This window comes from Mycolicibacter longobardus (assembly GCF_002102265.1).
Taxonomy (GTDB): Bacteria; Actinomycetota; Actinomycetes; order Mycobacteriales; family Mycobacteriaceae; genus Mycobacterium; species Mycobacterium longobardum.
On the sequence record NZ_LQPG01000026.1, the window covers coordinates 1 to 55,340 of the forward strand.

The 55,340-nt window shown below is 67.2% G+C and carries 60 protein-coding genes, 1 tRNA gene and 2 pseudogenes (1 of these 63 running past the window's edge); 38 read left to right on the forward strand and 25 right to left on the reverse strand.

All coding sequences use genetic code 11. The annotated features are described in order from the left end of the window. Positions 1-92: 92 nt before the first annotated feature. Positions 93-449 (reverse strand): hypothetical protein, encoded by a 357-nt coding sequence (locus AWC16_RS13705; RefSeq protein ID WP_085265309.1) that lies wholly within the window; start codon positions 447-449, stop codon positions 93-95. A gap of 270 nt (positions 450-719) precedes the next feature. Here AWC16_RS13705 and AWC16_RS25150 point away from each other — a divergent pair. The 6 genes and pseudogenes from AWC16_RS25150 to recN form a co-directional block, all read left to right on the forward strand. Beyond that, a pseudogene (locus tag AWC16_RS25150) lies at positions 720-1,565 on the forward strand (tetratricopeptide repeat protein); the annotation flags it as partial. 39 nt (positions 1,566-1,604) lie between these two features. Beyond that, positions 1,605-2,591, forward strand: coding sequence for an HAD-IIA family hydrolase (locus tag AWC16_RS25155; RefSeq protein WP_337339633.1), 987 nt, complete (start codon positions 1,605-1,607; stop codon positions 2,589-2,591). A gap of 28 nt (positions 2,592-2,619) precedes the next feature. Next, complete coding sequence (locus tag AWC16_RS13715; protein ID WP_085265310.1) at positions 2,620-2,808, forward strand: hypothetical protein; 189 nt, start codon at positions 2,620-2,622, stop codon at positions 2,806-2,808. An 8-nt stretch (positions 2,809-2,816) separates the two neighbouring features. Next, positions 2,817-3,623 (forward strand): TlyA family RNA methyltransferase, encoded by an 807-nt coding sequence (locus AWC16_RS13720; RefSeq protein WP_085265311.1) that lies wholly within the window; start codon positions 2,817-2,819, stop codon positions 3,621-3,623. Positions 3,624-3,625: 2 nt separating this feature from the next. Then, positions 3,626-4,552, forward strand: a complete 927-nt coding sequence (locus tag AWC16_RS13725) for an NAD kinase (protein WP_085265441.1) — start codon at positions 3,626-3,628, stop codon at positions 4,550-4,552. Positions 4,553-4,567: 15 nt separating this feature from the next. Then, on the forward strand, positions 4,568-6,346 hold the full coding sequence (recN, locus tag AWC16_RS13730; RefSeq protein ID WP_085265312.1) for a DNA repair protein RecN: 1,779 nt from the start codon (positions 4,568-4,570) through the stop codon (positions 6,344-6,346). Here the strand turns inward: recN and AWC16_RS13735 are convergent. Then, on the reverse strand, positions 6,333-6,821 hold the full coding sequence (locus AWC16_RS13735) for a hypothetical protein (RefSeq protein ID WP_133055940.1): 489 nt from the start codon (positions 6,819-6,821) through the stop codon (positions 6,333-6,335). The two genes, recN and AWC16_RS13735, sit on opposite strands and share 14 nt — an antisense overlap. Positions 6,822-6,910: 89 nt before the next feature. On the opposite strand from AWC16_RS13735, the gene steA reads away from it, so the two are divergent. The 5 genes from steA to xerD all read left to right on the forward strand — a co-directional run bounded on the left by steA (position 6,911) and on the right by xerD (position 12,546). Then, positions 6,911-8,092, forward strand: coding sequence for a putative cytokinetic ring protein SteA (gene steA / locus AWC16_RS13740; RefSeq protein WP_085265442.1), 1,182 nt, complete (start codon positions 6,911-6,913; stop codon positions 8,090-8,092). Between the two features lie 23 nt (positions 8,093-8,115). Further along, positions 8,116-9,057 carry a copper transporter gene (locus AWC16_RS13745; protein ID WP_085265314.1) on the forward strand — a complete coding sequence of 314 codons (942 nt, stop codon included), beginning with the start codon at positions 8,116-8,118 and terminating at the stop codon, positions 9,055-9,057. A gap of 117 nt (positions 9,058-9,174) precedes the next feature. Continuing rightward, the gene (locus AWC16_RS13750) at positions 9,175-10,977 is read left to right on the forward strand and encodes a CTP synthase (protein WP_085265443.1); all 1,803 of its coding nucleotides are present in this window, start codon (positions 9,175-9,177) and stop codon (positions 10,975-10,977) included. Continuing rightward, positions 10,970-11,593 carry an NUDIX domain-containing protein gene (locus AWC16_RS13755; protein ID WP_085265315.1) on the forward strand — a complete coding sequence of 208 codons (624 nt, stop codon included), beginning with the start codon at positions 10,970-10,972 and terminating at the stop codon, positions 11,591-11,593. Before AWC16_RS13750 ends, AWC16_RS13755 begins: the two co-directional genes overlap by 8 nt. Next, the gene (gene xerD, locus AWC16_RS13760; RefSeq protein ID WP_085265316.1) at positions 11,590-12,546 is read left to right on the forward strand and encodes a site-specific tyrosine recombinase XerD; all 957 of its coding nucleotides are present in this window, start codon (positions 11,590-11,592) and stop codon (positions 12,544-12,546) included. Before AWC16_RS13755 ends, xerD begins: the two co-directional genes overlap by 4 nt. 158 nt (positions 12,547-12,704) lie before the next feature. On the opposite strand, the gene AWC16_RS13765 is transcribed toward xerD, so the two are convergent. Next, the gene (locus AWC16_RS13765) at positions 12,705-13,460 is read right to left on the reverse strand and encodes an O-methyltransferase (RefSeq protein WP_085265317.1); all 756 of its coding nucleotides are present in this window, start codon (positions 13,458-13,460) and stop codon (positions 12,705-12,707) included. Between the two features lie 123 nt (positions 13,461-13,583). Between AWC16_RS13765 and AWC16_RS13770 the strand changes: the two genes are divergently transcribed. The 6 genes from AWC16_RS13770 (at position 13,584) to der (ending at position 18,984) form a co-directional block, all read left to right on the forward strand. Then, positions 13,584-14,441, forward strand: a complete 858-nt coding sequence (locus AWC16_RS13770; RefSeq protein WP_085265318.1) for a ParA family protein — start codon at positions 13,584-13,586, stop codon at positions 14,439-14,441. 113 nt (positions 14,442-14,554) lie between these two features. Continuing rightward, positions 14,555-15,328, forward strand: a complete 774-nt coding sequence (locus tag AWC16_RS13775; RefSeq protein ID WP_085265444.1) for a segregation/condensation protein A — start codon at positions 14,555-14,557, stop codon at positions 15,326-15,328. Between the two features lie 14 nt (positions 15,329-15,342). Next, entirely contained in the window at positions 15,343-16,122 is a 780-nt protein-coding gene (scpB, locus tag AWC16_RS13780; protein ID WP_085265445.1) for an SMC-Scp complex subunit ScpB, read from the forward strand. Next, positions 16,122-16,883: a pseudouridine synthase gene (locus AWC16_RS13785; RefSeq protein ID WP_085265319.1), complete on the forward strand. Its 762-nt coding sequence runs from the start codon at positions 16,122-16,124 to the stop codon at positions 16,881-16,883. Before scpB ends, AWC16_RS13785 begins: the two co-directional genes overlap by 1 nt. After that, the gene (gene cmk / locus AWC16_RS13790; RefSeq protein WP_085265320.1) at positions 16,880-17,569 is read left to right on the forward strand and encodes a (d)CMP kinase; all 690 of its coding nucleotides are present in this window, start codon (positions 16,880-16,882) and stop codon (positions 17,567-17,569) included. The genes AWC16_RS13785 and cmk overlap by 4 nt, the downstream gene beginning before the upstream one ends. Beyond that, the gene (gene der / locus AWC16_RS13795) at positions 17,566-18,984 is read left to right on the forward strand and encodes a ribosome biogenesis GTPase Der (RefSeq protein WP_085265321.1); all 1,419 of its coding nucleotides are present in this window, start codon (positions 17,566-17,568) and stop codon (positions 18,982-18,984) included. Before cmk ends, der begins: the two co-directional genes overlap by 4 nt. A gap of 1 nt (position 18,985) precedes the next feature. Here the strand turns inward: der and AWC16_RS13800 are convergent, their stop codons facing one another. Further along, positions 18,986-19,420, reverse strand: a complete 435-nt coding sequence (locus AWC16_RS13800; protein WP_133055941.1) for a hypothetical protein — start codon at positions 19,418-19,420, stop codon at positions 18,986-18,988. Positions 19,421-19,489: 69 nt separating this feature from the next. Between AWC16_RS13800 and AWC16_RS13805 the strand changes: the two genes are divergently transcribed. Beyond that, on the forward strand, positions 19,490-20,272 hold the full coding sequence (locus AWC16_RS13805) for a sulfite exporter TauE/SafE family protein (RefSeq protein ID WP_207572321.1): 783 nt from the start codon (positions 19,490-19,492) through the stop codon (positions 20,270-20,272). 4 nt (positions 20,273-20,276) lie between these two features. Here the strand turns inward: AWC16_RS13805 and AWC16_RS13810 are convergent, their stop codons facing one another. Beyond that, complete coding sequence (locus tag AWC16_RS13810; protein ID WP_234812269.1) at positions 20,277-21,965, reverse strand: patatin-like phospholipase family protein; 1,689 nt, start codon at positions 21,963-21,965, stop codon at positions 20,277-20,279. Between the two features lie 146 nt (positions 21,966-22,111). Between AWC16_RS13810 and AWC16_RS13815 the strand changes: the two genes are divergently transcribed. From AWC16_RS13815 to AWC16_RS13850, 9 genes are all read left to right on the forward strand, one after another. Further along, positions 22,112-22,185 (forward strand) — tRNA-Pro (locus tag AWC16_RS13815). A gap of 122 nt (positions 22,186-22,307) precedes the next feature. After that, positions 22,308-22,709 carry a hypothetical protein gene (locus AWC16_RS13820; RefSeq protein WP_085265324.1) on the forward strand — a complete coding sequence of 134 codons (402 nt, stop codon included), beginning with the start codon at positions 22,308-22,310 and terminating at the stop codon, positions 22,707-22,709. 187 nt (positions 22,710-22,896) lie between these two features. Further along, positions 22,897-23,202 (forward strand): DUF732 domain-containing protein, encoded by a 306-nt coding sequence (locus AWC16_RS13825; protein WP_085265325.1) that lies wholly within the window; start codon positions 22,897-22,899, stop codon positions 23,200-23,202. After that, positions 23,199-23,522: a DUF732 domain-containing protein gene (locus AWC16_RS13830; protein ID WP_133055942.1), complete on the forward strand. Its 324-nt coding sequence runs from the start codon at positions 23,199-23,201 to the stop codon at positions 23,520-23,522. Before AWC16_RS13825 ends, AWC16_RS13830 begins: the two co-directional genes overlap by 4 nt. Continuing rightward, on the forward strand, positions 23,519-23,836 hold the full coding sequence (locus AWC16_RS13835; protein ID WP_085265327.1) for a DUF732 domain-containing protein: 318 nt from the start codon (positions 23,519-23,521) through the stop codon (positions 23,834-23,836). The genes AWC16_RS13830 and AWC16_RS13835 overlap by 4 nt, the downstream gene beginning before the upstream one ends. Further along, a complete protein-coding gene (locus AWC16_RS23910; RefSeq protein WP_133055943.1) occupies positions 23,833-24,108 on the forward strand; it encodes a hypothetical protein in 276 nt (91 codons plus the stop codon). Before AWC16_RS13835 ends, AWC16_RS23910 begins: the two co-directional genes overlap by 4 nt. Before the next feature lie 23 nt (positions 24,109-24,131). Next, positions 24,132-24,458, forward strand: a complete 327-nt coding sequence (locus AWC16_RS13840; protein ID WP_085265328.1) for a DUF732 domain-containing protein — start codon at positions 24,132-24,134, stop codon at positions 24,456-24,458. Then, positions 24,455-24,730 (forward strand): hypothetical protein, encoded by a 276-nt coding sequence (locus tag AWC16_RS13845; RefSeq protein WP_085265329.1) that lies wholly within the window; start codon positions 24,455-24,457, stop codon positions 24,728-24,730. The genes AWC16_RS13840 and AWC16_RS13845 overlap by 4 nt, the downstream gene beginning before the upstream one ends. After that, positions 24,727-25,086, forward strand: a complete 360-nt coding sequence (locus tag AWC16_RS13850; RefSeq protein WP_085265330.1) for a DUF732 domain-containing protein — start codon at positions 24,727-24,729, stop codon at positions 25,084-25,086. The genes AWC16_RS13845 and AWC16_RS13850 overlap by 4 nt, the downstream gene beginning before the upstream one ends. 652 nt (positions 25,087-25,738) lie before the next feature. On the opposite strand, the gene AWC16_RS13855 is transcribed toward AWC16_RS13850, so the two are convergent. The 3 genes from AWC16_RS13855 to AWC16_RS13865 form a co-directional block, all read right to left on the reverse strand. Beyond that, a complete protein-coding gene (locus tag AWC16_RS13855) occupies positions 25,739-26,158 on the reverse strand; it encodes a hypothetical protein (RefSeq protein ID WP_133055944.1) in 420 nt (139 codons plus the stop codon). 111 nt (positions 26,159-26,269) lie between these two features. After that, on the reverse strand, positions 26,270-27,490 hold the full coding sequence (locus AWC16_RS13860) for a hypothetical protein (protein WP_085265332.1): 1,221 nt from the start codon (positions 27,488-27,490) through the stop codon (positions 26,270-26,272). An 83-nt stretch (positions 27,491-27,573) separates the two neighbouring features. Beyond that, a complete protein-coding gene (locus AWC16_RS13865) occupies positions 27,574-29,778 on the reverse strand; it encodes a molybdopterin-dependent oxidoreductase (RefSeq protein ID WP_085265333.1) in 2,205 nt (734 codons plus the stop codon). A 233-nt stretch (positions 29,779-30,011) separates the two neighbouring features. On the opposite strand from AWC16_RS13865, the gene AWC16_RS13870 reads away from it, so the two are divergent. After that, positions 30,012-31,007, forward strand: coding sequence for an oxygenase MpaB family protein (locus AWC16_RS13870; RefSeq protein WP_085265447.1), 996 nt, complete (start codon positions 30,012-30,014; stop codon positions 31,005-31,007). A 68-nt stretch (positions 31,008-31,075) separates the two neighbouring features. On the opposite strand, the gene AWC16_RS13875 is transcribed toward AWC16_RS13870, so the two are convergent. The 4 genes from AWC16_RS13875 to AWC16_RS13890 all read right to left on the reverse strand — a co-directional run bounded on the left by AWC16_RS13875 (position 31,076) and on the right by AWC16_RS13890 (position 33,798). Then, complete coding sequence (locus AWC16_RS13875; protein ID WP_085265334.1) at positions 31,076-31,558, reverse strand: hypothetical protein; 483 nt, start codon at positions 31,556-31,558, stop codon at positions 31,076-31,078. A gap of 4 nt (positions 31,559-31,562) precedes the next feature. Then, entirely contained in the window at positions 31,563-32,774 is a 1,212-nt protein-coding gene (locus tag AWC16_RS13880) for an amidase domain-containing protein (protein ID WP_085265335.1), read from the reverse strand. A 5-nt stretch (positions 32,775-32,779) separates the two neighbouring features. After that, on the reverse strand, positions 32,780-33,130 hold the full coding sequence (locus AWC16_RS13885) for a type VII secretion target (protein ID WP_085265336.1): 351 nt from the start codon (positions 33,128-33,130) through the stop codon (positions 32,780-32,782). Between the two features lie 101 nt (positions 33,131-33,231). Further along, positions 33,232-33,798 carry a hypothetical protein gene (locus AWC16_RS13890; protein ID WP_085265337.1) on the reverse strand — a complete coding sequence of 189 codons (567 nt, stop codon included), beginning with the start codon at positions 33,796-33,798 and terminating at the stop codon, positions 33,232-33,234. Positions 33,799-33,865: 67 nt separating this feature from the next. Between AWC16_RS13890 and AWC16_RS13895 the strand changes: the two genes are divergently transcribed. Continuing rightward, a complete protein-coding gene (locus AWC16_RS13895; protein WP_420094301.1) occupies positions 33,866-36,232 on the forward strand; it encodes an AAA family ATPase in 2,367 nt (788 codons plus the stop codon). 22 nt (positions 36,233-36,254) lie between these two features. Here the strand turns inward: AWC16_RS13895 and AWC16_RS13900 are convergent, their stop codons facing one another. Next, positions 36,255-36,746 (reverse strand): TspO/MBR family protein, encoded by a 492-nt coding sequence (locus AWC16_RS13900; protein WP_420094303.1) that lies wholly within the window; start codon positions 36,744-36,746, stop codon positions 36,255-36,257. 71 nt (positions 36,747-36,817) lie between these two features. Between AWC16_RS13900 and AWC16_RS13905 the strand changes: the two genes are divergently transcribed. Then, positions 36,818-37,507 carry a type 1 glutamine amidotransferase domain-containing protein gene (locus AWC16_RS13905; RefSeq protein WP_085265339.1) on the forward strand — a complete coding sequence of 230 codons (690 nt, stop codon included), beginning with the start codon at positions 36,818-36,820 and terminating at the stop codon, positions 37,505-37,507. 15 nt (positions 37,508-37,522) lie between these two features. On the opposite strand, the gene AWC16_RS13910 is transcribed toward AWC16_RS13905, so the two are convergent. Continuing rightward, a complete protein-coding gene (locus AWC16_RS13910; protein WP_085265340.1) occupies positions 37,523-37,963 on the reverse strand; it encodes a nitroreductase family deazaflavin-dependent oxidoreductase in 441 nt (146 codons plus the stop codon). Positions 37,964-37,989: 26 nt separating this feature from the next. Then, positions 37,990-38,403, reverse strand: a complete 414-nt coding sequence (locus AWC16_RS13915; RefSeq protein WP_085265341.1) for a DUF6319 family protein — start codon at positions 38,401-38,403, stop codon at positions 37,990-37,992. 165 nt (positions 38,404-38,568) lie between these two features. Between AWC16_RS13915 and AWC16_RS13920 the strand changes: the two genes are divergently transcribed. After that, positions 38,569-39,696, forward strand: coding sequence for a hypothetical protein (locus tag AWC16_RS13920; protein ID WP_085265342.1), 1,128 nt, complete (start codon positions 38,569-38,571; stop codon positions 39,694-39,696). A gap of 3 nt (positions 39,697-39,699) precedes the next feature. Here the strand turns inward: AWC16_RS13920 and AWC16_RS13925 are convergent, their stop codons facing one another. The 4 genes and pseudogenes from AWC16_RS13925 to AWC16_RS13940 form a co-directional block, all read right to left on the reverse strand. Further along, entirely contained in the window at positions 39,700-41,223 is a 1,524-nt protein-coding gene (locus AWC16_RS13925) for a hypothetical protein (protein ID WP_109561413.1), read from the reverse strand. Positions 41,224-41,235: 12 nt separating this feature from the next. After that, positions 41,236-41,919, reverse strand: a complete 684-nt coding sequence (locus tag AWC16_RS13930) for a VldE C-terminal domain-containing protein (protein WP_409370693.1) — start codon at positions 41,917-41,919, stop codon at positions 41,236-41,238. Positions 41,920-41,974: 55 nt separating this feature from the next. Next, positions 41,975-43,370 (reverse strand): annotated as a pseudogene (gene maeA / locus AWC16_RS13935) (oxaloacetate-decarboxylating malate dehydrogenase). Positions 43,371-43,462: 92 nt separating this feature from the next. Beyond that, complete coding sequence (locus AWC16_RS13940; protein ID WP_085265344.1) at positions 43,463-43,774, reverse strand: DUF732 domain-containing protein; 312 nt, start codon at positions 43,772-43,774, stop codon at positions 43,463-43,465. A 123-nt stretch (positions 43,775-43,897) separates the two neighbouring features. On the opposite strand from AWC16_RS13940, the gene AWC16_RS13945 reads away from it, so the two are divergent. Then, positions 43,898-44,293 (forward strand): hypothetical protein, encoded by a 396-nt coding sequence (locus AWC16_RS13945; RefSeq protein ID WP_085265345.1) that lies wholly within the window; start codon positions 43,898-43,900, stop codon positions 44,291-44,293. 6 nt (positions 44,294-44,299) lie between these two features. Here the strand turns inward: AWC16_RS13945 and AWC16_RS13950 are convergent, their stop codons facing one another. Both AWC16_RS13950 and AWC16_RS13955 read right to left on the reverse strand, forming a co-directional pair. Continuing rightward, positions 44,300-45,967: a recombinase RecB gene (locus AWC16_RS13950; protein ID WP_234812270.1), complete on the reverse strand. Its 1,668-nt coding sequence runs from the start codon at positions 45,965-45,967 to the stop codon at positions 44,300-44,302. Continuing rightward, a complete protein-coding gene (locus AWC16_RS13955; RefSeq protein WP_234812271.1) occupies positions 45,964-46,563 on the reverse strand; it encodes a diacylglycerol-binding protein in 600 nt (199 codons plus the stop codon). Before AWC16_RS13955 ends, AWC16_RS13950 begins: the two co-directional genes overlap by 4 nt. Before the next feature lie 21 nt (positions 46,564-46,584). On the opposite strand from AWC16_RS13955, the gene AWC16_RS13960 reads away from it, so the two are divergent. Next, positions 46,585-47,178: a class I SAM-dependent methyltransferase gene (locus AWC16_RS13960; RefSeq protein ID WP_085265347.1), complete on the forward strand. Its 594-nt coding sequence runs from the start codon at positions 46,585-46,587 to the stop codon at positions 47,176-47,178. Here the strand turns inward: AWC16_RS13960 and AWC16_RS13965 are convergent. Together AWC16_RS13965 and AWC16_RS13970 are read right to left on the reverse strand one after the other, a co-directional pair. Beyond that, positions 47,175-47,828, reverse strand: coding sequence for a glycoside hydrolase (locus AWC16_RS13965; protein WP_085265451.1), 654 nt, complete (start codon positions 47,826-47,828; stop codon positions 47,175-47,177). The two genes, AWC16_RS13960 and AWC16_RS13965, sit on opposite strands and share 4 nt — an antisense overlap. Positions 47,829-48,154: 326 nt before the next feature. Beyond that, on the reverse strand, positions 48,155-49,333 hold the full coding sequence (locus tag AWC16_RS13970; RefSeq protein ID WP_085265348.1) for an acyl-CoA dehydrogenase family protein: 1,179 nt from the start codon (positions 49,331-49,333) through the stop codon (positions 48,155-48,157). Positions 49,334-49,380: 47 nt separating this feature from the next. On the opposite strand from AWC16_RS13970, the gene fabG reads away from it, so the two are divergent. The 5 genes from fabG to AWC16_RS13995 are packed head-to-tail and all read left to right on the forward strand — an operon-like array spanning position 49,381 to position 53,878. Further along, entirely contained in the window at positions 49,381-50,163 is a 783-nt protein-coding gene (fabG, locus tag AWC16_RS13975; protein WP_085265452.1) for a 3-oxoacyl-ACP reductase FabG, read from the forward strand. A 2-nt stretch (positions 50,164-50,165) separates the two neighbouring features. Beyond that, the gene (locus tag AWC16_RS13980) at positions 50,166-51,377 is read left to right on the forward strand and encodes an acetyl-CoA C-acetyltransferase (RefSeq protein WP_085265453.1); all 1,212 of its coding nucleotides are present in this window, start codon (positions 50,166-50,168) and stop codon (positions 51,375-51,377) included. After that, on the forward strand, positions 51,378-52,571 hold the full coding sequence (locus AWC16_RS13985; RefSeq protein ID WP_085265349.1) for an acyl-CoA dehydrogenase family protein: 1,194 nt from the start codon (positions 51,378-51,380) through the stop codon (positions 52,569-52,571). A gap of 5 nt (positions 52,572-52,576) precedes the next feature. Further along, on the forward strand, positions 52,577-53,299 hold the full coding sequence (locus tag AWC16_RS13990; RefSeq protein WP_085265350.1) for a GntR family transcriptional regulator: 723 nt from the start codon (positions 52,577-52,579) through the stop codon (positions 53,297-53,299). Positions 53,300-53,314: 15 nt separating this feature from the next. Next, on the forward strand, positions 53,315-53,878 hold the full coding sequence (locus tag AWC16_RS13995) for a hypothetical protein (protein WP_085265351.1): 564 nt from the start codon (positions 53,315-53,317) through the stop codon (positions 53,876-53,878). A gap of 18 nt (positions 53,879-53,896) precedes the next feature. On the opposite strand, the gene AWC16_RS24675 is transcribed toward AWC16_RS13995, so the two are convergent. Next, positions 53,897-54,295: a hypothetical protein gene (locus tag AWC16_RS24675; protein ID WP_085265352.1), complete on the reverse strand. Its 399-nt coding sequence runs from the start codon at positions 54,293-54,295 to the stop codon at positions 53,897-53,899. Positions 54,296-54,468: 173 nt separating this feature from the next. Further along, positions 54,469-55,340 carry the final stretch of a molybdopterin-dependent oxidoreductase gene (locus AWC16_RS14005; RefSeq protein ID WP_109561414.1) on the reverse strand. It continues 931 nt past the right edge of the window, so only the last 872 of its 1,803 coding nucleotides appear in the window; its start codon lies off the right edge, out of view; it ends in the stop codon at positions 54,469-54,471.

Genomic DNA, 55,340 nt, shown 5'->3' on the forward strand with positions numbered 1-55,340 from the left:
CGGGTGGAAAAGTAGGACACCGCCGAACACAACCCAAAGAAACGCCCCCCGACACAATCGGGGGGCGTTTCCCATTTGTATTACCGGTGTCTTCAGCCGACCTTTACCAACTGAGTCGTCCGCGTCAGCATGGCGCATTGCATGACGACATTAAGCGCGTCATCGATGGTTTCCGAGCAGGAGATTCCACCATCTCCGACCCAGTTGCGAGCCCAAACGTCGCCGCGCCGATGGAGCTCGAAGACGTTCCCCGTTGCCGGGACTTCGTAGCGAACACAATCCGGGCCACACGAGCTGAACACCCATGTCACGTCACCATCCGGTGCGCCGCCGTCCCTGTAGAGCCATCGGTAAGTGCCGTCAAGCGGTGCCGCAGTTGCCGGTACCGCCAATCCGACTGCCGCACTGACGGTGACGGCGGCCAACACGGCCATCCGCATGTACTTCATGCCGTGTCTCCTCTCGGTACGCGAGGGCGACACCCCTCGACCCGTCCTCACGGGGAAACGCTAACCGACACAGGGCGCTCGCCGATACAGGGATTTCCCTTGCAATCGGCCGCAGCAAATGGCCGAAGCCCGGCCGGGACTTGATTTTGGCGATTCAGTGCACTCGCCGGACTGTTCCCGGCGGGCCGTATCCTTACACGAGGCTTCAGGCGAAAGGTTTCAGTGGTCGACAACAGAGCAGGCGGCGGGCGTGGTCAGTCGCGCGGTGGCATCGGAAGTGGCCAACGCGGCCCGCAGCAAAGACGAGGAGCGGGCGATCAGCGGCGGACGCCCACGGGCGATCAGCGGCGGACGCCCCGCGGGTCCGGACCGGACCGTGATCGTCGGTCTCAGCCTCGGCGGGAGCACGACGGGGGATCGCGGCCGCCACGGCCATCCGGTGAGGAATCCACTGCACGGTATGACGATCCGCCGCTCCCGGAGGGCATCGAGCCCAAGCAGCTGGCGCCGGAGGTGCGTCGGGAGCTGAGCACCCTGAGCCGGGCCACCGCGGACGGCGTCGCCTGCCACCTGGTGGCGGCCGGCATGCTGCTCGACGACGACCCGCAGGCCGCCCTGCGGCACGCCAAGGCGGCCCGATCCCGCTCCACGCGGATCACCGCGGTCCGCGAGGCGGTCGGGATCGCCGCCTACCACTGCGGTGACTGGACGCAGGCCCTGGCCGAGCTGCGCGCGGCACGACGGATGGGCAGCAAGTCCGCGCTGCTGCCGCTGATCGCCGACTGCGAACGCGGCTTGGGTCGGCCGCAGCGGGCGATCGAACTGGCGGCCGGCCCGGAGGCCGAACAGCTCGACGGTGACGAGGCCGACGAGTTGCGGATCGTCGTCGCCGGTGCCCGTGCCGACCTGGGGCAGCTGGAGCAGGCCCTGACGGTGCTGTCGACCGCGCCGAACGACCCCGATCGCACCGGGTCGACGGTGGCCCGGCTGCACTACGCACACGCCGAGACGCTGATCGCGCTCGGCCGCGACGGCGAGGCGCTGGAATGGTTCCTGCGGGCCGCCGCCGCCGACACCGAGGGAGTCACCGACGCCGAGGACCGCATCGCTGAACTGGGCGGAGCGGCAACGCTGGCCGAAGAGTACGACTGCCTGCTGCTGGATCTCGACGGCACGGTGTTCCGCGGCGGCGAACCCACCGCGGGCGCGGTCGAGACCCTGGCCGAGGTGGGCAGCCGGGCGCTGTTCATCACGAACAATTCGTCGCGCGGAGCGGCCGAGGTCGCGGCACATCTGAGCGAGCTGGGCTTCACCGCCCGGGCCGAGGATGTCGCCACCAGCGCCCAGATCGCCGCGCACCTGCTGGCCGATCAACTGCCGGCCGGCGCACGAGTGCTGGTGGTGGGAACCGACTCACTCGCCGCGGAAATGACGGCCGCCGGCCTGCAACCGGTGCGGCTGGCCTCCGAAGAACCGGCCGCGGTGGTGCAGGGCCTGTCCACCGCGACGGGCTGGGCGGATCTGGCCGAGGCGGCCCTGGCCATCCGGGCCGGGGCGGCGTGGATGACGACCAACGTCGACAAAACCTTGCCGTCGGAGCGAGGCCTGCTGCCCGGCAACGGGTCGATGGTGGCGGCGCTGCGCGCTGCGACCGACGCCGAACCCCAGATTGCCGGAAAACCCGGCCCGGCGTTGCTCACCGAGGCGCTGACCCGCGGCGAGTTCTACGCCCCCCTGGTGGTCGGTGACCGTCTCGACACCGACATCGCCGCCGCCAACGCCGCCGCACTGCCCAGCCTGATGGTGCTCACCGGCGTCAACTCCGCGCGCGACGCCGTCGGCGCGGTCGCCGAGCAACGACCCACCTACATCGGCCACGATCTGCGGGCCCTGCACCTCGACGCCGGCCTGCTGGCGATCGCCCCGCAGTCGCAGTGGCAGGTGAGCCTCGACGGCACCACATTCACGGTTGCCACCGCGCAGCCCGGCACCGAGGACGATGACGGACTGTCGATCGTGCGCGCGCTGGCCGCAGCGGTCTGGGACGCCGACGCGGCTGGGCCGGCGTTCACCGTCGCCGCGGCCGATGACACCGCTGAGCAGACCCTGCAGCAGTGGTCGCTGCTCGGCACCTGGCCCTGACCGACATCGGCTAGCGTGAGTAGCACCCATGAACAACAGTGAGATTGATGACGTCCGGGCACGCATCGCGGCGCTGCTGGCCGAGCTGCCCGGCGAAGCCGAGTTGGCCGAACTGCCGGCGCACAGCGATCTCGGTGACCTCCAGGCCTTGGCCCAGCGGCTCGAAGAAGCCCACCAGGTGTTGGTACAGGCGCTGGAGTCGGTGGAGAAGGGCTGAGGGCACGCATGTCGCGGCGCGCTCGCGTTGACGCCGAACTGGTCCGGCGCGGACTGGCACGGTCGCGCCAGCAGGCCGCCGAACTGATCGGCGCCGGCAAGGTCACCATCGACGGCATCCCCGCGGTCAAACCCGCCACCGCGGTGGCCGTCACCGCCGCGCTCGCCGTAGCCGACGACGGCGAGCGCACCTGGGTGTCGCGCGGTGCGCACAAGCTGATCGGCGCACTGGACACCTTCGGGATCGCCGTCGCCGAGCGCCGGTGCCTCGACGCGGGGGCCTCGACGGGCGGATTCACCGAGGTGCTGCTCGACCGGGGCGCGGCCCGGGTGGTCGCCGTCGACGTCGGCTACGGGCAGTTGGCCTGGTCGTTGCGCACCGACCCGCGGGTGGTGGTCGTCGAACGCACCAATGTCCGCGGGCTGACCCTCGATCAGGTCGGTGGGCCCGCCGACCTGATCGTCGCCGACTTGTCGTTCATCTCCTTGGCCACCGTGTTGCCCGCGCTGGCTGGCTGTGCGTCACCGGACGCCGATATCGTTCCGATGGTGAAGCCGCAGTTCGAGGTGGGACGACAACAGGTGGGTGCCGGCGGGGTGGTGTCCGACCCGGTCCTGCGTGCCGACGCCGTGCTGTCGGTGGCCCACCGCGCCGAAGAACTCGGGTGGGGCACCGTCGCGGTCACCGCCAGCCCACTGCCGGGACCGTCCGGCAACGTCGAGTACTTTCTGCATCTGCGCGCCGCCGCCGCACCACTGACCGGTGATGCGTTGCACGCAGCCGTCCACGACGCCGTCGCGAAGGGCCCACAGTGAATATCGGCAACCAACAGCGCACCGTCCTGCTGGTGGTCCACACCGGGCGGGAGGAGGCCACTGACACCGCTCGCCGCGTGGAGAAGGTGCTCGGGGACCACGACATCGCGCTGCGGGTGCTCACCGCCGAAGCCGTCGACAAGGGCTCGCTGCACTTGGCGCCGGATGACATGCGCGAACTCGGCGTCGAGATCGACGTGGTGGACCCGGACAACCGGGCCGCAGAGGACTGTGAACTGGTGCTGGTTCTCGGTGGCGACGGGACCTTCCTGCGCGCCGCCGAACTGGCCCGCAGCGCTGACATCCCGGTATTGGGCGTCAACCTGGGCCGGATCGGCTTTCTGGCCGAGGCCGAAGCCGACACCATCGACCGGGTCCTCGACCACATCATCGCCCGCGACTACCGGGTGGAAGACCGGATGACACTCGACGTGGTGGTGCGCGCCGGCGGCGAGATCATCGACAGCGGTTGGGCGCTCAACGAGGCCAGCATGGAGAAGGGCCCACGGCTGGGCGTGCTGGGTGTTGTCGTCGAGGTGGACGGCAGGCCGGTGTCGACGTTCGGCTGCGACGGGGTGCTGGTGTCCACCCCGACCGGATCCACCGCGTACGCGTTCTCCGCGGGCGGCCCGGTGCTCTGGCCCGACCTGGACGCGATCCTGGTGGTGCCCAACAACGCTCACGCCCTGTTCGCCCGGCCCATGGTGACCAGCCCCGAATCGACCATCGCGATCGAAGTCGAAAGCGACGGACACAACGCGCTGGTGTTCTGCGACGGCCGCCGCCAAATGCTGGTGCCGGCCGGCGGACGGCTCGAGGTGCAACGCGGCGTCACTCCGGTGAAGTGGGCGCGGCTGGGCAGCTCGCCGTTCACCGACCGGCTGGTGCGTAAGTTCCGGCTGCCCGTCACCGGCTGGCGCGGGAAATGACGACGGTGCCGGCTGTTGCTTACTGAGATCCGCATCGAGTCCCTGGGCGCCATCAGCGCGGCCACCGCCGAATTCGACCGCGGCCTTACCGTGCTGACCGGGGAGACCGGCACCGGTAAGACCATGGTGGTCACCGGGCTGCATCTGCTCGGCGGTGCTCGCGCCGACGCCAACCGGGTGCGCTCGGGCGCAGCCCGGGCGGTGGTGGAGGGCCGGTTCTGCACCGCTGATCTGGCGGGGGTTTCGGCCGCGCAGATCGACGAGCTGCTGGAGGCCGCCGGCGCCGACCGGGACGAGGACGGCAGCGTGATCGCGGCCCGTTCGGTCAGCCGCGACGGCCCGTCGCGGGCCTACCTGGGCGGTCGCGGGGTGCCTGCCAAGTCGCTGACCGGTTTCACCGGTGGGCTTTTGACCCTGCACGGCCAGAACGATCAGCTGCGTTTGATGCGCCCGGAGGAACAGCGCGCGGCGCTGGACCGCTACGCCGCGGTCGCTGCCCGGCTGGATCGCTACCGCGCCGCGCGGGAGGCCTGGCAGGTGGCACGGCGTGAACTTCTCGACCGCCGCGACCGCACCCGGGAACTGGCCCAGGAGGCCGACCGGCTCGCCTTCGCGCTGCGGGAGATCGATGCCGTCGACCCGCGCCCGGGGGAGGACGACGCGCTGACGAACGAGATCCGGCGACTCTCCGAACTGGATGCGCTGCGCGCCGCGGCCGCCGGGGCGCGTGCGGCGCTGGCCGGAGATGATGACGCGCTCGCCACATCCGACGGCTCGACCTCGGCCACCGACCGGCTGGGGCAGGCGAAGGCGGCGTTGACCGCCACCGACGACACCGCCCTGCAGGCACTGGGTGAACAACTCGGCGAGGCGCTCACGGTGGTGGGCGACGTGGCGCGGGAACTCGGCGGCTACCTCGACGACCTGCCCACCGGCGCGGACGCCCTCGACGCGAAGCTGGCCCGCCAGTCGGAGCTGCGCACCCTGACCCGCAAGTACGCCGCCGACATTGACGGCGTGCTGTCCTGGGCGGCACAATCCCGCGAGCGCCTGGGCCAGCTTGACGTCTCCGAAGAGGCGCTCACCGGGCTGGCCCGCCGGGTCGACGAGCTGAGCGAGCAGGTGGCGAAAGCCGCCGCCGACCTCAGCGCCGCGCGGATGAAGGCCGCCGCCGGGCTGGCCAAGGCGGTCAGCGCCGAGTTGTCCGGCCTGGCGATGGCCGACGCCGAATTCACCGTGGACGTGACCAACAGCCCGGCCGCCGACGACGATCCCGCGGCGCTGCGGTTGCCGTCGGGGCAGACCGTGCACGCCGGCGCCGACGGAATCGACGACGTCGAGTTCGGGCTGGCCGCGCACCGTGGCATGACGGTGCTGCCGCTGGCCAAGAGCGCCTCCGGCGGCGAACTGTCCCGGGTGATGCTGGCGCTGGAGGTGGTCCTGGCCACCTCATCGCGGCAGTCGGCGGGCACCACGATGGTCTTCGACGAGGTCGACGCCGGGGTGGGTGGACGCGCCGCGGTGCAGATCGGGCGGCGGCTGGCCCGGCTGGCCGGCACCCACCAGGTCATCGTGGTGACCCACCTGCCCCAGGTCGCGGCCTACGCCGATGTGCACCTGATGGTGGAGCCCACCGGGCGTGACGGCGCCAGCGCGGTACGGCGGCTGGACGACGACGACCGGGTCGCGGAACTGGCCCGGATGCTGGCCGGGCTGGGCGAGACCGACACCGCCCGCGCGCACGCGCGGGAGCTGCTGGACGCCGCCCGGGACGACAGGCTCAGTTCTTCTTGAGCTGGTACTTGTAGAAGGCGCCGTCGTCAAAGGTGAACGTGCCGGCGAGCGAATCGTTTTCGATGGTCGTCGTAAAGCCATGGGCGGCGCCTGACGGTTGGGACGCCGTCCAGGTGCTGCCGTCCCGGTGGAAATCGTAGGGCGTATCGCCGCCGACCAGTTCCACGTGCCGACAGTCCGGACCGCAACTCCCGACGTTCCACGTTTGAGTCTGGCCGACCTGGAACTTGTTGGATTCGGTGATCGTCGCCGTGTAGCTCCCGTCCTGCAGTTCCGCGTTCGCCGGCCCGGCCAACCCGAGCGACGCGCCCACCACCAGCGTGGTCAGGGTCGCAAACCGTAATGCCTTCATGTCGTTTTCTCCCCTCTCCGGGTCGATGTCCCCGGTTGCGTCGACATTAAGCTCGCGCGCACAACGGGGGATACAGGGAAATCCCTTGCATGTTTTTGCCCCCCATTGCGCCCACAGATCCATGTGACTGATGTGACGTGATGGAACTTCTGGGGCTGGTGTTACGGCGCGCCTCCCCGGTTTTCGGTGAGTTCCCGGACAGAATCGCGCCCATGAAGATGTCTGCGCTGCTGTCTCGTAACACCGCCCGCCCTGGCGTCGTCGGCACGGCTCGGGTCGACCACGACATCGACCGGCTGCTGCGCAGGGTCGGCCCCGGCGACATCGTGGTCCTCGACATTCTCGACCTGGACCGGATCACCGCCGACGCACTGGTGGAGGCAGAGATCGCCGGCGTCGTCAACGCCTCGGCGTCCATCTCCGGGCGCTACCCCAACCTGGGCCCCGAGGTGCTGGTCGCCAACGGCGTCACGCTGATCGACGAAGCCGGGCCCACGGTGTTCAAGAAGATCCGCGACGGCGCCAAGATCCGCCTGCACAACGGCGCCGTCTACTCCGGCGACCGGCGACTGGCACGCGGTGTCGAACGCAGCGACGTCGAGATCGCCGACCTGATGATCGAGGCCAAGAGCGGACTGGTGGCCCACCTGGAGTCCTTCGCCGGCAACACCATCGAGTTCATCCGCAGTGAGAGCCCGCTGCTGATCGATGGGATCGGGATACCCGAGATCGACGTCGACCTGCGGCGCCGGCACGTGGTGCTGGTCGGTGACGAAGCCGACGCCGCCGATGACCTGAAATGCCTCAAGCCGTTCATCAAGGAGTACCAGCCGGTGCTGATCGGCGTCGGTGCCGGAGCGGACATACTGCGCAAGGCCGGGTACCGCCCGCAGCTGATCATCGGCGACCCCGACCAGATGAGCGCCGAGGTGCTGCGGTGCGGATCGCAGGTGGTGCTGCCGGCCGACGCCGACGGCCACGCGCCCGGACTGGAGCGCATCCAGGACCTCGGTGTCGGTGCGATGACCTTCCCGGCCGCCGGATCCGCGATGGACCTGGCGCTGCTGCTGGCCGACCACCACGGTGCGGCGCTGCTGGTGACCGCCGGGCACACGGCCAACATCGAGACATTCTTCGACCGGACGCGTCAGATGACGAATCCCTCGATGTTCCTGACCCGGCTCAAGGTCGGCGAGAAGCTGGTGGCCGCCCGCGCGGTCGCCACGCTGTACCGCAGCCGGATCTCGGCCGGCGCGATCGCGCTGCTGGTGCTGACCATGCTGGTAGCGATCATCGTCGCGCTGTGGGTGTCGCGGACCGACGCCGTGGTGCTGGAGTGGCTCGGCAACTACTGGCACCACCTGTCGCAGTGGCTGCGGCACTGGGTGACTTAAAAGGGATCGGGGTCGGCAGAGCAATGATCACCCCTCGTTACCACGCGATGTCGCTGACCGCGGTGCTGCTGGCGCTGGTGTTCGGCGTCGTGCTGGGCTCCGGGCTGCTGTCGGGCCCCCTGATGGGCGGCCTGCAGTCCGACAAGCAGGAACTGCGCGGGCAGATCGACGAGTTGCATGAACAGCACAACGCGTTGCGCGAGCGCCTCAGCAACGCAGACGATTTCGATGCGGCGATGGCTCCCCGGATGGTGCGCGACGCACTGAACGGGAAATCCACGGTGATCTTCCGCGCCCCCGACGCCGCCGATGACGACGTCGAGGCGGTGTCGCGGATCATCGGACAGGCCGGCGGAACCGTCACCGGAACGGTGGCGCTGACGGCTCAGTTCGTCGAGGGGAACGCCGAGGAGAAGCTGCGGGCGGTGCTGGAGTCCGGAATCGTTCCGGCCGGCGCCCAACTGAGCACCAACCTCATCGACCAGGACGCCCAGGCCGGTGATCTGCTGGGGATCGCGCTGCTGATCAATCGCAACCCGACGATCCCTCCTGTCGATGACGCCCAGCGTGACACCGTGCTGGCCGCCCTGCGCGACACCGGTTTCGTCACCTACAACCAACAGCGCTTCGGTGCGGCCAACGCGGCGGTGGTGGTCGCCGGCGGCGCGCTGCCCGAAGACGCCGGCAGCACCGGGCTGAGCGTCGCGCGGTTCGCTGCCGCGCTGGCCCCGCACGGCTCGGCGACGGTGCTGGCCGGCCGGGACGGGTCTGCGTCGGGCACCGCGGCGGTGGCGATGGCTCGCCGGGATCCCGCGGTGGCCGGAGCGGTCAGCACGGTCGACGACGTGGACATCGAGTCGGGGCGGATCACCACGGTCATGGCGGTGAGCAGCCTGATCGAGGGCGGCCAGCCCGGGCAGTACGGGATCGGCCACGGCGCCGGGTCGGTCACGCTGGCGCAGTAGTCCGCGTGTCTGGGCGTGTCCCGAGCCGGGGTGCGCGGTCGATGTTAGGGTGAGATTCCGTGGGTCGGCAGGCCCTCACATCCTGCGCCGTCGTCACGGAGGTTGGTGTTGCCACCACTGCGTAAGCATCCGCAAACCGAGCCGAAGCATCTCTTCGTCACGGGAGGAGTTGCGTCCTCGCTGGGTAAAGGGCTGACCGCAAGCAGCTTGGGCCAGTTGCTGATCGCTCGCGGGCTGCAGGTCACCATGCAGAAGCTGGACCCGTATCTCAACGTCGATCCCGGGACGATGAATCCGTTCCAGCACGGCGAGGTGTTCGTCACCGAGGACGGCGCCGAGACCGACCTCGACGTCGGCCACTACGAGCGGTTCCTGGACCGTGACCTGTCCGGGTCGGCGAATGTGACTACCGGGCAGGTGTATTCGACGGTCATCGCCAAGGAACGCCGCGGCGAATATCTCGGTGACACCGTGCAGGTGATCCCGCACATCACCGATGAGATCAAGCGTCGCATCCTGGCGATGTCCGAACCGGACGCCGAGGGCCGTCGCCCCGACGTCGTGATCACCGAGATCGGCGGCACCGTCGGCGACATCGAGTCGCAACCCTTCCTGGAGGCCGCCCGGCAGGTCCGCCACGACGTCGGCCGGGACAATGTGTTCTTCCTGCACGTGTCGCTGGTGCCCTACCTGGCCCCGTCTGGTGAGCTCAAGACCAAGCCCACCCAGCACTCGGTGGCGGCTCTGCGCAGCATCGGTATCACCCCCGACGCGCTGATCCTGCGCTGCGACCGGGATGTGCCCGAGGCGCTGAAGAACAAGATCGCGCTGATGTGCGACGTCGATGTCGACGGGGTGATCTCCACCCCGGACGCGCCCTCGATCTATGACATCCCCAAGGTGCTGCACCGCGAGGAACTGGACGCCTACGTGGTGCGCCGCCTCAACCTGCCGTTCAAGGACGTCGACTGGACCGAGTGGGATGAACTGCTGCGCCGCGTCCACGAGCCTCACGAGACCGTGCGAATCGCACTGGTGGGCAAGTACATCGACCTGTCGGATGCATACCTGTCGGTGACCGAGGCGCTGCGTGCCGGCGGCTTCACCCACTACGCCAAGGTCGAGATCAACTGGGTCGCCTCCGATGCGTGCGAAACGCCGGCCGGGGCGGCCGCCGCGCTGGGGGAGATGCACGGTGTGCTGATTCCCGGCGGGTTCGGGATCCGGGGCATCGAGGGCAAGATCGGCGCCATCACCTATGCCCGCACCCAAGCGCTGCCGGTGCTGGGACTGTGCCTGGGCCTGCAGTGCATCGTGATCGAGGCGGCCCGCTCCGCGGGGGTCACGGAGGCCAGCTCGGCGGAGTTCGACCCGGACACCCCCGATCCCGTCATCGCGACCATGGCCGATCAGCAGGAGGCGGTCGCCGGTACGGCCGACCTGGGCGGCACCATGCGGCTCGGTGCCTATCCCGCCGTGCTGGAAGCGGATTCGATTGTGGCCGAGGCATATCAGGCCACCGAGGTCTCCGAACGGCACCGGCACCGGTTCGAGGTCAACAACGCCTACCGAGACCGGATCGCTGAGAGCGGGCTGCGGTTCTCCGGCACCTCCCCGGACGGGAAGCTGGTGGAGTTCGTCGAGTACCCGCGTGAGGTGCACCCGTTCCTGGTGGGCACCCAGGCGCACCCGGAGTTGAAGAGCAGGCCCACCCGGGCCCACCCGCTGTTCGCCGCGTTCATCGGTGCCGCGATGGACTACAAGGCCGCCGAGCGGCTGCCGGTGGAGATTCCCGAGCAGCATCACGACAGCCACGAGTCCGCCGATACCCAGAACGGAGTCGACGCGCGCGGTGGCAGCGCCCAGCCGTTGACCGACCCACTGCAAGAAGCCCTCCCGGAACACGTAACCCGTGGCTGACCACGAGTTCGAGACCAGGTCGTCGCAGCTGCTGCACAGCGGCAAAATCTTCGCACTGCGTCGCGACCAGGTACTGATGCCCGGCGGCGCGACGGCCACCCGCGACGTGGTGGAGCACTTCGGCGCGGTCGCGGTCCTCGCGATGGACGCCGACGGCAACGTTCCGCTGATCTACCAGTACCGCCACGCGCTGGGCCGGCGGCTGTGGGAGCTGCCCGCCGGCCTGCTCGATGTCAGCGGCGAGCCGCCGCATCTGACCGCCGGCCGGGAACTGGTCGAGGAAGCCGGTCTGACGGCGAGCACCTGGCAGGTGCTGGTCGACCTGGACTCCACACCGGGCTTCAGCGACGAGGCGGTGCGGGTGTATCTGGCCACCGGCCTGACGAAGGTGGATCGCCCGCCGGCCCAGCACGAAGAAGCCGACCTTAAGTTGGACTGGTATCCGATCGCCGAAGCCGCCCGGCTGGTGTTCAGGGGCGAGATCGTCAATGCCATTGCGGTGGCCGGGATCCTGGCCGCTTACGCGCATTGCCAGGGCTTCGGGACGCTGCGTCCGCTGGACGCCGAGTGGATCGACCGACCGACCGCGTTCGCCGCAAGGCAGACCCGGTCATGACCACGGCGGCCCTGCCGGTGTGCCCGTTGACCGGGCAGTTGCAGGGGTACCTGGACCACCTGACCATCGAACGCGGGGTCGCGGCCAACACGCTGAGTTCCTATCGGCGCGACCTGCGCCGCTACAGCGAGCACCTGCTGGCCCGCGGCGTGGACGATCTGGCCGGCGTCGGCGAGAGCGACGTCACCGAGTTCTTGGTGGCGCTGCGCCGCGGCGACCCCGACAACGGTGTACCGGCCCTGTCGGCGGTCTCGGCCGGGCGTGCGCTGATCGCGGTGCGCGGCCTGCACCGGTTCGCCGCGGCCGAGGGGCTGGCGCCGGTGGACGTGGCGCGCTCCGTCAAGCCGCCGACGCCGGGGCGGCGGCTGCCCAAGAGCCTGACCATCGACGAGGTGTCGGCGCTGCTGGCCGGAGCCGGGGGAGACAGTGCCTCCGACGGCCCGCTGACGTTGCGCAACCGTGCGCTGCTGGAACTGTTGTACTCCACCGGATCCCGGATATCGGAGGCCGTCGGTCTGGATGTCGACGACATCGACGTCGCAGACCGGTCGGTGCTGTTGCGGGGCAAGGGCGGCAAACAGCGGCTGGTGCCGGTGGGCCGGCCGGCGGTGGCGGCGCTGGAGGCCTACCTGGTGCGGGGCCGTCCGGGTCTGGCGGGCCGCGGCCGCGGCACCCCGGCGGTGTTCCTCAATGCCCGCGGCGGCCGCTTGTCGCGGCAGAGCGCCTGGCAGGTGCTGCAGGACGCCGCCGAGCGGGCCGGGATCACCGCCAAGGTGTCACCGCACACGCTGCGCCACTCGTTCGCGACCCATCTGCTCGACGGCGGCGCCGACGTGCGGGTGGTGCAGGAACTGCTCGGCCACGCCTCGGTGACCACCACGCAGATCTACACGCTGGTCACGGTGAACGCCTTGCGTGAGGTGTGGGCCGGCGCGCACCCTCGCGCCCGCTAGGTCTTTTTGCGCGAGCTGGGGGCACCTCCCGACTGCGGGGGAGCGTGTCTGTACGCCGACACGCCGCAAAAACTGTCGTTCTGCGCACGCTCGCGCCAGGGTTAGCCGCCGGAGTTTGATTCGGCGGTCCAGCTTCGCCTCTCCTTCGTCGAGGTTCGCTAACCGCCGAGGTAGGTCGACTCCAGCACCAGATCGTGCAGCAGGCTCTGGTACTCCACGTGGGTGCGATGCTCGATGGTGTCCCACCGCGTCCCCTGCTGGGCCTGCATGTACTCGCGGTAGCGCGGCGCCCCGGGCACCTTGACGTTGTCGGCCACCACGATGGCCCCCGGGTGCAGCCAGCCCCGGTCCAGGATGCTCTGCAGGTCGGTCAGATAGGCGTCCTTGTCGTGGTCGATGAACAAGAAGTCCAGCCCCCCGGCGGCAAAGCCGTGCCGTGCGGTCAGGGCGTCCAGCGTGCGTCCGTCGTCGCCGATGGTGCCCACCACGCAGGTGATCCGGTCGGCCACCCCGGCATGCGCCCAGATCTGCCGGGCATTGACGGCGTTGGCCTCGGCGAGCTCGATCGAGTAGACCCGTGCCGACGGTGCGGCGCGCGCGATCCGCAGCGCGCTGTAGCCGCAGTAGGTGCCCAGCTCCAGCGCCAGGGCCGGATTGGCCCGCCGTACCGCGGCGTCGAGCAGGGCGCCCTTCTCGTCGCCGATATTGATCAGCAGCGACTTCTCGTAGGCGAACTCGTCGATGCGGGCCAGCACGTCGTCGATGTCTCCGGGCCGCGCGTTGGCCAGCACGTAGTCGACGGCGGCGGCCTCACGACCGTCGCCGATCTGACCTGTCGTGGTGATGTTGCGGGCGCCGGTCGCCATCCTTAGGAACGACCACCGCAGGAACGGGAGACGTCGTTTGAGGCTCATAGTTGCGATCTTATGGCGCTCGACGCTCACAATCACTGGTCATGTGGCCAATACAGGCCAATACAGATGCTGGACACCTACTAGACTTCTGCGGATGTCCGCCACCACAACGCCGACCCCGCGATGAGCGACGACGACAGCTCCGGCGTCGGCCTGACCGGGCGTCCGCCGCGGAATATCCCCGAGCCCCAGCCGCGCTCGACACACGGGCCGGCCAAGGTCATCGCGATGTGCAACCAGAAGGGCGGCGTCGGCAAGACAACCTCCACCATCAATCTCGGCGCTGCGCTGGCCGAATACGGCCGGCGCGTGCTGCTGGTGGACCTGGACCCCCAGGGTGCGCTGTCGGCGGGGCTCGGCGTGCCGCACTACGACCTGGCGCACACCATCCACAACCTGCTGGTCGAACCGCGGGTCGGAATCGACGACGTGCTGGTCGAGACCGGGGTGGAGAACCTCGACCTGGTGCCGTCCAACATCGACCTGTCCGCGGCCGAGATCCAGCTCGTCAACGAGGTGGGACGGGAGCATTCCCTGGCGCGGGCGCTGGCTCCGGTGCTGGACCGCTACGACTACCTGCTGATCGACTGTCAGCCGTCGTTGGGTTTGCTCACCGTCAACGGCCTGGCCTGCGCCGACGGGGTGGTGATCCCGACCGAGTGCGAGTACTTCTCACTGCGCGGGCTGGCATTGCTGACCGACACCGTCGAAAAGGTCCGCGACCGGCTCAACCCGAAGCTGGAGATCAGCGGCATCCTGCTGACCCGCTACGACCCGCGCACCGTCAACTCCCGCGAGGTGATGGCGCGGGTGGTGGAACGCTTCGGCGACCTGGTGTTCGACACGGTGATCACCCGCACGGTCCGCTTCCCCGAGACCACGGTGGCCGGGGAGCCCATCACCACCTGGGCTCCGAAATCCGGGGGTGCGCAGGCTTACCGCGCGCTGGCCCGCGAAGTCATTGACCGATTCGGCGCGTGAACTCCGAGACTGAGACGGCCGGAGCTCCCAACGAATCGCCCGGCTCAAGCGGCGGTCCCAGCGTCGGCTCTCCTTCGTCGAGCCTCGCTGAACCGCCGGGTTTCCAGGTTCGCCTGACCAACTTCGAGGGTCCCTTCGACCTGCTGCTGCAGCTGATCTTCGCGCACCGCCTCGACGTCACCGAAGTGGCCTTGCATCAAGTCACCGATGACTTCATCGCCTACACCCGCGACGTCGGCGCGCAGCTGGGGCTCGAGGAGACGACCGCGTTTCTGGTGATCGCCGCCACCCTGCTGGACCTGAAGGCGGCCCGGCTGCTGCCGGCCGGCCAGGTCGACGACGAAGAAGACCTGGCGCTGCTGGAGGTCCGTGACCTGCTGTTCGCGCGGCTGCTCCAGTACCGGGCGTTCAAGCACGTCGCGCAGATGTTCGCCGAGCTGGAAGCCGCCGCGTTGCGCAGCTACCCGCGCTCGGTGTCCCTGGAGGACGGCTACGCCAACCTGCTTCCCGAGGTCATGCTGGGCGTCGACGCTGAGTCGTTCGCCCAGATCGCGGCGGCCGCGTTCACACCGCGCCCGGTTCCGGTGGTGGCTACCGAGCACCTGCATCAGGTGATGGTGTCGGTGCCCGAGCAGGCGGGCGTGGTGTTGCGGCTGCTGGAGGCGCGCGGCACCGGTCAGTGGGCGTCGTTCTCCGAACTGGTCGCCGACTGCAAGGTGCCGATCGAGATCGTCGGCCGCTTCCTGGCGCTGCTCGAACTGTATCGAACGCGGGCGGTAGCATTCGAGCAGTCAGAACCACTTGGTGTGCTCCAGGTGTCGTGGACCGGGGAACGCCCCACCACGGGAGAGCTAGTAGACCTGGTGAAAGCAGAATCGGCCGAGTAGTGCGAGACGAATTGATGACTGACCACATGCCCGAATCCGAGGCGCCCGAGGATGCCTGGGCCGCGGAATCGACGGCAGATCCTGGGTCTGCGGAGGTATCGGCGGAAGAGTCCGCCGGGCCCGCCGGCTCCGATCTGGGAATCGATGTCGCCCTGGCCCCCGAACTCGAGGATGCCGAGCTGGGCGCGGTGCTGGAGGCGCTGCTGCTGGTGGTGGACACACCGGTGCCCGTCGAGGCCCTGGCGGCCGCCACCGACCAGCCGGTGTACCGGATCACCGCCAAACTCCGGGGGATGGCCGAGGAACTCGCTGAACGCGACAGCGGGATCGACCTGCGGGAGGCCGGGGGCGGCTGGCGGCTCTACACCCGCGCCCGGTTCGCCCCCTACGTGGAACGACTGTTGCTCGACGGCGCCCGGTCCAAACTGACCCGCGCCGCGCTGGAGACACTGGCCGTGGTCGCCTATCGCCAACCGGTGACCCGCGCCCGGGTCAGCGCGGTGCGCGGCGTCAACGTCGACGCGGTGATGCGGACGCTGCTGGCGCGCGGCCTGATCACCGAAGCCGGCGCGGACCCCGACACCGGCGCGGTGACGTTCGCCACCACCGAGCTGTTCCTGGAACGGCTGGGTCTGTCCTCGCTGGCCGACCTGCCCGACATCGCACCGCTGCTGCCCGACGTCGACGTGATCGATGACTTGAGCGAAACCCTGGACAGCGAACCGCGTTTCATGAAGCTCGGCGGTGCGCCGACGGCCGATCAGCCGCTGACCTTCGATGTGGACCATCTCTGATGGCCTTCTCCGATTTCGAGCCTGATGCCGAAGGTGTGCGCCTGCAGAAAGTTCTGTCGCAGGCCGGGGTCGCCTCGCGTCGCGTTGCCGAGAAGATGATCCGCGACGGCCGGGTCGAGGTGGACGGGCAGGTTGTGACCGAGCTGGGCACCCGGGTCGATCCCACCGCAGCGGTGATACGGGTCGACGGCGCCCGGGTGACCGTGGATGACTCGCGGGTCTATCTGGCGCTGAACAAGCCGCGCGGAGTGCATTCGACGATGTCGGATGACCGCGGGCGACCGTGCATCGGCGACTACGTCGAACACCGGGTTCGCGGCGACGCCAAGCTGTTTCACGTCGGCCGGCTCGACGCCGACACCGAGGGTTTGATGCTGTTGACCAACGACGGCGAACTCGCGCACCGGCTGATGCACCCGTCCTATCAGGTGCCCAAGACCTATGTGGCGACCGTGCTCGGGTCCGTGCCGCGCGGGCTGGGCAAGAAACTGCGCGACGGTGTCGAACTCGACGACGGCCCGGCGAAGGTCGATGACTTCGCGGTGGTCGACGCCGTGCCCGGCAAGTCCCTGGTGCGAGTGACCCTGCACGAGGGCCGCAAGCGCATTGTGCGGCGGATGCTGGCGGCGGTCGGATTTCCGGTTCAGGAGTTGGTGCGCACCGACATCGGCGCGGTGGCGCTGGGGGAGCAGCGACCGGGCAGTATCCGGGCACTGAGTCGTAAAGAAGTCGGCGAACTGTACAAGGCGGTCGGGCTGTGAGCGCGAGCAGCGCCGTGGTGGCCATCGACGGGCCGGCCGGAACCGGAAAGTCCACGGTGGCCCGGGGATTGGCGAAGGCGCTGGGGTCACGCTATCTCGACACCGGTGCGATGTACCGCGCCGTCACCCTGGCGGTGCTGCGATCCGGCGTCGCTCTCGATGACATCGACGGCATTGCCCGTATCGCGGAGGGCGTCGAGGTCTCGGTGGACTCGGTGCCCGAGGGCGACCGGACTTACCTTGACGGAGAGGACGTCTCGCGGGATATCCGCGGCGACAAGGTGACCCGCGCGGTGTCGGCGGTATCGGCGATTCCCTCGGTGCGCACCCGGTTGGTGGCGGTGCAGCAGCAGTTGGCCGCTGAGGCCGGTGGCGTGGTGGTCGAGGGCCGCGACGTGGGCACCGTGGTGCTTCCCGACGCCGACGTGAAGATCTATCTGACCGCCTCGGCCGAGACCCGCGCCCGGCGGCGCAACGACCAGAACATTGCGACCGGACTGCGCGACGACTACGCCGGTGTGCTGGCCGATGTGCTTCGCCGCGACGAAATGGACTCCACGCGGGCGGTGTCGCCGCTGCGGCCCGCCGATGATGCGGTGATCGTGGACACCGGGCACATGACCCAGGCGCAGGTTGTCGAGCACCTGCGGGATCTGGTCGAGCAGCATTGCGGGGCGATCCGATGAGTCCTTCTGAGTCAGACGGCACCTGGGTCGACGAGAGCGACTGGGAGATAGGCGAAGACGGCGGTTTCGAGGACCTTCTCGAGGATGCCGGCCCGCCGCCGGTGGTGGCCGTGGTGGGCCGTCCGAACGTCGGCAAGTCGACACTGGTCAACCGGATCCTGGGCCGGCGCGAGGCGGTGGTGCAGGATCTGCCCGGGGTAACCCGCGACCGGGTGTCCTACGACGCGCTGTGGACCGGGCGCCGCTTCGTCGTGCAGGACACCGGCGGCTGGGAACCCGACGCCAAGGGTCTGCAGCAGTTGGTGGCCGAGCAGGCGGCGGTGGCAATGCGCACCGCCGACGCGGTGATCCTGGTGGTGGACGCGGTGGTCGGCGCCACCGCCGGCGACGAGGCCGCCGCGCGGATCCTGCGTCGATCAGGCAAGCCGGTGTTCTTGGCTGCCAACAAGGTTGACAGTGAACGTGCCGAGGCCGACGCGGCGGCGCTGTGGTCGCTGGGACTGGGCGAACCGTTCACCGTGAGTGCACTGCACGGCCGTGGAGTGGCCGATCTGCTCGATGAGGTGATCGCCAAGCTGCCCGAGGTGGCCGAAACCGCCGGCGGCGGTGGCGGACCGCGCCGGGTGGCTTTGGTCGGCAAACCCAACGTGGGCAAGAGCTCGCTGCTGAACCGGTTGGCCGGAGACGAGCGTTCAGTGGTGCACGACGTGGCCGGCACGACGGTCGATCCGGTCGACTCGCTGATCGAGATGGACGGCAAGATATGGCGTTTCGTCGATACCGCGGGGCTGCGTCGCAAGGTCGGGCAGGCTAGCGGTCACGAGTTCTATGCCTCGGTGCGTACCCACGGCGCTATCGACGCCGCCGAAGTGGTTATCGTGCTGGTCGATTCGTCCCTACCGCTGACCGAGCAGGATCAGCGGGTGATCTCGATGGTGGTCGAGGCCGGCCGTGCGGTGGTGCTGGCCTACAACAAGTGGGACCTGGTCGACGAGGACCGGCGCTACCTGCTGGACAAAGAGATCGACCGGGACATGGCCCGGCTGGCGTGGGCCCCGCGGGTCAATATCTCGGCGAAAACCGGTCGCGCGGTGCAGAAGTTGGTGCCGGCGCTGGAGACCTCGCTGGCCTCCTGGGACAAGCGGATCTCCACTGGCCAGCTCAACAATTGGCTCAAAGAGGTGGTCGCGGCGACCCCGCCGCCCGCACGGGGCGGCCGCGCGCCGCGCATCCTGTTCGCCACCCAGGCCACGTCGCGTCCGCCGACGTTCGTGTTGTTCTCCTCGGGATTCTTAGAGGCCGGTTACCGCCGCTTCCTGGAACGACGGCTGCGGGAGACGTTCGGATTCGAAGGCAGCCCGATCCGGATCAATGTGCGAGTGCGAGAGAAGCGCGGCCCCAAGCGTTCTCGCTAGGTCAGCCGGCCTTGGTCAACTGGAAATCCCACTGCCCGACCACTCCGCCGGCCGGCCCCCGACCGCACGGTTCGAGGGTGGTGGTGGTCCATTGGCCGGCCAGCGTCACCGCATCGAAGCTGGCCGTTCTCGATATCGGCAGCGGCGTGTGATCCACCGGGCAGTCCATGCTGCCCCCACCGCTGTACTCCCAGCGGCCACCGTTGAGATGAAACTCCGCGTGCTGCAGCCAGCGTTCCCCTTCGACGGTGGTGCAGGTCGGGCCGCACGGGGTGAACGTCCACGTCGCCGTCCGCTGCGACGGCCCGTGCTGGGCAGTGAAGGCGTACGGGCCCGAAGGCACCTCAGGCTCGGCCTGGGCCGCTGACGCAGCTCCGATGGCGCACAGCAGCCCGCAGGCAGCGCTGACCGCCAGCTTTCCCATAGTGCCGATCATCGCCTCACCTCTCAGCCCGGCGTCGGGATCTTTCCCGATCCTTTGCCGCCCCAGCGTAGGGTGCTGCAGGTGCCGGTCTCGCAGATGGTGCTGATCATCCTGGCCGGGGTGGGCGCCGGGGCGATCAACTCCCTGGTCGGCTCGGGAACCCTGATCACCTTTCCGACGCTGGTGACGCTGGGATTTGCGCCGCTGACTGCGACGATCTCCAACGCGATCGGCTTGGTGGCCGGCGGCATCTCCAGCACCTGGGCATACCGTCGCGAGCTGGGCGGCCAGTGGGCCAGGCTGCGATGGCAGATCCCGGGTTCGCTGCTGGGCGCGGTGCTCGGGGCGTATCTGCTGCTGCACCTGCCCGAGAGTGTGTTCAACCGAATCGTCCCGGCGTTGTTGATCGGTGCCCTGGTGCTGGTGGTGGTCGGTCCCCGGATTCAGTCGCTGGCGCAGCGCCGCGCGGTGGCCGCGGGCCGCTCGGTGGATCAGCTCAGCGATGGCCGACTGGCGGCATTGGCGCTCGGCACCTTCGCCGTCGGCGTGTACGGCGGGTATTTCGCCGCGGCCCAAGGAATTCTGCTGATCGGCGTGATGGGGGTCCTGCTGCCCGAGTCGATGCAGCGGATGAACGCGGCGAAGAACCTGCTGGTGCTGATCGTCAACGTTGTCGCGGCTGCGGCCTACGTCGCGACTGCCTTCGACCGGATCAGCTGGCCCGCAGCCGGATTGATCGCCGTCGGCTCGCTGATCGGGGGATACCTGGGTGGCCACTACGGGCGCCGGCTGTCTCCCAACGCGTTACGCGCGGTGATCCTGGTGGTCGGGCTGATCGGGCTCTACCGGTTGATGGCGGTCTAGCCGCTCAGGCGGGGTTCTGCCTGCGCCACCGCTCCCAGCGGGACCGCGGCCCCCGCAGCGCGGCCATCACGGTGCTCATCGGTGCGGCATCCGGATGCGCCGGTTGCGCGGGCTCGGCGGCCTGCGGGCTTACCACCGCGGGCTTGGAGCCTTCCCACCAGACCGGTTCGAGCAACGCCGAGACCACCGGAATGGCGTGCTCGACACTCTTGCGTCCCCACTGGCAGGCCCGGTCGATGGTGGCGGCCGACGGCGCCAGGTTGACCGGCGACAGCGTCGGGGAGAACCGGACCAGATGGTCGGCGTAGGGCGCGTTGCGCACCATCTGCAACTGGATCGCCTGGGTGATCGGCACCAGCCACAGGTGCTTGGGGTCCCACTGCGGGTGGAAGCAGTCGAAGGCGAGATAGCAGGCGTTGCGGGTGCCCAGCCGGCCGGCACGGACCCGTTTCCAGGCCAGCTCGAGGGGAACGTTGCTGGCCGCGCCACCGTCCACCAGGGCTCCGACGTCGTTATCGGCCAACAGCGCGTCGAACATGGGCTCCATGGCCGGATCTTTGGTCTCGTGGTGCAGCACACCGGGAATCGCCGAGGAGAACGACGCCGCGTCGACGACGTTGACGTCGCGGTCCGGGTTGTCGCCGCCGATGACGATCGGGGTGACCACCCGCGGGTCGATGAACGCGGCCGTCTGCCAGAGGCGGGTGGCCACCTGCGGGCCGAGCCCGATCGGAAGGTACGAGAAGGACCGCAACTGCAAAGCGGCGAGGCGTTGGTTGCGGTACCGCGAGGGCAGGGCCGCAAACGGCTGCCGGCGCACCCCGGCCACCACCGAATCGAACGGAATCGCCAGATCCGACATCCGCATCGGCTCGCCGTCTTCACGGCGGAACATGGAGTCGGCGAACTGGTCGAAGTTCAAGGCGAACACACCGGTCAGGCCGTGGCGGCGACGCAGTCGCTCGGGTCCCAGGATGGCGCGGAACGACACCGTCTTGGCCCACCGGATGTACTCCTCGATGGGCACCGGCAGCGCCCGGCTGAGGACGGAGCTCAGGACCGAGCCGATCGACGACCCGATCAGATAGTCCGGCACCGGACCGGCCTCCATCAGCGCCTGCATGCCGCCGATGTAGACAAAACCCGCGCCGCCGCCACCGCCGAGGACGGCGACCAGCTTCTTGTGGCCCACCTCGGCGTCGAGCTCGGCCTGCGAGAAGTCATTGCCGTGGCGTTCGACCAGAAGCCGGCGCTGCTCGTCCTGTTCGGCGGCCAGGGCCCCCAGGGCGTCGCGGGCGGCGGTCATCGCGATCACCGGGTCGCGTTCCTCGCGCAGCGGACCGCGTAGGGCGTCGGTCACCCTGGCCCGCCACGGGGCCAGCTCCGCGCCCACGGAGACGTCGCCGCGGCCACGGGTGCCACCCGGGCCGGCGGCGCCAGGCTCGAAATCGTCGAGCCGGGCGAAGTTGAGCAGATACCGCAGCCGGCGCAGTTGCTCGGCGGTCAGCACATCGGGCCTGCGCAGGGTGTGCCGGATGAGCCGGTTCTCCATCTTCTGCAGCAGCAGCATGGTGTCGCCGGTGTCGACGACGTCGACGACTTCGGCGTCGTCTACAAGAGGCCTGGTGATCTGAATCGGGTCCGGGCGACGTTCGACCATGCGAAGTAGTCCTTCGACGAAGGGGATCTGCACAAGTAGCGGTTCCCGAGGGTAGTGGCGCTGCCGAGAGGGCAGTCTCGCGGGGAGCCTACGCGGTCGAAGTGACGCCACGCCGATTCGGGACACCCGGCGGGTTGCGGTAGGCTTTCGACCTGCTGCCGGGGTTGTTGCGGTGGTGGCGGGCTGTGGCGCAGTTTGGTAGCGCACTTGACTGGGGGTCAAGTGGTCGCAGGTTCAAATCCTGTCAGCCCGACAGATGAAACCCCTTCTGACCAGCGTCGGAAGGGGTTTTGCTTGTCTGGGCGAGGTGCCGTATCTCGGGGTGTTGACACGGAATGACACTCAAGGCGGGCTATTCACCCTACCGTTGCCGCCGTGGCGCGAATCCCGTCGTACGTGAAGGTCATCACCACAGTGCGGGGCGAATCCCGCTATCAGGTGCGGGTGGAGGCTGGGAAGGTCGACGGCAGGCGGCAGCAGCAGCAGAAGCGCCGGTTCGCCAAACTGCAGGATGCGATCGACGCCTACAACGCCGAGCGCGGAGACCGGTGCCGGGGCGTTCCGATGACACTGACAGGTGTCACCCTGCGCCAGGTCGCCGACGCCTATCTGGACGCGATGTCAGCGCGCCCGAACACCGTCACCGCCTACGCGGCGGTTCTGCGGCCGGCGATCGCACGGTTGGGGGAACGGCCGGTGCACGTAATCTGCCGCGAGGAGATCGAGAAGCTCGGGTGGGTGCGGTCCGTCGACGCGTCGTGGGACTTGGACGACTGAACGCCGCAGATCAGCACTCGTAACGCTGACCTAAGTCGGCTCCGATCCCGGGGCTGCGACGGAGCCAGTTCCCGCGCGTCCCGGTGGACCGCTGTCGCGGGAATGTTGACAAACCGCCGGGCATTATTGCGGTCGTTCGGTGATACTGGAGCGCTGAGAGCGACAGTTGGAAGGCAGAAGGAACGCAATGGTGCGTATCGCGCGGGCGGCGGGAATCAGTATTGCTGCGTTGGGGCTGCAGCTCGGAGCAGCGGGGACCGCGTCCGCCGACGAGCGGTCCTATCTGGACCAGCTCAATGAGACCGGCGCGGGCAACTACTACACCTCATCTGCGAACCGCTTAGCCATCGGCCGACAAATCTGCGACAACATCAAACTGGACGGAGACCCTCGCGCCGGATTCAATTCTTGGACCAACGTTACGGTTCCTCAACAGTTGATCGAAACCGCCCAACACGAGCTGTGCCCCGACACCCTCGAAGGTCCGAAGTGACGAACGCAATGGGGCGTATCGCGTGGACGGTGGGAATCGCTGTTGGGTTGTTGGGATTACTGCTCGGAACAGCGGGCACCGCGTCCGCGGATGAACAGTCATACCTGGACTACCTGTTCAGCCACGGCTGGACTTATCACTACGACGTGTCGTCAGCAACGAGCGCGATCAAGGGCGGGCACATAATCTGCGACAACATCCGTTGGAACGGTGGACCACGCAATGGCGTAAATCCGTTCATGGCGGCATCACTCGACGACCTCATGATCGAAGCGGCGCAGCACGAGTTGTGCCCTGACACTGTTGAAGCTCCGAAATGAAAATCGTGATGGGGCGGGTCGTGCGGAGGGAGGGGGTCGGTATTGCGGCGCTGGGACTATTGCTCGGAACTGCAGGAGCGGCGCAGGCCGACGACGCTAGCTATCTGCGCTACACAGATGAGCACGGAATCACCTACTACGACAATGCGCCGTCGTCTCGACTTGCCGTCGGTCGTGTCATCTGTGACAACTTGAGGTTCGGTGGAGATCCTCGTGCTGGATTCAACTTCGTTTCCAATGCGATGGTCTCTCAACAGTTGATCGAAGCAGCACAGCGCGAACTCTGCCCCGACACCCTCGGAGGTCCGAAGTGAAGCTCGTTCTGGCGCTGACAGGCGTTCTTGCCGCCGCTGTGTTGCTCGGCGCATCGCCCGCGATGGCTGACGCCCGTCAGGACTTCCTCGACCAGTATCACGCCGCTGGCGCTCATCAAGGTTTTTCCGATGATCAGCTCGTCTACGTCGCGGAAAGCTACTGCGAGCAGAAATCACGTAACGCTGGAGCCTGGTGGTACGGGCAACCTTGGACGCCAAAGTTCTCACCATCTGCAGTCGCAAACGTCGCAGACCACGCACTGTGCCCATGACCTGGCCACCGAAGGGAAACGCAATGGGACGAATTGCGAAGGCGCTCAGCGCTGGCGTGGTCGCGGCGGGGTTGGTGATTGGAACGGCTGGTGTGGCCTCGGCGGATGCAAGGTCGTTTTTGGACCTGGTCCATGCGAACGGCTTGCCGGACCGATACGGGTACTTCGGCAATATGGGCGATTCCGAAACATTGATGATCGGACGCATGACCTGCGATGGGATCCGAGCAGGAATACCGGCTGAAGAGGCTATGCCGAAATCAACTTGGGACACTGCACATCTGCGTCCGATGATGATCGACGCGGTCCAGCACGAACTCTGCCCCGACACCCTCGGCGGTCCGCAGTGAAGCTCGCTCTGACGATGACGACCGTTCTTGCCGCCACTGTGTTGCTCAGCGCACCGCCCGCGATGGCTGACGCCCGTCAGGACTTCCTCGACCAGTACCACGCCACTGGTGCACTGCAGCTGATACCGGATGAGAATCTTCTCTACATAGCGACCAGATACTGCCACGACAAGGCAGACGGAAACGGCGAATTGTGGCGCTCGCGCCCGTCCAACATGCTGTACGCAACAGCCGTAATCGCGGACGTTGCGGACCAGACGCTCTGCACATGACCTTGTCGACGTCAGGAACTGCGAAGCATCGCATTGCAAAGAAGCTCAGCGCTGGTGTGGCCGCGGCGGGGCTGCTGCTCGGAACGGCTGGCGTGGCGACAGCAGACGATCAGTCCTACCTGGACTACCTGTTCGCCCACGGGTTCACGTATCACCCGGGCGTGCAATCGCCGGAGGCGGCAATCAATATCGGCCATGGGACGTGCGACAACCTTCACCGGACAGGTGACGCTCGACATGGTCTCAGCCCAATTTCAAACGCGATCATCCCCAACGTGATGATCGAAGGAGCACAGCATGAGCTATGCCCCGACACTCTTGAGTCAGCACCGGAACCTGTCGGCGAGCCGAGCTGAGGATGCGAATCATGTGGATCAAAGCTCTACTCGCCATCCCACCCGCCGCCCTGTTCCTCGCAGCGCCAGCACCGGTGACCCACGCCGACGGTGTGTGCACCGCTTTAGCTCCCGACTTTGTTGCGTACGACGGATGCACGAAGAAGATGGACGTGTCCTGCAAGTCCGCCGGAGGGTTTTGGGTGGTCCAATCCAGGCACTGCACCTATCCCGACGGCGGTCGCGACGAATGTGTCGCACACCTTGTGCCGTACGGGCACAGCGACCAGATTGCCGACCATTCCTGCACGTATGTCCCGCCTGGCTCTGAATCTGCTCCGGCACCCGGAACTTCTCCGGAACCCGGCGCGGAGCCCGTGACTGCTCAGCCGTAGCCGCTGGTCACCCGTAACGCCGCTGCACCGTCTCACCGCTAACGCCGAGCGCGGAGCCGATCAAAGGCCAGCTGTACCCGCTGGCGCGGGCGACGGTGACTGCGTCATAGACCGCGGGCTCGTCCGGCGCGGTGGCGGCGGCTCGGAGAAGAGCCTGTTGAAGTTCATGATGGGCACTTCCACTCTTAATCCTGTGACGCCAGCCATGCACGACCACCATTCCCGCGCCGCGAAGGCCGTCGCCGACTTCTACGGCTAGGTGTGAATACCGCTGGAAGCTAGCCAGTGTCCGCTTCGTCGACTCCGGGAAACGGCTTGTAGGCGAACCCGGGTGTCATCCTGCAGGAGCAACCAAGTTTGAGAAGACTGTCGATGTCGACTATTTCGGCTTCACCGGGTAACAGGTCGTCGGGGAATAGTCTGACCAGTGTCTTGGTCTCGAAGCAGTCCATCCGCACCTCCCGCCCGTCGGGATAGATGATGGCGCCGATTGAACCGTCCCAGGTGGTGAGAAATTCTTCATTCATACGTTGGCGCCGCTGGGCAGCTTCAGCAGTGAGCGGGGGGATTTGACCGTCCCATGTGGCGTCGTCAGCGATCAACCAACAGTTCTCTGCATTCGGGGCGTCCGATAGCAGGAGGCCTTCTTTCCGGTACTGGGCGAGAACGTCTTCCAGCGTAACCCCCTCCCGTTCCATGGCCCAGAACTCAAGGTTTACCCAACACGAGCCCATACCTGTAACCCCCCTCTTCGGACGACGCCGTCGATTGTGGACGCAGGGTCCGACAAGCAAGGCGACGCGCGTCGGTCACCGAAGGTAGGGAAGCTCAGTCTCAGCGCCGATCGGCTCGATGTAGGAGCCAAGGAGCCAGATGAGGTTGTCGGCTTCTGAGGCTGGGGTGTCGGCGGGTGTGTGATGAAGTCCGGCTAGCGCATATTGCACGGATGTGATCATGTCCTCGCGGCGGCGACGTCCCACTAGTCTGACAATCTCCTCCGCTCGCGTCCGCTGCGCAGCTAGGGGGAGGTGGTGGATCGCCGCCCAGTGATCGAAAAGCCGCGTGATGTGTACGTCGGGTTTGAATCCGCTCCAGCGGAGATTGCGCGGAAACTCGCAGCTGATAGCGATACCCATGCCGGGTGCCTTGAGTTCCCGCGCGGGGACCGAATCTACCGGCGTTCGAGTGGTCGCGCCTTCGCTGAAGAGGACGGCCAAGGCGATCATCAGCTCACCATCGGTGAGCCTGGCAGGCTCTGCTGCACTTCGAAGTTGTTTGCCGACCGCGCAAATCACCCGTTGGTAGTAGTCCGGATTTGCTGCAAGCCGCTCTGCCCATTTCAAGATTGCGGTTGCATGGGCCTTTTGGAATCGGGATCCGAGCTTGGGGCTGAGCGTGGCGACTGTGACGTCAGGATCATTGGCCAGCGCTTCGGGATCGTACTGGTGCAAGGCCGTTTCGACGTTGGCGCGACGTCGCAATACCACTTTCCAGTCTGTCCCACTGCTCCATATTGCTGCGACAGCTGCACGGAACACAGCGTCGCTTGTGACTTGCTGATCGAGTGGATTCTCGGCCGGGCGCTGGTCGATCGCATCAATTACTTGTGCTGCGAAGGCCGTCGGGTTGTCGGCCGGGTCGGCAATGCTGTAGTCGGACGCAATCTTGTCGCGTTTGGTGAAGACACGTTCGCGGAGCAGGTCGAGGTCGAATTGCATAAGTTGCACCTTCTCATGGCGGGGTGACACTGCTCGGGACTGGCTGGAGTGGCTCCGCCCATGCTGTGAGCGGCGCTGGCCAAGAGCCACTCGGCTATAGCCCATGCGTTCGTGATCGTCTCCGCAGTGATGAGCTTCGGACCCAGGAGCGGCGAGTTCCGCATCGGTCATCTGAATCTGCGTGAAAACCCGCGCGATCCGCAACGCCCGACCCGCGGCCTTGCCCCACGCCTCAGCCATCCCGCCGCCATCGCGAAGGGCGTTAGCGTCAACCTTCACGCGCTCGATGCGGTCATAGATCGTGCCGAACACCTTCCGGGCCTCAGCGTCGAGTTCGAACCGAAGCGGCTCCGATCGGAAGCTGAGCGGTCTATCCGTCGTCGCGGGGGCTATTCCTACGCGGTAGGCGCCGTGTCTAGTGCCGTGCTGGCGGCGACGGCGACCCAGGTGTTGTTGACCGCGGCTGTCCCGGTGAAGGTGTCCACCCGCTTCGGATCATGCAAGTCGTTCACATTGGCTCCCGGTAGGGAGTCGGCGTGACGCCAGCCCGTGTTGCGATGCCCCCAGCCGTGGGGCACCGAGACTGTGCCGGGCCGCATGTCGTCGCTAATGTGCAGCGGAACGGCGATCTTTCCGATGTCGGAGGTCACCTCCACCATGTCACCTTCGGCCAGTCCGCGGATCTTGGCGTCGTTGGAGTGCATGTGCAGCGTGCACTGGTTGGAGCCACTGGTCATCGACGGCACATTGTGCAGCCATGAATTGTTACTACGCAGCTGGCGTCGTCCGATGAGCTGGAGGTCATAGGCGCTGGTCGGGCCGGCGGGCCCGTCGAGCAATGCGGCTGCGGCATCGATGAACTCGTCCGGCGCGAGCTGGACCTTGCGATCGCGGGTGGCGATGACTTCGCGCAGCCGGGGGCGCAGCGGCCCGAGGTCCAGCCCGCCGACACTGTCTCGCAGGCGTCGCATCGTTATGCCCTTGTGGCCCCTGCGGACCCAGCCGTACGGCCCCGTCGCCAGGGAGATGGCGGCCATGCGCCGCGGACTGACCGTCCTGAGCAGTGGCTTACGTACCGGTGCGACCATCTTCCGCAGCGGTGTCGGAAGCAACTCCAGCATGAGCAGGCTCAGGATCTCCCAGTCGTCTTTGGTGCCGGGCGGTGGCTCGAAGGTTCGATGCTGATACCGGATGTTGTTGCGCACACTGAAGACCGTCAGTAGCAGTCCGACGTCTTCGCGCTCCAACGGTGAGGCCGGCGGCAGGATGTAGTCCGCGTGCCGACTGGTCTCGGTGATGTACATATCAACCGCCACATAAAGATCCAGCGAGGCCATGGCCTGGTCCAGACGGCCCTTCTGCGGGATCGATGACACCGGGTTCCCGGCGCAGGTGATCATCGCCTTGATCTGGCCCTCGCCTGCGGTGAGGATTTCGTCGGCCATGGTGATCGCGGGGAGCTCACCCCGGAATGACTTGTAGTGTCCGGACCGGTCCGTCCACGCGCCGTGGCCGGCCGGAATGTACTTGGCCACCCGCGGCACATCCATGACGGGCGTGGAGAACATGGTTCCGCCCGGTCGGTCCAGGTTTCCGGTGACGGCGTTGATGACCATCACCAGCCAACTCACCAGTGTCCCGGTCTCCTGCTGGCAGATGCCGATACGGCAGTACAGCGCCGCCGACTCCGCCGCTGCATGGTCGCGAGCCAGGGTGTAGATCACGTCCGGGTCGACACCGGCGCGCGCGGCGACGGCCTCGGGGCTGGCGCCGGCCACCAAGCGTCGCAGCTGCGGCAGGCCCACCGATTGCTTGGCGATCGCCGCTGCGTCGCAGAGGTTTTCGTTGATGAGGACATGCAGCATGCCCAGCAGCAGATAGAGGTCGCCTCCGGGACGCACCGCGATATGTGTGTCGGCGAGTTTCGCCGTTTCGGTGCGTCGCGGGTCGATCACAACGACGGTCCCGCCGCGATCGCGCACTGCTTTGATGCGTCGCTTGGCGCCGGGCATGACCGACAGGGATCCGTTGGACACGGCCGGATTGGCTCCAAGGATCACCAGGCGCTGCGTCCGGTCGATGTCGGTGATCGGGACGAGGACGTTGGAGCCGAACACCCTCCAGGCCGCGTACTCGTGCGGCATCTGATCGATGCTCGATGCCGAGAAGAAGTTGGGCGTCATCAGCGCCGCGCGCAGCAGCAGGCCGTAGATAGCTGCCGAACTGTGCGCAGCAGGGTTGCCGAGGTACATCCCCACAGCCTGGTTGCCGTGCTCTTTGCGGATCCGGCGCAGCCGGGTCCCGATGTCGGCGAAGGCTTCCTCCCAGCTCACGGGTTCAAAGTCGTTGCCGACGCGCCGCATCGGTGTACGTAGCCGGTCCGGGTCGTCGTGCAGTCCGCCCATCGCGGTCGCTTTCGGGCAGATGTATCCGTGCGAGAACACATCGTCAGGGTTGCCCTGGATGCGCGCGACTTTGCCGTCGGCCACTGTGACCTGAATGCCGCAGTGCGCCTCACACAGGCTGCACTGGGTATGCGTGGTGCTCGTGCCGTCGGCTCTCGCGCCATGGTCCGACAGGTGCAGGTCGACCGTTGTCATTAGGTGTCTCCATCCTCGGCAGTCATCGCGCCTTGGCGCGAATCACGATTCCACTTTCTCGCGCCGTTGACCACCCTGTGTGTTGCCGCTTCGGCGATTGCCGTCACTTGGGGGCGGTGACCAACTCCCCTTGTTGACCCCAGCCCAGAGCCCTCCTACACTCTCAATACTGATAACGCATGTTGTCAGAAGTGGTCAACGATGACTGGGAGTGCGCGCTCGTGACTCAAGAGATGTCGGAAACCTGCCCCGCGGCCGGCGATACGCCGATGGCTTCGGGCTGTCCCGTGAGCACAGGCGGCTATGACGCACCCCCGATCCCTCTCGGTCCCGACTCGCTGACCTGGAAATACTTCGGTCAGTGGACTGGCCTATTCCAGGGGACCTGGGCGGGCTCGATGCAGAACATGCACCCGCAACTGGGTGCTGCGGTCAAAGACCATTCGATCTTCTTCATGGAGCGCATCCCGCGACTCATGCGGTCGATCTATCCGATCGGCGGCGTGGTGTTCGACGGCTACCGTGCCCCGCAGACCGGCGCTGAAGTCCGCGATTACCACATCGGAATCAAGGGCGTTGACGAACAGGGTCGCCGGTACAGCGCGTTGAACCCCGACGTCTTCTACTGGGCGCACGCGACGTTCTTCAAGTCGACCCTGCTGGCCGCCGAGAAGTTCGGCGGCGGACTGACCGAGGCCGACAAGCGGCAGCTCTTCGATGAGCACGTCCAGTGGTATCGCATGTACGGCATGAGCATGCGCCCGGTGCCCAAGACTTGGGAAGAGTTCGAAGCGTACTGGGATCACATGTGCCGCAACGTTCTGGAGAACAACTGGGCGGCCCGTGAGGTCATGGACCTGTCGACCATGCCCAAGCACCCGTCATTGCAGTGGATTCCGGATTGGCTGTGGGCGCAGAACCTCAAGGTCATGCAGCACTTCCTGACCTTCATGACGGTGGCCCTCTATGACCCTCCGGTGCGGGAACTCATGGGCTATACCTGGTCCCCGCGCCAGGAGCGCGTGCACGGGTATCTGTGCAAGGCGATCACCTTCGTATCGAAGTACGGCCCCAAACGTGCATTGATGCATCCGCGCAAGCGTTCGGCGTTGGATCGTGCGTCAGGCCGTCTTCCGGTGGATGCGCCGCTGGTGCAGACCCCGGCGCGCAACCTGCCGCCGGTTGAGTACCGCAACGACCCGCACTTCTACTGCCCGAAAGTCGACTGAGCCGAGACGTCAGCGACAACCGCGTCGCCAGGCCCTGCGCCGAGCATCCCTTCGCGCTCTCCGCGCGCTTACACCACGAAGTAAAACGGGTCCCAGTAGCCCATTTCGGCGACGGCCATGACACCGAGCACTCGAGTCCGGGTCGTCCCCGAGCAGTGCTCATCGACGGTCATGTCGAACCTGTAGGTCGAGTTCTCGGTGCGCAGTCCAGGAACCGGTCGGCGACCCTGCTCGCCGCGATCCTGCACGGACAGCAGGCGGTAGGAGCAGCCCGGAGCGGGCATCGCGGCCTCGACCGTGCCTCTCTGCGCGTCCAACAATTGGCCGTTGGAGCGGAGGACGGGAACCTGGTTCACATCATGGGTGTTCAACCCGGTTACCAGCTGCTCGGCCCATTCCCGCTGCTTCTCGGGGCCGTAGTCGCCCATGGACAGCCCATCGGTGTCCGATGCCGCCAGGTGAAACCAGGCCGCAACGGCTGCCGCGGCGGCAGCGACCGCCGCCGCCGAGATCGTCAACGCCCGACGGTGTGCACGGAGCGGACTCGCCATTGGCTCAATCTCCTGGGTAGTTGAGGCGAACGAACTCGACTTGAGCGGGGGCACGTGTGTACTCCGCCGAGTCGGGCATCCAATCACCGTGTGTCTTGATGCCGCCAGAATGCTGGTTGATCACATCCGTGGGCACTCCATTGATCATGGCCTGCCCCACGTATACGGCCGCGTGGTTGATCTGGCCGTCAGCGTCCTTGTAGTAGATCAGATCGCCCGGGAGGAGACCCGCACGCGACGGGGCCAGCGGATCGAGCCCATCTCTGCTTGGCGTCGGCACCACTCCGACAATTTCGCCCCACTCAGAATGCTGGGTCACGAAGTTGTGGTGTTCTTTCGCCAGTGTCCACGTCTTGGAAGACGTGTTGCCCGGGAATACCCCGCCGTCATTCTGGTAGTACCAGTCGTCACTGTCGCCGCGACGCCAGTCGTCGATACCGTTGCCGACGTCCTCGAAACCACCTGCGCGCATCACCTGTGACACGAAGTTGGTGCAGTCCAGATCGCCTCCGCCAAGGGACTCGTAGTCAGGGTTGAAGCCTTCAGCCCACTCCTCGGCGTAGTCCACCGCGGCCTGCCGACTCGTCGACAAGGGACCGCCCGGAAGGAGTGGCGGCGGTTCCTCGTTGTTCACCAGCACCACCCGGGGCTGCTCTCCGTTGGCACCAGTGCCGCCGTCGGCGCTCTCATCGGGGAAGCCGAACTCGTGGAGTCCGGCGGTGGCGGTGGTGAGGTTGCGGGAGATCTCGTTTTCGTTGTTGATCAGGTTGCTGACCCGCGACGTGATGAATTCGCCGTGGCGTTGCGCGGCTTGCTGGCGCTCCTGCTGCTCCGCAGCGGAGGTGTAGTGGGTGTAGGTGTCGGTGACCGAGTAGTCCTCGCCGACCCGGAAGTCTTCGCGCTCGGCGTCGTCGACGGCGTCAAGTACCAGTCGTTTGTTGGCCTGCTGGGCTTCCGCGCCGCGGGTGGCGATTCCGGCGGCGTGGCGCAGCATGTCGGCGGGGCCGCGGACTTTCACCACATCGGCGGCGGCGCGCTGCTGGAACGTTTCGGCGCCGGCACCGGTCCACCGGGTGCCGCTGGGGCGCGCCGACGCATCACGGATTTCGGTGAAGCCCGCCTCCCAGACGTGGGCGAGGTCGGTCCACGCCGTGGCGTTGGTCGTGAGGTAATCCCAGTTAGCGCCCTCGATCTGGGCCAGGGTCGGCACCGACATCGGGGCTACCTCGGGATCCCGAGCCCACCGGCACCGCCGTCCGTACTGGAGCGGGCGACCAGTGGGGTGAAGCTCGGGCGGACCGCGGCCAGGGCGGCCGCGCCGTCGTGGTCCATTGCTTCGTACTCCCGCGCCGCCGTGGTGAGCTTGCTTGCGCTGGCCGTCATCCGCCCGCGAATAGCCGCCGCTGCCTTGGTCCCACTGGCGTTGACGGTGCTCACCGCCGCGCCACTGGCCTGCCACTCCGACGCCGTCACCGGCGACAACGTCGGCGACACCTGAACTGCCAGGGCGTGGCAGCGTTGCGCCAACTCGCGCAGGCCGGCTGGAGTGACCTGCAGGACGGGAGAGGTCATGGGGGAAGCGTATTAGAGGATCGCGGCGGCCGAAATTCACCTTCGGCGAACGCGTGCGGTCGCAGCGGGGCCCGGCCAACGTGAAGCGCCTGGTTGCGCCTTCAATGCCCCAGGGCGCTGATCACGATAACCGGCGCTTGCTCTGCAAGAAACACCGTCGAGCTGATACTCGTGGAGGAAAATGCCTCGTCGAGTGCGCCGCTGGCGAGGTAACTGCCAGCGGGTAATACCCCTGCCAGCGTTCCCGAGACATCGGGATGCACCGTGGTCGGCGCAGGCCGGTAGCGCGCCTTCAGATCCGCAATAGTCGCGGGGGCCAATTCGACGATGCAGTCAAGCCAGTAGGTGGAAGGTCCAGGCACCCGGGGGTCACCCATATCCCCACTTACCCACGACGTCGTGACGGGCGAGCCCAACCTCGGAAATCGTTTCGTCAACCGCTCAGAGTCATGCCTTAAGGGGTTGGGGGCGTTCTTGGTTGCGATAGTGCCCAATGCGGCCTCCCCGCCGTGCGAGTCATGGGTGTGCGGCGTGCATGACGCCATGCTCAGCGACGCCAGCAGCAGGGCCGCGGCCGCCGTCGGCGACACCTGAACTGCCAGGGCGTGGCAGCGTTGCGCCAACTCGCGCAGGCCGGCCCGAGTGACCTGCAGGACGGGAGAGGTCATGGGGGAAGCGTATTCGAGGATTGCGGCGGCCGAAATTCACCTTTGAAGCTGCCGGTAAGGTTCGACTGTGGCGGCGGTGAGCAACACGGTGCTGCTGACCGAGGAGTTCCAGCGAGCACTGGGGTTACTGGCGGCAGGCCGGAACCTGTTCCTGACGGGCAAGGCCGGTACCGGCAAGTCCACGCTCATCCGGCATTTCATGGCGAACACCGACCGCAACGTCGTGGTCGTTGCTCCGACGGGGATCGCTGCCCTCAACGTCGACGGCCACACCATCCACCGGCTGTTCGGTTTCCTCCCCACCACAACGCTGTCCGACGTCGCCGGCGGCGATCATCGGCCCGGACGTTTTACCAAGACGCTCGGCAAGCTGCAGACACTGATCATCGACGAGGCGTCGATGGTGCGTGCGGACGTGTTCGACATGATCGCGGCGGCATTGCAGCGGTTCGGGCCGGAGCCAGGAAGTCCGTTCGGGGGTGTGCAGGTCGTGTTGGTAGGCGATCTATACCAGTTGCCTCCAGTGGTCACCGAGGTTGAGCAGCAATATTTTTCGACGACCTACGACACGCCGTACTTCTTTTCGGCGAATGCCTTCAGCCGCGAGGACTTCCCGAGCGTCTCGTTGACGACGGTATTCCGTCAGCTCGGCGATGACCGGATGACCGCGATACTCAACGAGATTCGTGAAGGGGTGTTGCTCGGCCATGCAAAGCAGCACCTGGATGCCCGGGTGGATGCCGACTTTGTACCTCCAGACGGCGAGTTCTGGCTGACGCTGGCGCCGACCAACCGGCTGGTCACCGCCCGCAACAGGCAACAGCTGGAACGGTTGCCCGGCGAGGAAATGGTGCACCGGGCAACAGAATCCGGCGATCTGTCGTTGTTCGACAAACCCATCGAAGGCGAATTGCGGTTCAAGGTCGGCGCCCAGGTGATGATGCTCAACAACGACCAGGCGGAGCGCTGGGTCAACGGCTCGATCGGACGCGTGGTGGGTGTGGGCTACAACCGTGACGGAGCGGTTGTCGAGGTCGAATTCCCCGACGGTGACACCGCCGAGGTAGCCCCGTTCACCTGGGAGGCCACCCGCCCGGTGGTCGACGGTGGAACCCTGCGCCGGGAGGTGGTAGGCACCTTCACCCAGCTGCCGTTCAAGCTGGCCTGGGCGATCACGATTCACAAGAGTCAGGGCCAGACCCTGGACCGGCTGGTGGTGGATCTTTCCGGCGGGATGTTCTCCACGGGCCAGCTGTACGTGGCACTGAGTCGCTGCACATCGTTGGCCGGCCTGGTGTTGAAACGCCCGGTGCTGCCAAGGGATCTGAAGGTGGACCGCCGGATCTCCCGGTTCTTGCGTGCCTCGGCCAACACCGACCGGTCGCGCCGCTTCTGTGCGATCGGTCTGCTCACAGTGGGCGATGAGGGCCGGATGTCCCGGCCGCGACCGGTGGAATTGGCAGTGGCGTTCGACGACCGCACGGCGGTGTCGACGCTGATCAATCCGCAGCGGGACCTCGCAGACGCCCGACAGGCTTACCGGATCGGGGTAGCGGACGTGCTGTTGGCGCCGACGCTGCGGGAGGCCTGGGCGGTGATCGCGCCGATGCTGGCCGGGTGCACACCGGTGGGGGCGAAGATCGATGAGACGCTGGGGCTGATCGACTTCGAACTCAAACGGCTCGGGCAGGTCATTCCCATGCCGCTGGGTATCGAGTTGTCCGGCACAAATATCGCCGGGCACACCGCATTGCAGCGGGCCAGATCCGCACTGGACAACCTCGGTGGCGTCGACCTTGCCGCCGGCTCATCCCCGTTTGACGAACCCGACGAGACTGACGCGCTGTCGGGAATCCTGGTCAGCCGCGATCACGACATCGCCACCCCGACCGCAGAGCACCTTCCGGCACTATCGGCGTTGCTGCGGATCAGCCGCGCCCTCGGATCAATCCTGCTGGGTACCGCTGCGGCCGGTGAAACGTCGCTGGCGGGCGAGACCAGTTGGGAGCACGCGGCCCGCCGGTCAGCAGCCGACCAGCTGTTGTTGGCGGCATCCCGGACCCGGCTACCCGACAAGGTACTGGGGCGGCTACGAGAGGCGTTGGAGGCGCTGGGCGCAGGTGAACTGGCCCACGGGCTGGCTCAGTCGCCATCGATGGACAGCAACATCGACGAGGTTCTAGTCGCCGGTGCCCGGATCTGCTTCACCGGAACCGCGGTTGACGGGCAAGGCCGCGTGGTAGATCGCGACGAGATGGAGCGGCTGGCCGCCTCGGCCGGGTTGGTGCCGGTGCGCACGGTGACCAAGACCCGCTGCGAGGTCCTGGTCATCGCCGAAGCGGGCACGCAGTCCGGGAAGGCCCGCAAGGCCCAGGAGTACGGGAAGCCGGTGTTGACCGTGGACGAGTTCTTCCGTTGGACGGCGGGCCGGTGATCTTGGGTTATTTCCCAGTGCTTCAGCTGTTCAGCGACCACACCGAGTAGTTCAGTGCGGTCGCGAACAGGATCCACGCGAAGTACGGCAGCATCATGAAGGCCGCGCCGCGGTGGACCTTCCAGAACGCGGCGATGGTGATTGCCACGGCCACGTCCAGCACAACGATGTCGACCAGCGCCAGACCACGCCGGCCGAGTCCGAAGAACAGCGGGGACCACAGCAGATTCAGCACCAGCTGTACGCCGTAGGCGATGATCGCGGGGTTTCTCCACCGGGGATCCGCACGCCAGACCAGCCAGGCCGCGACGGCCATCAGCAGGTAGAGGGCACTCCACACCGGACCGAAGAGGTAGCTCGGCGGTGCCCAGCCGGGTTGGGCGAGCTTGCCGTAGTCGCCCGCGGCGTCGGCCGAAGCGGTGCCGCCGAGGGCCGCGACGATGATGACGAGCACCAGCGAGACCAGGAGCGCGGCCAGGTGCAGAGGACTCGGCTGCTGCACTTTCGGCGAGATTGTTCCCATCAAGCCACCCTAGAGTGGGCTAGTCGGTGGCGCAGGCGGGCCATCAGCGCAATCCTGGGGGGATGACCAAGCGCATCCTCAACGTCGTGTCCAATGTCGCCCACTACGCCGACCCGGCCGAGCCGACCGGGCTGTGGCTGTCGGAACTGACGCACGCCTACCACGTCTTCGCCGAAGCCGGCTACCAGCAGACGCTCGTCAGCCCGAAAGGCGGGCGTTCGCCCCTGGAACCGCGTTCGTTGAAGTTCCCCAATTTCGACAAGAGCGCCAAGGCATGGAAAGCCGACGACACGAAGATGGCGCTGCTGGACAGCACCGCCTCACCCGACGAGATCGACTCGGCGGATTTCGACGCGATCTACTTCACCGGCGGCCACGCGGTCATGTTCGACTTCCCGGACAGTGAAGGTCTGCAACGCATCTCGCGCGAAATCTTCGAGCGCGGGGGAGTCGTGTCCTCGGTCTGCCATGGCTACTGCGGCCTGCTCAACACCAAGCTGTCGGACGGATCGTTCTTGGTCGCCGGGCGCAAGCTCACCGGATTCGCCTGGTCGGAGGAGGTCCTGGCGCGCGTCGACAAACTGGTGCCCTACAACGCCGAAGCGGAGATGAAGAAGCGCGGTGCCCACTACCAGAAGGGCCTGATTCCCTTTGCCTCGCACGTCGTTGTCGACGGCCGGCTGGTCACGGGCCAGAATCCGGGATCGGCCAAGGCCACCGCCAAGAAGATCGTCTCCGTGCTGGGCAGGTGAGCGGGACGTAGGTCGTCAGTTCCGCAGCTCGCAGATCACCACGGGTATCTCGCGGCTGGTCCGCGTCTGGTAGTCGGCATAACCCTTATACGCCGCGACAATCCTCGGCCACAGCTCCGCGCGCTCTTGCGCGTTTGCGGTGCGGGCATGAATCTTCCGCCGGATGCCGCCGATCACCAGCTCCGCGTCGGGAAACGCCTCAAGGTTCCGGTACCAGTCGGGGTCGCGGTCGTCACCGCCCTTGGATGCGACGAGCACAACCCGATTCGAATCGTGAAGGGGAGCCGTCAGGTAGCAGGACCGGGGCAACCCGGACTTGCGCCCCGTCGTGTGCAGCTCCACCAGCGGCATCCCAAACGGCTTGGCCAACAGCCTGTTCCCACTGACGTTGAGGACCAACCGGTGCGCGAGATTCATCAACTTGGCGCCGGCGTCCTTCAGCGCGTGATCGTTCATCGTGGCTCCTATTCGTATTGAGTGCCTCAGTCCAAGTCGGCGAGGGCCTTGCGGGCGGCTTCGAGTTCGGCTTCGAGCGCTGCGACCCGAGCGGCCTGCTGGGAGCGCGCCTCATCCATCAACGCTTCGATGGGTGCGAACAGTTCCTCGTGCAGTTCCTTGGCGGCCCGGGACACCGCGGCGGCCGCGACGGCAAGGTTGCGGACCAAATAGGTGGCGCCCTGCTTGATCTCGGCGCGCCACTCGCCGTCGGCGGTGCCGGTCACGGTGAGGGTCAACTCGAAGGTCTTGGACTTCTTGCCGGCCGGCCTCTTCGCCGGAGCCTTTGTTTCCGGGACAGCAGCCGGAGCGGCCGGGGCCGGTGTGCCCTCCGCGAACGAATCCGCGCTCGGGGCGTGGCCGGTGACGGACGGGGCGTCTGCGAAAGTCGAAGCAGTCATGGTTGCGGCGGTCTCCTTCTCATCATCGCCCGCGGCGAGCGGGCCGGCCTGGACACATACTAGAACACACGTTCGATACGGCGCGTGGCTGGGTTGGCCGCGACGCCCGACGACAGGCCCTATGCTGGGTCGACGTCCCCAACGCCGAGGAATCCAGACGTGCCGATGAACTCTAGGGCCGAGACCCGGGCGGTCGCGGTGTCCGCGCGGACGGAATACCTGACCGGACGCCACCATGCGTCGGCCCGGGCCGGATCTCTACTGCTGGTGGCGGGCCTGTTCGCGCTGGTTGTACTCAACCTCGCCGGGGCGCCGGGGTTCCTCATCGCGACCACGGTGGCGGCACTGATCACCGCCTCGCTGGGCGTGGTGTCCTACGGGCGGCTGGGCAGCCGGGGCGCGATGCTGATCACCGTCGACGCCGACAACGTCTACTTCGGGTCCGAGGACCGCGAGATCGTGAGTTACCCGCTGTCGTCGCTGACTGCGGCACGCCGGGGCGGACCGGCGGAGGCCACCTCCACCCAGGGCCGGCACCTGACCGTGCGCGGCCAGAAGTACCTGAAGTTGACGTTCTGTACCGACAGCGAAGCCGGCGCCGGCGACGAATGGTGGGTGGCCATCGTCGAATCCGATCCCGCAGCCGCCGAGATACTCGCCCGGCTGCAGGCAATACTGCCGGCCCCGGCGGGGGCCACCACAGCGGAGCCCACCGCCGAGTTCACCGCCGAACCCTCGCCTGCGGTCTCGCCCCCGGGGCCGCGGATCGCCGATGCCGGCACTGAAGAGGCGGCTAAACGGTTGTGGGAGGACGCAATCCGGCGCCACAACGACATCCTGGGCGCCTACGGCGCTTATGAACTCGACCCGGCGATGCTGCTGCGCTATCCGGCTATCACCGACGTGACCGTCGAGCAGACCCAGAGCTTCCAGCTGGCACTCGATGAGGCGCAGGCCCTGCGCACCGAGGTCTACCCGGCCAACCGCGGGCTGGCCGACGCCTACCAACAGGCGGTCGTCGCGCTGCGTCGCGCGTGGATCGGGTGTGAGACGCACGGGAAGAAGGTCGGCACCGCCTACCTCGACCAAGCCGACCAGGATGAACTCGACACCGCCCTGAAGCTCTACAACCACGCGGCCGCCAGTACCACGCCCGCCGAGCAGGCCACCTATTACGGGCGGGTCCGCGCGATCGTCAGCAGGCTCGCCGAGCGCGGCGCGATCCACCCGCCGAAAGTTCAGCTCGCACAACTGGAAGGCGTCACCCGCCGGGCCATCGAATCGGCTCGGTGACGGTCAGCTGCCCTGCTTGAGAAACTCACCGCTGGTCGAGTAGGTGCCCGCCGCGGCCTGCACGCCGGCGAGCTGAATGCGGATCGCCAGCCCGGCGTTATCGGTGGGCTGATCGGACATCTCGATGTCGACGGCCCGGCTCTCGTAAGGCTCCAGCGATCCGCGTTGCATCGCCTGGGTGCGAACGGATTCGAAGGCGGCCAGTGAGACGTCGTCGAGGCTGAAGCGCTCCGCGTTCGATCCGTAGGAGCGGTCGGTGACCTCCGGGAGCTGCCCCGGCACCACGACGGCATCGCCGTTGCGGTGATCGGACCGGAATTCGATCAGCACCCCGCCGCTGTTCTGGATCTGACTGGCGTGCAGATGCGGGGTGTTGCGGGCGGTGCCACGAATCTGGATGCTCGTCAGCACCTGATCAGACGGTGCGATACCGGCCAGCTCCAGGGCTTGTCGTGCTCGCTTGAGGGATTCGGCGAAGTCGGCCGGGTCGAACAGTTCGGCAACGGTTCCATCCGGTCGTGCGTCGATGGTTTGGCTGAACGGGAACGTGCCGGGACCGTTGAAGCTGCCGGTGAGGATGATGGGTTGCCCGGGACCGGAACGTTTGATCTGCAGGGTTTCGAGACCGAGGTCCTTGCCCGCCGCACGGAACTGTTGCGCCATCCGCTCGGCGATCGTGGTCAGTTGGATCGACGCCACATCGCGGGCGGTGAAGGTGCTGGTCTTGCGCAGCGTGCTCGGCGTAGGCGTGGCGTGGACGTCACGGCTGGTGCTGACGTAGATGCTCGTCGACTCGCCGTTGGCCGGATTGAGCACTGTGGCGTAGTCGGAGCCGCTGCCGGTGAACCGGAGATCGAGCAGATTGTCGGCAGCGCTGGGCCCGAGTTTGTTGGTGACGGCGCGGATCATGGTGTCCCGGCGCGCGTCGAGGTCGGAAATCTTCGTCGTGATGTGCGGGCCGACGGGACGGTTCGCGACCGGTAGTGACGGCAGGTTGACCGAGACATGCCATGCGCCACCGACGCCGACGAGTACGGCCAGCGCCGTCGCGATGGTGATCCCCGGATAGATCACCGCCCACTTACCGGGCTGATCGCCGAACTCGGGGGTGCGGGCCGCCTCGCGCGACGGCAACCTGTCTGGTGGTAGGGCGGTGTGGGGATGATCGGTCAGCGACTGGAAGTCCTTGCGCGACATCGAGGTCATCCACCGTGCCTGATAGGCGGTGTCGTTCGCCGGAGTGATGGTCGCGGTGACCAGCGTTGGCTGCAGGTCTTCGTTGGCCAGGCTGCTGCGGGTGAGCGCGTGGATGCGGGCCGGCGCAGAACGGTCAGGTGGGCCGGGGCGGAACACCGCGAGCTCGGAGGTACGGGACGGTCGGGGAGTGATGACCAGACCGGTGATGACAAGCGGAATCCCGACGAACGCCGCCACCCACCACGGGTTGAACGCGCCAAGCCCGATACCTGCGGCGATGACGGCACCGGCCACGCCGGCCCGGACCGCGCGTGACGCGACCTTATCCATCTCGCCCACCACTCAGTCCGGCGGCGCCGGAGTCATCGAGCTGATGAAGTAGGTCTCATGACCCGTCGGGTAACCGCCGCCGTTGGTGGCGATATGGACGTGGTCGTAGTGGTTGGCGGTCTCGTTGCCGTAATCGGACGTCCAGTTTCCGCCGCCGACGCCCGGGTAGATCTTCTGTCGCCAGATCACGTGGTTGACACCCCACCGTTTGGCGTTGGCCAGGGCATAGCCCGCGATCTGGTCGCCGAGCCGGATACCGGCATCGCTGTGATAATCCGGGATCATCACGTCGATGGCCAACCCGTCGGGATGCCATCTCAGCGGGTCCTGGCGGTAGCCGTAGATGGTCTTGATCTCCTGGAACAGCACCCCGATGGTCCGGGCGGCCCAGATGGTCTTGACCTGCAGCCCGTTCTCCGGTGCCACCCCGGTGGGCAGCGGGAACACGAACTGCTGGCCTCCGGTGGGCATCGGCACGTTCGCGGCCAGCGCGGCGGCCTCGGCCGGGTTGGCGATACGCATCCCGCCGGTGGGCTGCGGTGGAGGTGCCGCCGGTGCCGCCGCCTCGGCGGTCTCGGTGGGTTTGGCCACCGGCTCCTGGATGCTCTGGGCGTGGATCAGCGCGGCGGAGACCGCCAGCGACGTCACGATGGCCAGGCTGCGTCCGCAGAACCTGGCGATCTTTCGTCCGTCCACCAGGAGCACTTTAGTGAATTGACCTCGGGATGTCGCAGGACCGGTAGTCCGGCGGCTACCGAGTCGCATACTCCGGTGTCCAGCGGGCCTGCCGGACCGCGGTCGCCATCGCCTCGTCGGAGACCTCCGGTGCGACGCCGTCACGGACCGCCTGGATGGCCACCGCGGTCGCGATACGGGTGGTGATCTCCGGCAGGTCCCCGAAAGCCGGCAGCAGCGGCTGGTCGGGGTCGCTCAGGGCGGGGGAGGCATCGCCGAGGGCGGTGGCCGCCGCGCGCACCATGGCGTCGGTGACGCGGGATGCGCGGGCGGCGGTCACCGCCAGCCCGATCGCCGGGAAGATGTAGACGTTGTTGCACTGGGCGCAGGATACCGACGTCGACGTGCTGCACCACATCGGCGAGGCCCCGTCCGGCCCAGCCGGCTACCCGGGCCGCCGGCTGGGCGAAGCGGCGCTGGCTGTCCGACAGATCGCCGCGATCGTCGGTCAGCAGCCCGTTGATGTCGATCGCCCAGATCCGTTCGGCGGCTTCGGCATCGGAGAGTCCTTCCGCCACCATCTGCTGGCGGATCATCTCCAGCACGCCGATGCCCGCCGAGCCGGCGCCGAACATCACCACCTGCTGTTGCGGCAGCGGGCGCCCGGCAGCGCGGACAGCGCCGTGCAGCGCGCCGAGCGCGACGGCCGCGGTGCCCTGAATGTCGTCGTTGAACGTCAGCAGCCGATCCCGGTACCGCGTCAACAGCGGCAGCGCGTGCACGGTGGCGAAGTCCTCCCACTGCAGCAGCACGTCCGGCAGTTCTTCGCGCACCACCGCGACGAAATCATCGACGAAGGCGTAGTACTCCTCATCGCTGATCCGTCGATGCCGCCAGCCGAGGTACTGCGGATCGTTGAGCAGCTCGACGTTGTCGGTGCCGACGTCGAGCACGATCGGCAAGGTGCGGCCGGGGGCGATCCCACCGATCAGGGTGTACAGCGACAGCTTCCCGATGGGGATGCCCATGCCGCCGATGCCCTGGTCTCCCAGGCCGAGGATGCGCTGCCCGTCGGTGACGACGATGACGTCCACCTGTTGGGCGCGCCGGTTGCCCAGGATCTCCCGCAACCGGTCGCGATCGGGGTAGGACACGAACAGCCCGCGCGGTCGCCGGTAGATCTCGCTGAACTGCCTGCACGCCTCACCGACCGTCGGTGTGTAGACGATCGGCAGCATCTCCTCGATGTGTTCGCTCAGCAGCCGGTAGAACAACGTCTCGTTGCGGTCCTGCAGGGCCCGCAGATAGATGTGCTTGTCCAGATCATCACGGCGGGTGGAGAACTCGGTGTAGGTGTGGGCGGCCTGTTCGGCGATGGTCTTCACCGCGACCGGTAGCAGGCCCAGCAGGCCGTACTCGTGGCGCTCGTCGTGGCTGAAGGCGGTGCCCTTGGTGGTCAAGGCATCGAACAGCAGGTCCTGTCCCCGGCGTCGTCGGCCCCGATCGGTCACAGGGTCACTCTCTCATCTCAACCGTCGGCCATTGGCCGACGTTGCAGAAGCGCCTAGGAGCCGGGGCACAACTCCTGGCGTGCGGCCTCGGCGATCAGCGGGAACTGCGGCCACGCCGGGTACTTCGGTTGCTGCCTTTCCACGCTCACGCCCACGTGCAGGTTCTCGCAGATCATGTGCCCGAGCGCGCGCACGCTGGGCTCCGGAATCGCTTCGTCACCGGCGTAACGGGCGGTGTAGCCGTGGGTGTTGAGGTATTTCATGAAGCCGGCCTCGTCGGCGTGCGCCGGGGCGGCGCCCACCGGGACCCCTATCAGGACACCGGCGACGACCACCGGTGGGATGAACCTGGCTGTCCAACTCATACCGGCGATGCTACGGCCGAGGGAGGCGGCGCGGCACGGCCGGCTCCGACCCAGCCCGACCAAGTCGCTCCGGCCGGGCTCGGAAGGCTGCTAGCGTCAGCGGCGAGGAGAAAGGCGCTGGACGTGAAAGCAACCGCACTCGCGGCGGGCCTGGCCGGCGGTGTGCTGGCCGGGCTGATCGGTGCCGCGTCGTTGGCTCAAGCCGACCCACTCAACCCGCGTGATCCCGACTACTGCGGCAACAGCCCGGACATCCTGCTGTGCAACGATCAGAAGTCGACCTATCCGAGCGCGGCGGAGATGGCATACCTCAACGCCATCCGCGGGCATTTCCCGCCCGGCAGCGAGGCGCGCCGGCTGGCCGCCGGACGGACCGCGTGCCTGGAATTCCCGAAGTATCCGACCGGCCTGATCGTCGACCAGGTCTCGGTCTATCTGCAGATCGCCAAGCCGACGGCCGGTGAGGTGGTGGAGTCGGCCCGCACCAACATCTGCCCGTCGGTGAAAGCGCAGGCCTGAACCGGGTCACCGACCGTAGGCGCGCAACCCGTCACGGATCGCGGCTTGGGCGGCCACGTCGCACTCGTTGTAGCTCAGACACCATGCCCGGGCGGCGTCGGCTTCTGGGCCGTGCCCACGGGCCGTCTCGATAGCGCCCTGGGACGCCAGACCGCCCGGATCTTCGACATCCCACCGGAAGCCGAAGAACCCCGCGACATTCTTGACAGACGAGGGTGTGCGGGCGAAAAACGTTGCATCGAACCACTTCCGCAGGTCGTAGGTGAGTCCGTCGAGTGCCTGCTCGACGTCGGCGAATCTGCGGGTGTTCGAGATCTCGGGGTGGTGCCAGTGAAAGATTTGGAGCGTCTTGCCCTCTCGATCCGCTCTGGTGCGCAATCGCTGTATCCGGGAGGCGAATTCAGCCGCGAGTTCAGCCTCTCCGGCCTCGTCGAGCGGGCAGAATGACACCACGGGCTGATAGCTGGCGGTGGCGTCGTCCTGGCCGTCGCGAATACGCAGGCCCCACTGATAGATCCGGCCCTCGGTGTCCCATTCGATATCGAAGTCGACTTCGATGCCGGCGGCGGGAACCTCGACCCGGTCTGGTTCGTGCGCCTCGAAATCGACTCCGGAGCAACTCATCCGGGCCCGCCGGACAGCGTTGGCCAACCGGTCGCCGGGCTTCTTGGTGCCCACCGAATGGACACTGAACGCGTCGAGGTGGGCGTTGACGTCGACGGCGGCCAACTGTGCCGCGCTCAAGGCCGCACCGTCGCCGCAGTGCTGATACAGGTACTGCCACTCCCGGACAGTGAGGTGGCCGGCCTCGATCACAAATGAGGCGTCATCCGCACCGGCCGCTGTGGCGCAGCAGTCGAACCACGCGCAGGTGGCGCAGTCACTGATCCGATAGGGCCGCACCAGTTCTCGGCCGGACATGGCGGCATGCGCGACTTCGAGGCGGAACGAAAACTCATGGTCATAGCGCTGCAGCGCGGAGCGCGGCTTGCGGTGTGCCGGGTCACTGGCCGAATACGTCAGGATGTTCTCCGCGTCGAGGTCGTACCACGTGATACCTCGCGGCTCACCGAAAACCTCGGTGAAATCGGAGCTACCGATGATTCCGCCGCGATTCGCCCCGGCGTGATACCCCAGCTCCTGCAGCATCCGGGTGTAATGCGCCAACTGCATGACGTCGTCACGCCAGCGCGTCCCGCGATCGCTGTAGCCGGGATGGGTCGCCTGCCGATCAGGTGCCGACAGCGTCGACACCTCCACCGTGGATCGTTTCGACGCGCTCAGGGTGCGGTGGTTCTTGATGTCGATGGGCAGATAGCCGTCCCGGTGCCTGACCAAGACATCCGGCAGTCCCATGCGGCCGTTGATATCCGGCAGGCGCCCGCCGACGATCACCGCGACACCGGCATCCATCGCAGCCACGGTGCGTTGCTGGCGTTCGGCGCGACCGATCTCGGAGTCGAGCGCCAGCAGTCGCTCCGAGTAGTCGCCGTAGCGGTCCCGGAACTCGTCGAGAACCGCTTTCTCGAACGCGATTCCGGCATCGCGCAGGGCCTCCAGGTCCGGCCGCGGGGGAGCCCGCTCCGGGATGCCCGGCGCGAACTGGTTGTGGGTGACGCGGGCACACTGTTTGGCCGGGTATCCGCCGAGTGTCACCCGTGCCATCGCGTTCATCGGTGTGTCGCGTGATCCTGTGGTGTCGACCGCCCTGCGGCAGCGGCGATTTCACCGATCAGCGCCGCGACGACCCCGAACGCGAAGTACAGCGGGACCAGCCACGGCGCCACCCCGAACAGCGAGTCCGAATCAGAGGCGTAGCGGAACTGCCCCGCCGCGGCGATCGCGATCTCCACAGCCGGGCCGACGAGCGCGGCCAGCACACCGCAGACAATCGCGGGACGATCTCCCAAGGCGCAGAAGGTGATCGCGGCGAACGCGCAGATCAACGTCGTGACGGGAACTTCCGGCGCGGTGTGCAGCAGAGCGGTGACGACGTAGCTGCCCAGCACGGCGGCCAGGCCGGCCACCCCCTGACGGAAGGTGACCGCCGTCCGGGGCGAGGGGAGATGCAGTCGCAGCTCTGCCAGGATCACGGTGGCGGCGCCGACCATGATCGGAAAACTTATCGGGCTGCTCCACACGAACGGCAACGCGTGCGATGCCGCCAGGTACTCGGTGGTCCCGGTGATCACATGGGAATGGTCACCGATCAGCCCGGCTGCCGCACCGACCACGAACAGCAGGAGCGCGATTGAGGGTCGTAGTTTCACCACCGCAGTATCGTCCATCGGGTGAGTGCCGAGGACCGCGCCCGCTGGGATGAGCGATACGCGGGCCGGGGCGCGCCGGCGCCGGAGGCGATCGGCCCGGCCGCGGTGTTCGGGGCCTTCGTGGACATGTTCCCGACCACGGGCCACGCGGTCGACGTCGCCTGCGGACAGGGGGCCGGGGCGGTCTGGCTGGCCTGGCGGGGCCTGCAGGTCGCGGGGTTCGACATCTCGCCGGTCGCCATCGAGCAGGCCCGGGAGCTGGCGAGGCGCTGCGGTGTCGGCGACAGGTGCCGGTTCGACGTCGTCGACCTCGACGACGGCCTGCCGGACGGGCCGCCCGCCGATGTCGTCTACTGCGCCCGATTCCGCGACCGCCGGCTCGACGTGCCCATGGCCGAACGGCTGGCCCCGGGGGGACTGCTGGCGGTCACCGCCCTGTGCCAGGTCGGCAGCGCCGGGGGGCGTTTCCGGACCGCCCCCGGTGAGCTGCGCGCGGCGTTCACCGGACTTGATGTGATCGCCGACGGCGAAGGCGACGGACTGGCGTGGCTACTGGCGCGACGCCGGGTCGCCGTGGGTGTCGCCGGGGATGCGGAAGGGGCCGGACGGGACTAAGCCTGCGGCGGCGCCTCCTGGTCGGCGGGCGCCGGGCCGGGCTCGGCCGGGGCCGGGGCCTCGTCGAGCGGCAGAGCGTCCATGGGCGGTGCCTCGCCGGGGGGCGCAATCGGCGCGTCGAACGGCGCCTCGATCGGTGCGTCGAGCGGTGGGGCCTCCAGCGGCGCTGCGGCCAGCTCGATGGCCATCGGCTCGCCCATCGGCACGGCGGCGGGCTCGGGGGCCGGCTCCACCATGGCGGCGAACTCAACCACCGGCGCTTCCTCGGCGGGTGCCTCGGGCTCCATCGGCAGGTACATGTGGTGGGTGAACTGACGCTGGTAGGCGCCGCCGCCACCGATCCTGACTCCGCCGGGCTCGCCGCTGGCCACGGGCGTGCCGTCGGGCAGGGTCACCGCGGTGTGATAGCTGTTCCAGCCCACCACCACGGCGTTGGGGGCGGTGCCGTACCGGAAGCCGCGAGCCAGCAGTGCCGACTCCTCGTTGGCGGTGTGGAACCGGCCGCTGAAGGCCGGCCGGCCGCTGGCTACGTTGGACACCCACGAGGCCAGGCCGGAGCAGTCCGTTCCGGCGGGGGTGTTCCCACCGACGATGTACGGCGTACCGGTGACCTGATGGACCAGCGCTAATAGTGCTTCGAGACCAGACATGAGCAGGCACATTAACAATGGCTAACTGAGCTCACCAAAATCTGTGGCCCGCATCACGTTTGGCGTTCATCTTGTTAAGCGTTACGCGCACAACGGAAAAGACCAGGTAGATCGGCGAAAATGCGCGGAGAGACCGGTTTTCGAGCGTAATCGCAGGTAGAAGCCTCGCATGTGTTAGTTGAGAGTGGTTGCAACGGCTCCGAATTCGCATTTCGAAGATGAAATTGCCTGATGAATGGGTTGTTTGCCCACCCATTACCGGCGGTATCGGTGAAAATAACTGGCGCGGAGGGTGTGTCGTTCCGGCACTCCGGCAGTGATACTGATTACAGTGCGCGCTGGGCCTTCTTGACGAGGTTCGATCCGATGATCAACCTCTGGATCTCGCTGGTGCCCTCGTAGAGCCGTAGTAGTCGGACATCGCGGTAGATGCGCTCGACCGGCACGCCGCGGATGTACCCGCTGCCGCCATGGATCTGCACCGCCAGGTCGGCGACCTTGCCGGCCATCTCGGTGCAGAAGAGTTTGGCCACCGAGGGCGCTATCCGGCGATCTTCGTCGGTGATCCATTTGCGGGCCGCATCGCGGACCAGTGCCTGGCCGGCCAGGACTCCGGTCTGTTGGTCGGCGAGCATCGCCTGAACCAGCTGGAAGTCACCGATGATGCTGCCGCCCTGGGTGGCGGTGGCGGCGTAGCTCACCGATTCGTCCAGCGCACGCTGGGCTGCTCCCACCGCCAGGGCCGCGATATGGATGCGGCCGCGTGCCAGGGATGTCATCGCCGCCCGGTAGCCGATGTCCTCGCTGCCCCCGACCAGGGCGGTGGCGGGCAGGCGTACGCCGGAGAAGCTGACATCGGCAGTGCTGGAGCCCTCCTGGCCCATCTTGGCGTCCTTGGCGCCGACCTCGACTCCCGCGGTGTCGGCCGGTACGAGGAAGACCGCGATGCCGGCGCCGCGTTCGTCGGCCGGCCGGGTTCGGGCGAACACCACGAACAAGTCGGCCAGCGGTGCGTTGGTGATGAAGCGTTTCTGGCCGTCCAGCACCCAAGCCGCGTCCTCTCCGGAGCCGTCGCGGACGGCTCTGGTGCGCAGCCCCGCGGGGTTGGAGCCTGCTCCGGGTTCGGTGAGGGCGAAGGAGGCGACCGCACCGGAAGCGATGGGCGCCAGCCAACGCTCCTTCTGTTCCTCGGTGCCGAACCCGACGAGAACCTGCCCGGCGATGCCGTTGTTGGTGCCGAACATCGACCGGACCGACGGGCAGGTGTAGCCCAGCTCCATGGCCAGTTCCACGTCCTGGGCCAGATTCAGGCCCAGCCCGCCCCACTCCTGGGGGATCGCATAGCCGAACAGGCCCAGGTCCTTGGCCGCCTGCCGCAGGTCGTCCGGCACTCGATCGGTGTCGAGGATCTCCTGTTCCCGGGGGAGCACCACAGTCCGGACAAACCGGCGGGTTTGGGACAGGATTTCGGCGAAGACGTCGTCGTCGACGGCTGCACTCGTCATGACACGGCCCCTTTCGGCACTGGCCCGGGAATCATATATGAAATATGATGTGCCGGACCACGGGCGGGTACGGATGTAGAGGACGGTTTCGGGTGGCATTACTGAACGGGCAGACCGCGGTGATCACCGGCGGCGCACAGGGCCTGGGCTTCGCGATCGCACAACGCTTCGTCGCCGAGGGCGCCCGCGTGGTGTTGGGCGATCTGAACCTGGAGGCGACCGAGGAGGCGGCTCGGCGCCTCGGCGCCGATGTGGCCGTGGCGGTACGCACCGACGTGACCAGTTCCGCGGACGTCGACGCACTGGTGGGTGTGGCCACCGAGCGGTTCGGCGGCCTCGACATCATGGTGAACAACGCCGGCATCACCCGCGACGCCACCATGCGCAAGATGACCGAGGACGACTTCGACCAGGTGATCGCGGTGCACCTCAAGGGCACCTGGAACGGACTACGCGCGGCCGCGGCGATCATGCGGGAGCAGAAGCGCGGCGCGATCGTCAACATGTCCTCTATCTCGGGCAAGGTCGGCATGGTCGGCCAGACGAATTACTCTGCCGCCAAGGCCGGCATCGTCGGCATGACCAAGGCCGCCAGCAAGGAGCTGGCCTACCTCGGTGTGCGGGTCAACGCGATCCAGCCGGGGTTGATCCGCTCGGCGATGACCGAGGCCATGCCGCAGCGGATCTGGGACTCGAAAGTGGCCGAGGTGCCGCTGGGCCGGGCCGGCGAGCCCGACGAGGTGGCGGGCGTGGCGTTGTTCCTGGCCTCCGACTTGTCCTCCTATATGACGGGCACCGTGCTCGAGGTGACCGGCGGTAGGCACCTGTGACCCTGCGCGAGGCGGTCATCTGCGAACCGGTTCGCACCCCCATCGGCCGCTACGGCGGCATGTTCAAGTCGCTGACCGCCGTCGAGCTCGGCGTCGCCGCGCTGACCGGACTGCTGCAGCGCACCGGCCTACCCGCCGACGCGATCGACGACGTTGTGTTGGGCCACTGTTATCCGAGCAGCGAGGCGCCCGCGATCGGACGGGTGGTCGCGCTGGATGCCGGCCTGCCGGTGACGGTTCCGGGCATGCAGGTCGACCGGCGATGCGGATCGGGCCTGCAGGCGGTCATCCAGGCCTGCCTGCAGGTCGGCGCCGGGGTGCACGACGTGGTGATCGCCGGGGGCGCGGAGAGCATGAGCAACGTGGTGTTCTACTCCACCGATATGCGCTGGGGCGGCGGGCGCGGCGGCGTTCGGGTGCACGACGCCCTGGCGCGCGGCCGGACCACGGCGGGCGGGCAGCACCATCCGGTGCCCGGCGGCATGTTGGAGACCGCCGAGAATCTGCGCCGGCAGTATCGGATCTCCCGCGCCGAGCAGGACGAACTGGCGGTGACCTCGCACCAGCGCGCGGTGGCGGCCGCGCAAACCGGCGTGCTCGCCGAGGAGATCATCGCGGTCACGGTGCGCTCCCGCGCCGGCGAGCAACGGATCGACACCGATGAGCATCCCCGGGCGGACACCTCGGTGGAGTCGCTGGGCCGACTCAAACCTGTTCTGGGCAAAAGCGATCCGGAGGCAACGGTCACCGCCGGCAATTCCAGCGGCCAGAACGACGCGGCCTCGATGTGTGTGGTGACCACCCCGGACAAGGCCGAGCAGCTGGGCCTGAAGCCGTTGGTTCGGCTGGTCTCCTGGGGTGTGGCCGGGGTGAAGCCGGACGTCATGGGTATCGGTCCGGTCCCGGCGACGCAGGTCGCCCTGGCCAAGGCAGGACTCGGGCTCGCCGACATGGACCTGATCGAGCTCAACGAAGCATTCGCCGCCCAGGCGCTGGCGGTGATGGCGGAGTGGAAATTCGGTGCCGTGGACCGGGAACGGACCAACGTGCATGGCTCCGGGATCTCGCTGGGGCACCCGGTCGGCGCGACCGGAGGCCGGATGCTGGCGACGCTGGCGCGGGAGCTGCACCGCCGCCAGGCGCGCTACGGCCTGGAAACCATGTGCATCGGAGGCGGTCAGGGGCTGGCCGCCGTGTTCGAGAGGGTGGCCTGAATGACCAGACTGTGCCAGACCTTGGGTCTGACCGAGAATCAGACCGAGATCATTGCGGCGGTAAGGGCTTTCGTCGACAAGGAGGTCATTCCCAACGCCGCCGAGTTCGAACGTGCCGATGCCTACCCGCAGGACATCGTCGATGGGATGCGGAGCTTGGGCCTGTTCGGGCTGATGATTCCCGAGGCCTACGGCGGGCTGGGCGAGAGCCTGCTCACCTACGCGTTGTGTGTCGAGGAACTGGCGCGCGGCTGGATGAGCATCTCCGGGGTGATCAACACCCACTTCATCGTCGCCTACATGCTGCGCCAACACGGCACCGATGAGCAGAAGCAGCGCTATCTGCCGGCGATGGCGACCGGCGATGTGCGCGGGGCGTTCTCGATGTCCGAACCCGAGCTCGGCTCCGATGTCGCGGCCATCCGCACCCGGGCCACCGCCACGCCCGACGGCGACTACATCATCAACGGCCAGAAGATGTGGCTGACCAACGGCGCCACATCGAGCCTGGTGGCGGTGCTGGTGCACACCGACGAGGGGGCCGACACCCCGCACCGCAACATGACCGCTTTCCTGGTCGAAAAGCCAACCGGCTTCGGCGAAGTGGTGCCCGGGCTGACCATCCCCGGCAAGCTCGACAAGCTCGGATACAAGGGCATCGACACCACGGAGATGATCTTCGACGGCTACCGGGCCGGCGCCGGCGACATCCTGGGCGGCACGACCGGCCGCGGCTTCTACCAGATGATGGACGGTATCGAGGTCGGCCGGGTCAATGTCGCGGCGCGCGCCTGCGGGGTCGGGATTCGCGCCTTCGAGCTCGCGGCGCGATACGCCCAGCAGCGCAGCACCTTCGGCAAGCCGATCGCCGAACACCAGGCCGTCGCCTTCGGGCTCGCGGAGATGGCGACCAAGGTGGAGGCCGCGCACCTGATGGTGGTCAACGCGGCACGGCTGAAGGACTCCGGCGAACGCAACGACCTCGCCGCGGGAATGGCGAAGTACCTGGCCAGCGAATACTGCAATGAGGTCACCCAACAGAGCTTCCGGATCCACGGCGGCTACGGCTATTCGAAGGAATACGAGATCGAGCGGCTGATGCGTGACGCGCCGTTCCTACTGATCGGTGAGGGCACCAGCGAGATCCAGAAGCAGATCATCAGCAAACGACTGCTCGCCGACTACCGCATCTAGAAACCATGTCCGTTCCCGACTTCAGCACCCGCCCGCAGCTGTCGGAAGCCGTCGCGCGCTTCGTGCGTCAGCGGATCTTCGACGGTGGTTATGCTGCGGGGGAGTACGTCCGATTGGACCAGTTGGCAACGGAATTGGGTATCAGCGTCACCCCGGTGCGCGAGGCGTTGTTCGAACTGCGGGCCGAGGGCCTGCTCGACCAGCAGCCGCACCGGGGCTTCGTGGTGTTGCCGGTGACCAGACGCGATCTGGCCGACGTCGCCGATGTTCAGGCATTCGTCGGCGGCGAGCTGGCGGCACGGGCAGCTGTCGGCATCACCGCGGAGCAGTTGAGCGAGCTGTATGAGATCCAGTCCCGGCTGGAAGAGGCCTACGCCGGCGACGACGAGGAACGGACGGTGCGGCTCAACCACGATTTCCACCGGGCGATCAATGTGGCGGCGGCTTCACCCAAACTCGCCCAGGTGATGTCGCAGATAACCCGGTATGCGCCCGAAGCGGTGTTCCCGACCATCGCCGGGTGGCCGGAGCGGTCCATGCGGGATCATCGGCGGGTGCTGGCCGCCCTGGCGGCCCACGACGAGACGCTGGCCCGCACCGCCATGGCCGAGCACCTCGCCGCGGGGGTGGTGCCGCTGATCGAGCACCTGACCGGCCGCGGTGTGGTCGGGTGCGAAGAGAGCGGCGACGCGCATCCCGATCAGCGCCCGTCTCCGGCGGGGACGTGAGACCGTATCAACACTATGCAGAACCACAGTTACCTGACTTATGAGGAGTTCGGGCGCAAGTTCTTCGAGATCGCGGTCACCGAAGAACGAGTGGCAGCTGCGTTCGCCGCCATCGCGGGCGACGAGTTCGAGATGCCGCCGATGCGTCAGGGCCCGGGCGGGATCGCCCGGGTCAGCGCCAAGGTGCGGATCGAACAGCCCCGGGTCACCCGCGACCTGGGCGACCTGATCGCATTCGCGATCCACATTCCGTTGGTGATCGACCTGCTCATCGATCTGCGCCTGGACAAACAGCGTTTCACCGTCGCCGGTGACATCGCGCTGCGCGCCACCGCTCGCGCCGCCGAGCCCCTGCTGCTGATCATCGACGTGCCCAAACCGCGGTCGTCGGACATCACCGTCGAGGTGTCGTCGACATCCATCCGCGGTGAGTTGTTGCGGATCTTCGCCGGCGTCGACGGCGAGATCCGGCGCTTCATCGCCGGCTACGTCGCCGCGGAGATCGAGAACCCGCAATCTCAGCGAGCCCAGGTCATCGACGTGGCCGAAAGTGTGGACGCCGCCTGGAACGGAATCTGACCGACCGGGCTGCGACGCCTACGGGTAGGGGATCGCGGGGATGGCCGGAATCGCCGGGATGGCGGGAATCGCCGGGATGGCCGGGATGGCGGGGACAGCCGGTGCCGACGGCGCCCGGGGCGCGGCCGGTGCCGTCGGGGCCGCCGGAGCCGGCCTCGGCTTCGCCGGAGGTTCGACGGCGGGTGCCACGCTGGTGAGTGGGGCCTCAGAAGGCGCAGCAGGCGCCGAGGGCACCGTCAGTTCGGGTGCCGTGCCGCCGGGCAATGCCGGGGCCTCGTTGACTTCGCCGTAGGTGTCGCCGACGGTGCCTTCCTCGTAATCGCTCTCGCAGTCGCCGCAGGCGGTCGTCACCGCACCCACGGCCAGCCCGACCGCCACCATCGACAGGACTGACTTTCCGATACTGCGATTCCGCATGGATTCTCCCGTTGTTCGGTTGCCTGCTGTCACCCTACGACGAGCGGCCGGATTCGGCGCCCTTGTGGCAGGCAACATCCGATGACACCCCCGGCCGCCCGTGATGTCCGCAGATGCGGTGCAGCCCGCCGGCCGGCACCTGTCAGGCTGTTCGGGTATTCCCAGGGATCATGTCAGATCGTCTGGTGCCGGCCGAAGAACTTGTGGTCCTCGCTGTAGCCGCCGTAGCCGCTGCCGATCTCCTTGTAGCTCTCCACGAATTCAATGCCCTTGATCCACTTGACCAGCTTGTAGCCGTGCTGCAGCTCGTTGCGCAGCCGCAGCGGCCGGCCGTGCATGTAGGGCAGCGGTTGGTCGTTCATGTTGTAGGCGAGCATCGACATGTGGTGCCACATCTGGTCGACCGGGTGCGCGTTGTAGTAGATCCCGCCGGTGGCGCCCAGACCCATCGAGTAGAACACCGCCCATTTCGCCTCGGGCAGCGGCTTGACGATCTCCATGATCGTTCTCATCTGCACGCCACCCCACTTCGCCACGCCGGACCAGGCCTGCACGCACATGTGCTGGGTGATCTGGTCGTGGTAGGGCAGCGCTTTGAGGTCTTCCAGGGAGAATTCCATGGGGTTCTCGACCAGACCGTAGACCTTCAGCCGCCAGTCTTTGAAGTCGTTGGCCTCGTGCTCCTTGTATTCGACGGTCTCCGGAAGCCGGCCGTTGCGCCAGTGGAACGGTGAGATGTCGTCCTCGGTGAAGGTGCCGGGTTGGGGGTCGAGCTTCTCCAGGGAACGCTGGAACGGCCCGATCAGGGCGTAGCCGATCTTCTGGACCACCCTCGGGTGGCGCAGGGTGAACGGTGTGGCCGCGATCCAGCCGACCGTGCACACCACCGCAGCCGCGCAGAAGACATAGAACCCGGTGGCGCTGTGGCACTGCGGCCCGGCGCCCTGGGCGCACCCGCGCGCGGCGAACATGTGGTTGAGGTTGTCGAAGGCGTCGGTGGCGAACACCATCGTGACGTGGACCAGGATGAACATCAGGAAGTAGA

Coding starts and splice junctions, on each gene's coding strand:
- AWC16_RS13950 (WP_234812270.1), bottom strand. CDS start 45,967: ATGAACGCGATGGCACGGGTGACACTCGGCGGATACCCGGCCAAACAG.
- AWC16_RS13970 (WP_085265348.1), bottom strand. CDS start 49,333: ATGACGAGTGCAGCCGTCGACGACGACGTCTTCGCCGAAATCCTGTCC.
- AWC16_RS13965 (WP_085265451.1), bottom strand. CDS start 47,828: ATGTCTGGTCTCGAAGCACTATTAGCGCTGGTCCATCAGGTCACCGGT.
- AWC16_RS13910 (WP_085265340.1), bottom strand. CDS start 37,963: ATGAACGATCACGCGCTGAAGGACGCCGGCGCCAAGTTGATGAATCTC.
- AWC16_RS13835 (WP_085265327.1), top strand. CDS start 23,519: ATGAAAATCGTGATGGGGCGGGTCGTGCGGAGGGAGGGGGTCGGTATT.
- AWC16_RS13720 (WP_085265311.1), top strand. CDS start 2,817: ATGTCGCGGCGCGCTCGCGTTGACGCCGAACTGGTCCGGCGCGGACTG.
- fabG (WP_085265452.1), top strand. CDS start 49,381: ATGTGCCGGACCACGGGCGGGTACGGATGTAGAGGACGGTTTCGGGTG.
- AWC16_RS13800 (WP_133055941.1), bottom strand. CDS start 19,420: ATGATCGGCACTATGGGAAAGCTGGCGGTCAGCGCTGCCTGCGGGCTG.
- AWC16_RS13765 (WP_085265317.1), bottom strand. CDS start 13,460: ATGAGCCTCAAACGACGTCTCCCGTTCCTGCGGTGGTCGTTCCTAAGG.
- AWC16_RS13885 (WP_085265336.1), bottom strand. CDS start 33,130: ATGACCTCTCCCGTCCTGCAGGTCACTCCAGCCGGCCTGCGCGAGTTG.
- xerD (WP_085265316.1), top strand. CDS start 11,590: ATGACCACGGCGGCCCTGCCGGTGTGCCCGTTGACCGGGCAGTTGCAG.
- AWC16_RS13705 (WP_085265309.1), bottom strand. CDS start 449: ATGAAGTACATGCGGATGGCCGTGTTGGCCGCCGTCACCGTCAGTGCG.
- AWC16_RS13995 (WP_085265351.1), top strand. CDS start 53,315: ATGCAGAACCACAGTTACCTGACTTATGAGGAGTTCGGGCGCAAGTTC.
- AWC16_RS13770 (WP_085265318.1), top strand. CDS start 13,584: ATGAGCGACGACGACAGCTCCGGCGTCGGCCTGACCGGGCGTCCGCCG.
- AWC16_RS13825 (WP_085265325.1), top strand. CDS start 22,897: ATGGTGCGTATCGCGCGGGCGGCGGGAATCAGTATTGCTGCGTTGGGG.
- AWC16_RS13745 (WP_085265314.1), top strand. CDS start 8,116: ATGATCACCCCTCGTTACCACGCGATGTCGCTGACCGCGGTGCTGCTG.
- AWC16_RS13865 (WP_085265333.1), bottom strand. CDS start 29,778: ATGACAACGGTCGACCTGCACCTGTCGGACCATGGCGCGAGAGCCGAC.
- AWC16_RS13890 (WP_085265337.1), bottom strand. CDS start 33,798: ATGACCTCTCCCGTCCTGCAGGTCACTCGGGCCGGCCTGCGCGAGTTG.
- AWC16_RS13880 (WP_085265335.1), bottom strand. CDS start 32,774: ATGTCGGTGCCGACCCTGGCCCAGATCGAGGGCGCTAACTGGGATTAC.
- AWC16_RS13985 (WP_085265349.1), top strand. CDS start 51,378: ATGACCAGACTGTGCCAGACCTTGGGTCTGACCGAGAATCAGACCGAG.
- AWC16_RS13850 (WP_085265330.1), top strand. CDS start 24,727: ATGACCTTGTCGACGTCAGGAACTGCGAAGCATCGCATTGCAAAGAAG.
- AWC16_RS13990 (WP_085265350.1), top strand. CDS start 52,577: ATGTCCGTTCCCGACTTCAGCACCCGCCCGCAGCTGTCGGAAGCCGTC.
- AWC16_RS13785 (WP_085265319.1), top strand. CDS start 16,122: ATGGCCTTCTCCGATTTCGAGCCTGATGCCGAAGGTGTGCGCCTGCAG.
- AWC16_RS13870 (WP_085265447.1), top strand. CDS start 30,012: ATGTCGGAAACCTGCCCCGCGGCCGGCGATACGCCGATGGCTTCGGGC.
- der (WP_085265321.1), top strand. CDS start 17,566: ATGAGTCCTTCTGAGTCAGACGGCACCTGGGTCGACGAGAGCGACTGG.
- AWC16_RS13840 (WP_085265328.1), top strand. CDS start 24,132: ATGGGACGAATTGCGAAGGCGCTCAGCGCTGGCGTGGTCGCGGCGGGG.
- AWC16_RS13920 (WP_085265342.1), top strand. CDS start 38,569: ATGAACTCTAGGGCCGAGACCCGGGCGGTCGCGGTGTCCGCGCGGACG.
- AWC16_RS13940 (WP_085265344.1), bottom strand. CDS start 43,774: ATGAGTTGGACAGCCAGGTTCATCCCACCGGTGGTCGTCGCCGGTGTC.
- AWC16_RS24675 (WP_085265352.1), bottom strand. CDS start 54,295: ATGCGGAATCGCAGTATCGGAAAGTCAGTCCTGTCGATGGTGGCGGTC.
- scpB (WP_085265445.1), top strand. CDS start 15,343: ATGACTGACCACATGCCCGAATCCGAGGCGCCCGAGGATGCCTGGGCC.
- AWC16_RS13915 (WP_085265341.1), bottom strand. CDS start 38,403: ATGACTGCTTCGACTTTCGCAGACGCCCCGTCCGTCACCGGCCACGCC.
- AWC16_RS13875 (WP_085265334.1), bottom strand. CDS start 31,558: ATGGCGAGTCCGCTCCGTGCACACCGTCGGGCGTTGACGATCTCGGCG.
- AWC16_RS13925 (WP_109561413.1), bottom strand. CDS start 41,223: ATGGATAAGGTCGCGTCACGCGCGGTCCGGGCCGGCGTGGCCGGTGCC.
- AWC16_RS13735 (WP_133055940.1), bottom strand. CDS start 6,821: ATGGATCTGTGGGCGCAATGGGGGGCAAAAACATGCAAGGGATTTCCC.
- AWC16_RS13855 (WP_133055944.1), bottom strand. CDS start 26,158: ATGGAACGGGAGGGGGTTACGCTGGAAGACGTTCTCGCCCAGTACCGG.
- steA (WP_085265442.1), top strand. CDS start 6,911: ATGAAGATGTCTGCGCTGCTGTCTCGTAACACCGCCCGCCCTGGCGTC.
- AWC16_RS13715 (WP_085265310.1), top strand. CDS start 2,620: ATGAACAACAGTGAGATTGATGACGTCCGGGCACGCATCGCGGCGCTG.
- AWC16_RS13905 (WP_085265339.1), top strand. CDS start 36,818: ATGACCAAGCGCATCCTCAACGTCGTGTCCAATGTCGCCCACTACGCC.